We start from the raw sequence: 56,433 nt of genomic DNA on the forward strand, positions 1-56,433 counted from the left end.
AGTCCGATCATGCGGCGTGGGCCTCGACAATCCGTCCGTCACCGGAACATGGCATGCGCGCGTTCTCCATCATGGCATCGAAGCTCCTGCCGAAGGGGCCCCGTTGGTCGACCGCGTTCAGGCACTGTCCGGTCCGTTTCAAATTGGTGACGGCCATCTTGGCAGCCCTGTTCGAATTCGCAAGTCAAATGATCGCACCGTGGGCTTGCGTGATGCTTTTGCGGGCAGATGGTTTGTTTCTGGTGCCGTTCGATCAGCGGGGAAGCTGGCCGGATAGGGCGAGAGACAAAAGCGTGTCCGCCGCAAGGCCTGCCTCGCGTGCAGGCAGGACCACCCGCGGCGCGGCCTGGCCGAGGATCTCGGCCTGCAGCGCGCCGGGATGGCGGAGGATTGTGCTTTGGGGGGCAAGATCGACGACGAGCCAGAGGTCGACCGCGATCCGCGCCGGCTCGCTGACGATTCCGACCCCGGAAATTTCGATCAGGCCTTTGAGCTTGTCCGGTGCCGATAGGCGGATCGTGCCGCCGGGTCCGGCCGCGATGGTCTCCGCGATCACCCGGTCGTCGGCGATCAGCTCGGCTCGCAGCCCGATCCCCGGCGCCCGGCGCAGCAAGGCGAGGAGAAGGGTGGACTTGCCGCTGCGGGCCGGCCCGCGGATCAAGATGCCGCGATCAGCAAGGGCGAGCGCCGAGGCGTGGAGATTGGCGCTCGCCGTCGTCATTCGGCCGGCAGCGAGACGATGAAGCGCGCCCCGCCGATCCCGTTCGGCGCCTCGTCGTCTTCGATGTTCTCGGCCCGCAGCGTGCCGTCATGGGCTTCGACGATCTGCCGCGAGATCGACAGGCCGAGGCCGGAGTTTTGGCCGAACGCCTCGCCGGCCGGCCGGTCGGTGTAGAAGCGCTCGAAGATCCGATCGATGATCTCGGCCTGAATGCCCGGCCCGTTATCCTCGATTGTGACGATCACCCGCTGGCCGCGCCGGCGCACGATCACATCGATCTGACCGTCCTCGGCCGGGACGAAGGAGCGGGCGTTTTCGATCAGATTGGTGAAAACTTGGCTCAGCCGCAGATCGTGGCCGTTGATGACATAGCCGTTGCGCTGGGTGGGCGGCAGCTTCTGGGCCTCGAAGCTGATCGTCAGTTTGCGGCCGGATTTGGCGTGGCTGCGGGCGCCGTCGACGACCGAGCGCAGCAGCGCGGCGAGGTCGACCTTGGCCGCGATCTGCCGGGCGAGCTCGGCATCGAGGCGCGACGCATCGGAGATGTCGGTGATCAGGCGATCGAGGCGGCGGACATCGTGCTGGATGATCTCCATCAGCCGATCGCGCGAGGTTTGGTTCTTGGCGAGCGGCAGCGTCTCGACGGCGCTTCGGAGCGAGGTCAGCGGGTTCTTCAATTCATGCGAGACGTCGGCGGCGAAGGATTCGATCGCGTCGATCCGAGCGTAGAGCGAGCGCGTCATGTCGCCGAGCGCCCGGGCGAGATTGCCGATCTCGTCGGTGCGATCGCCGAAGTCGGGGATCGCGGCGCGATCCTTGACGCCGCGGCGAACGCGGATCGCGGCGGCCGACAGCCGGCGCAGCGGCGTTGCGATGGTCGAGGCGAGCAGGGTCGATAGAACGATGACGACCAGCGCGGCAACGCCGAAAACGCGCACGATTGCCATGCGCTCGGCCTGGACGATCTTGTCGATGTCGCCGCCTTGGGTGGACAAAAGCAGCACGCCGAGAACCGCCCGGAAGCGCTGGATCGGCACGGCGACCGAGACGATCAGCTCGCCATTCTCGGTCGCCCGCACCACGGTCGCGGGACCGCCAGTGAGGGCACTCATCACCTCCGGATAGGCGGTGCCCGAGCCGCCGGGAGCCTCGCGGTAGATCGGCAGGTCGTTGCCGGTGAACAGGCTCCGGATGGAATTGAGGATGCGGCTCGCCAGATCCGGATCGTTCTCGGTGACCGGGGGCAGATCGTAGCGCAGGATCTGCCCGCGCGAATACAAATGGCGCGAATCGAGGATCAGATTGGCGTCGCGATCATAGAGGCGGGCGCGGGTGCGGGTCGGCGAGATCAGCCGGCGCAGCAGCGGTGCGACCCGCTCGGGATTGATCGGGAAATCGAGACTGTCGGTCGCCTCGGTCGAGGGCGCCAGCGTGTCGCCGGCCTGCAATTCGAGCAGGCGCTCCGGATCGAGTGTGATCGAATTGGTCTCGACGGTGGCGGAGGAGGCGATCGCCGCGGCGATGATTTCGCCCTGGGTCAGCAGACTTTCCACGCGCGCGTCGATCAGTCCGGCCCGGAACTGATTCAGATAGAGAATGCCCGAGACGAGGACGATCAGCGCGACGAGGTTGAGGAAGACGATCCGACGGGTCAGCGACGAGAAGATCGAATGGCCGAGCAGCCAGCGCAGGCGATACAGGACGCGGCGGATGAAGGGCAGGCGGCGGATGCGCCGGCGCACCATGGCATCGCGGCGCCGGCGGCGGGCCGCGGCGGCTTCCTGGGCCTGTGCGCTGTCGCTGTCAGAAACCGAAACCATGAACCTTCGAAACTCGCAGGCTACAGCATTGACCCGAAAATCGGAATCGCTTTTCGGCAGACTCGATGCGTCGCTTCAATGATCGAGAGCGTTCTTTGTGCTTGCTATCGGAGGTACGGCGCGCCGCTAGACCTCGCGGAAGCGGTAGCCGACACCGTAGAGCGTCTCGATCATATCGAAGTCGTCGTCAATCGCCTTGAATTTCTTGCGCAGGCGCTTGATGTGACTGTCGATGGTGCGGTCGTCGACATAGACCTGCTCGTCGTAAGCCGCGTCCATCAGCGCATCGCGGCTCTTCACCACGCCCGGGCGCATCGCCAAGGCGTGCAGGATGAGGAATTCGGTGACCGTCAGGGTGACCGGCTTGCCCTTCCATGTGCAGGTGTGCCGCTCCTGATCCATCACCAGCTGGCCGCGCTCCAGCGAAGATTCCGGCGTGGCGGCAATGCCGGTCTTCATGCCTGCCTCGCGCGGGGCGCCGCGGCGCAGGATGGCCCGCACCCGCTCGACCAGAAGGCGCTGGGAGAACGGCTTGCGGATATAATCGTCGGCGCCCATTTTGAGGCCGAACAATTCGTCGATCTCTTCGTCCTTGGATGTCAGGAAAATCACCGGCAGATCGGACTTTTGCCGCAGCCGCCGCAGCAGCTCCATGCCGTCCATGCGCGGCATCTTGATGTCGAAGATCGCCAAATGGGGTGGGCTTGATTGCAGCCCCTCCAGCGCGGAGGCGCCGTCGGTGTAGGTTTCGACCCTGTAACCCTCGTTTTCAAGTGCGATCGACACTGACGTCAGGATGTTGCGGTCGTCATCGACGAGGGCGATTGTCGGCATGTTCAATCTTCTCCAGTCTTCGAGCCGGCGACGGCATGGCGCGATCTGTCCATGGTCGGGGCCGCCGGATCGGGCGAGGTGACGCGCATACCGAGACGATATATGCGGGGTGTCCCGCTGATCGCCGCCATGCCGTCATGCCGTCGCATGAATGTGCCCTTCGTTGACATCAATCCGAATAAAATGTGGCGGAACACGAAACTAGCAACGTTTCTTACTCCGCGTAAGGTCGGGCATTCGGGAATGCGCCGCCATTGGTCTCGCTGCTCCTGATCTCCTGCTGCAGCGCACATCTTCGAATCGCGAGGTCGGCAAGGGGCACCGATGTCAACGCCAATATACCAGATGGAAGCGGGTTTACAGCCCTGTGCCGGTTTGGCCAGGGCGATCGCGCCCGGGCCGGTCATACCCGCCGCAATGGCTGATCAGCCGGCCGCCGACTGTGCCGCAACTGGCATCATGACGATTGGAAGACAAAGTGGTGAAATCGAAGCATCGAAACGATTGAATTCAGCGATACGCAATCTAAATCGATTAAATTACTGATTTCATTAAGTTTTCTTGGCTTTCGCGCTTGCTCTCAACTTCGTCCTCCTCTATCTATGCGCCGACAAAATGCCTTTAGGGACTGTTTCGGGAGACGACATCGTGGATCAGATCGGGACGCACAATCCTGAGAGCGGGATCGAGACGACGGGCCTCCACGGTTTGGCGTCCATCCGTTGGAATCTCTCGGAGGCGGAACTCGTCGAAATCGCGGTGCGCCGTGGCGAGGCCAAGCTCTCAGCCCATGGCGCGCTGGTCGCCACGACGGGCAAACACACCGGGCGCTCGGCGAAGGATAAATTCATCGTGCGCGACGAGAACACCGGCCCGGTCGTCTGGTGGGATAACAATGCGGCAATGACGCCGGAAGCCTTCGGGGCGCTTCACGAGGACTTCAAGACGGCGGCGCAGGGCCGCGACCTGTTCGTGCAGGATCTTATCGGCGGAGCCGATCCGGCAAATGCCATCAAGGTGCGGGTCGTCACCGAATATGCCTGGCACTCGCTGTTCATTCGCAATCTGTTGATCCGTCCGAGCGCCGCGGATCTCGCCCGTTTTGTGCCGCAGATGACGATCATCGATCTGCCGTCCTTCGTGGCGGATCCGGAGCGGCACGGCTGCCGTAGCGAGACGGTGATCGCCTGCGATCTCAGCCGCAATATCGTCCTCATCGGCGGCACCTCCTATGCCGGCGAGATGAAGAAATCGGTTTTCACGGCGCTGAACTACCGTCTGCCGCAGACCGGCGTGATGCCCATGCACTGTTCGGCGAATGTCGGCCCCAAGGGCGACGGCGCGGTGTTTTTCGGGCTGTCCGGCACCGGCAAGACGACGCTGTCGGCCGAGCCGACCCGCACGCTGATCGGCGACGACGAGCATGGCTGGGGCGAGAATGGCGTCTTCAACTTCGAAGGCGGCTGCTACGCCAAGACCATTCGTTTGTCGGCCGAGGCCGAGCCGGAGATCTTCTCGACCACCCGCCGCTTCGGCACGGTGCTGGAGAATGTCGTGCTCGACGAGAACCGGGTGCCGGATTTCGACGACGGGTCGCTCACTGAGAACACCCGCGCGGCCTATCCGCTGCATTTCATCGCCAACGCTTCCAAGAGCGGTCGTGACGGCCATCCGAAGAATGTGATCATGCTGACCGCCGATGCCTTCGGCGTGCTGCCGCCGATCGCCAAGCTGACGCCGGCTGAAGCGATGTACCATTTCCTGTCAGGCTATACGGCGAAGGTGGCGGGCACCGAAAAGGGGGTGACGGAGCCTGAAGCGACGTTCTCGACCTGCTTCGGTGCGCCCTTCATGCCGCGTCATCCGACCGAATACGGCAATCTCCTGCGCGATCTGATCGCCCGTCACGGCACGGACTGCTGGCTGGTCAACACCGGCTGGACCGGCGGCGCTTATGGAACCGGCCAGCGCATGCCGATCAAGGTGACGCGGGCGCTGCTCAAAGCGGCGTTGGATGGCAGCTTGAACGATGCCGAGTTCCGCACCGATCTGAATTTCGGCTTTCAGGTGCCGGTGGCGGTCGCGGGTGTCGATTCCGGTATTCTCGACCCGCGCTCCACCTGGAGTGACAGGGGCGCCTACGATCTGCAGGCAAAGAAGCTCGTCGCGATGTTCGCCAAAAACTTCGAAAAATTCGCTGCTCACGTCGATGACGCGGTGAGCCAGGCGGCGCCTGCGATGCCGCTCGCGGCCGAGTAAGCCACGCGAGGTCGCCGGGCCGGCAAGTCGGTGTCGCGCCCGCGGCCGGCGTTCTCGCCGATCAACAAATTTTGCGCGCTCGTTGTCCCGTGATCGGATGATGCGCGCGCGATCGCCGTCTCCTGGGAGGGAGCGAACCATCGCCCGGTGCCGGGGACCGTTCCGGTCTTGCAGCGCCGGGCGGTGGTGCATTGGAGTCGCCTGAATCGGCAAGGGTCTGTCGAGTGTCCGCCATTTTCGCTACATCATGCGTTTCCAGAGGCCTTGCGACGGCGACGTCGCGTGGCGGCGCTGGCGGATGAAGACCACGGACGGGACGCGATGGCGGAAACGCGGGATTTGCAGGTGACAGGCTCCGTGGTGCTGCCGGAAGACGAACTTGAGGAGCAATTCATCCGTGCCTCGGGACCGGGCGGCCAGAACGTCAACAAGGTCGCGACCGCCGTGCAGCTGCGCTATCGCACGCTTGGGTCACGAGCGATTTCGCCCGACGCCAAGCGGCGACTGCTGCGGCTCGCCGGCCAGCGGGCGACCAAGGACGGCGACATTCTGATCGAAGCGTCGCGGTTTCGCAGTCAGGAGCGCAATCGTGAGGACGCCCGCGAGCGTTTGGCGGAGCTTGTGCGCGAGGCGCTGAAGCCGCCCCCGCCGCCGCGCAAGAAGACCAAGCCCTCGAAGGGCGCGGTCGAGCGCCGGATCAAGGCGAAGAAGGGCCGCGCGAAGATCAAGGCGATGCGTGGCCGGGTGCCGGATTGAGGGGCGGTGCGCGAACGGGCATTTTTCTGTTCGAGGGCGCGGCTCGGGCGCCGTGCGTTCGGCAGGACGCACAAAGGACGCGCGACTTGATCAAGTCGACGCTCGTTCAAAAAATGATGGGCTCGGTCGAAGCCGGGCGGCGATCCTTCGCGTAGCTTGACCTGACAGCGGGATAACTCTTTTCGCGCGTGGCGTTCTCAATTTATCAGTTGGCGCGGATCTCTTTCGGTAATGGCCCCTCCCGCGCCGGGCTGATGATCTTGCTGAGACAAGCGAAATTCCGGATTTTGTCCAGAAATCATCATATTTTTTCCCAAAAATCGTCTCAATTCAAGATTTGACGTCAATCACCATATGAATAATTCGTCCTTTCTCGTCGAAAATTTTTTAAAAATCAGATGGTTGTCGTGGATTTCTTGGTTTCATGACAAAAAATTAATCGAAATAATTTGAAGCCAGTCGCCGAGTTCGTTCGTAATTGCCGCAACCTCTTCCGAAGGGAGAGGGACATCGACCTTTTCGAAACGGGAGAAATTTCATGCTCAAGTCTGTCATGCGCGCTGCCGCGATCACCTCGCTCCTCGCCGCCGGGTCGCTCGCAACGGCTCCGGTCGTGTTCGCCAAGGACAAGATGGCGATGTCGGAAAAAATGCCGATGGTGGGCGGCGCTCCGATGAGCCCGAAAATGACCATCGTCGAGAACGCCTCCAAGGCCAAGAACCTGACGACGCTGGTTGCGGCGGTCAAGGCGGCCGGCCTCGTCGACACGCTCTCCGGCTCGGGCCCGTTCACGGTCTTCGCGCCGACCAACGCTGCCTTCGCCAAGCTGCCGAAGGGCACGGTCGAGACGCTGTTGAAGCCGGAGAACAAGGACAAGCTGACCAAGATCCTGACCTATCACGTCGTCCCGGGTGACATGACCTCGAAGGACGCAATGGCCGCGATCAAGAAGCATGGCGGCAAGGTTGCGGTGAAGACGGTCGAAGGCGAGACACTGACCTTGATGGTCAAGGGCAAGAAGCTCGAGATCAAGGACGCCAGCGGTCACACGGCCACCGTCACCCAGGCGAATGTGACGCAGTCGAACGGCGTGGTGCACGTCATCAATCGCGTCCTGATGCCGAAGATGTGAGCTGCGGCGAAGGGCGGACGAGCCGATCAGGCTTTCGGCCGCCAAAGCCCTCTCCATCGATGACTGATGAAGGGCCGGGCGTAACGAACCTGGCCCTTCATCGAAGAGATTTTAAGAGCGTTTCGACGTTCAGCCGCAGGATTTGAGGCGCCGACGCCCCATTTTGATCAGACAAGCCTTTGCGGCAAAGCGTGGTCGAAGGAGAAATGGGCATGATCAGACGCAATTTTATCAAGGCGGGTCTGGCCGCTGGTGTCACGGTGGTTGGCGGTGCGGCGATGTTCCGCGTCCGTGCCGATGCGGCGGAGGGCAAGTTTCCCGTCCGCCATTCCGACGCGCAGTGGAAGAAGCTCCTGACCGCCGACCAATATGCGGTGCTGCGCAATGAGGCGACGGAGCGGCCGTTCTCCAGCCAGCTGACCGAGAACAAGCAGTCCGGCGTCTACAGCTGTGTCGGCTGCGATACGCCGGTGTTCTCCTCCAAGGCGAAGTTCGATTCCGGCACGGGCTGGCCGAGCTTTTTCGAGCCGATCTCCGCGACGGCGGTCGCCTCCAAGACGGACTACACGCTAATCTATCCGCGCACCGAGGTGCATTGCGCCACCTGCGGCGGCCATCTCGGCCATGTCTTCAACGACGGACCGAAGCCGACCGGTATGCGCTATTGCATTAACGGCGTCGTGCTCGACTTCACGCCGGGATCGCCGGAGGCCTCCTAAAGATGGAGCCGCATCAAGACCTACAGCATTGGCCGGAAAATCGGAATCGATTTTCGTAAACCCCGATGGGTGAACTCAATCAGAATATGCGTCCGGTTTTCGTTCTATCGGACGTACGGGCGCCAACCCGTCGTCACCCACCGCTCGTCTTCATGGCTTGCAAACCATTTTCGTCGCGCCATTCAAGCCGGCGTCTCGCAAAGCTGCGGACCCGCTGATCGGCCCGCCCCGAACAAGATCCACCGCGCGCATGCACTTGTGACAGCCAAATCGGGGCGGCGGCATGTTTGAGATGGTCTTGCGCCGCAGTGAGGATTGAACCGGCGGCGGGGGATCGCCATATCCTGGTGGTGACGATGGCGCCGCCGATGGGTCATCGCCGATGAAGTCGCTTGATCAAGGGCTTTCAAACCGATGAGTCGTATGACGCCGTTCTCCAGCCCGTTGCTGCTTGGCTTCGACAGTGTCGAGAAGACGCTGGAGCGGATCGCCAAGGGGGGCGATGGCTACCCGCCCTACAATATCGAGCGCGTGCGCCCCTGCGACGGTAGCAATGTCGGTGTTGACGGCGGGCCGCTCGGCGACCTGATCCGCATCACCTTGGCGGTTGCGGGCTTTCTTCCCGAAGATCTCGAAGTGACCGTCGAGGAAAACCAACTCCTCATTCGCGGTCGCCAGCGGGACGAGGAAGAGCGCGAATTTTTGCATCGCGGCATCGCCGCGCGGCAGTTTCAGAAATGCTTCCTTCTCGCCGATGGCATGCGAGTGATCGGAGCGCAGCTCAAAAACGGGCTGCTTCTGGTCGATCTGGCGAAGCCCGAACCCGAACGCATCGTCAAGAAGATCGAAATCGCGGTCAACGAATGACCGGGTTTCGCGTTTGCCTCTGACAGGAGACGATCATGCGTAACCATGTGACCACCACTGCAGACAGTTTCGACCTTGCCTCGCTGGGCGAGGGGCATATCGCCTATTTGCGACAGATGACCTCCGACGAGATGCGGGCCCGCTTTCCGTCGGTCAAATCGATCGAGCCTGGGCTGAAGCTGTGGGCGCTGTTTAGTGCCGACGGCACGCCGCTGGCGGTCTCGGACGACCGTTCGAGCATTCTTGTAAGCGCCACGCAGAACGAGCTCGATACCGTCAGCCTGCACTGACCGCACCAATGATCGGGCAGAGCCGCTCATCAGCCGACAAAGCGCGCCTATTCAAGGCGTGCTTTGTCGTTTCAGGGCCGTTTGACGCCCGGCGGCGCCCTTCGGCCGATCGCGAATGACACGGGCTCAGGCGGCTTCCATCGATGCTTCCGGCTGCTTGGCGCCGGTCATCAATGCCACTGCGTCGCTCATCGTCGCAAGCTTCGGATCGATGACGCAAAGGCGCTTGCCGAGGCGATGGACATGCACCCGGTCCGCCACCTCGAAGACATGCGGCATGTTGTGCGAGATCAAGACGATCGGCAGGCCGCGGGCGCGCACGTCCTGAATCAGCTCCAGCACTTTGCGCGATTCCTTGACGCCGAGGGCGGCGGTGGGCTCGTCCATGATCACGACACGCGAGCCGAAGGCTGCGGCGCGCGCAACCGCGACACCCTGGCGCTGGCCACCGGACAGCGTTTCCACCGGCTGGTCGATATTCTGGATGGTCAAAAGGCCGAGATCATTGAGCTTTTCTCGGGCCAGCCGCCCCATCGTCTTGCGATCGAGGGTGCGCAGATATTTGCCCATGAAGCCCGAACGCCGGATCTCGCGGCCAAGGAACATATTGTCGGCGATCGACAGCGCCGGCGACAAGGCCAGATTCTGATAGACCGTTTCGATCCCCGCCTCGCGAGCGTCGAGCGGCGAAGAGAAGTGCATCTCCTTGCCGTCGAGAAAGATCTGGCCTTCGTCGGCCCTGACGGCGCCGGACAGCGCCTTGATCAGCGACGACTTGCCGGCACCGTTGTCGCCGATCACCGCCAAAACTTCGCCTGGATAAAGGTCGAAGTCGCAGTGGTCGAGAGCGGTCACCTTGCCGTAGCGCTTGACCAAGCCACGAGCTTTCAGGATCGGTTCCATCACGCAGCTGCCTTTCTGATCCATTGATCGACCGCAACGGCGGCGATGATCAGCATGCCGATCAACAAATAGGTCCATTGCGGGTCGGTGCCGTACATGCCGAGCCCGAGCGAGAAGACGCCGACGATGAGGGCGCCGAAGAGCATGCCGATGATTGAGCCGCGTCCGCCGAACAGCGAGATGCCGCCGATCACCACGGCGGTGATCGAATTGATGTTCTCGAACTGGCCGGAGGTTGGCGAGACCGAACCGAGGCGGCCGATCAGGGCCCAGCCGGCAAGGGCGCAGATGATGCCGGCGAGAACATAGACGCTGATCAGGATGCGTTTCACCTGGACGCCGGCCAGTTCGGCGGCCACCGGGTCGTCGCCGACCGCATAGACGTGGCGCCCCCAGGCGGTATGTCTCAGCACATAGGCGAGGACGCAGACGATCACCACCATCATGATCGCGCCATAGGTCAGCACCGCGCCGCCGACCCGCACCGTTTCGCCGAAGACCTGCAGCAGTGGCGCCTGGGTCTCGATGTCCTGGGCGCGGATGGTTTCGTTGGCGGAATAGAGGAAGTTCGTCGCCAAGACGATCTGCCACATGCCGAGCGTCACGATGAAGGGCGGTAGTTTCACGCGGGCGACGAGGAAGCCGTTGATATAGCCGATCAGGGCGCCGACACCGATGCCGCAGGCGACAGAGAAAAAGGGCGGCAGGCCGTAGCGGAAGGTGAACTGGCCCATCACCACCGAGGTCAGCACCATGATCGCACCGACCGACAGGTCGATGCCGGCGGTGAGGATGACCAGAGACTGCGCCGCGCCGACGATGCCGGTGATCGCCACCTGCTGCAGGATCAGCGTCATCGCATAGGCGGAAAAGAAGCGACCGCCGAGAATGATGCCGAAGACGATCGTCGCGGCGACCAGCACGATCAGCGGCACGATCGATGGGGTCTGATGCAGCAACTGCCGCAGCTGACTGACGACGGAGCGTCGCTGGTGGAACTCGGCGACCGTGTTCGGCCCGCTGTGGATGGCCGTTTCAAAACCTTGCGGGCCACGCGTTTCACTGCCCATTCGATGCCTCCCTTTCGGCTTTCGCCATGATGCCGGCCCCCCTTGATCTCGTTGAGACCTGTCAGGTGGGCATGCGCGGTCGATGGGCTGCCGGGCTAGCCTCGGCTCTGCGCAATCGCCGGTTTTTCGCTGTGATGATGGACTGCGCCGATGACGGCAGCAAGCGGTGTGCGCCACGCCGGCGGCTCATCGCCGAACGCGGTGTCGGCGGGGCCGCGCATCGATGCGGTGCGAAAACATCATGCCCGATCGGCGCCCACCCATGGCGGGCGCCTGTCTCGTTTGGCTTTAAAGGGGGCGGCGATCAGCCCCAGCAGAGCTTCAGGCCTTCCTTCGTGTCGATGGACGGAAGGCCCTCGACCGGGTGGTCGGTGACGAGCTGAACGCCGGTGTCGAAGAAGCTCTTGCCCTCAGTCGGCTTCGGCTTGGTGCCTTCCTTGGCAAACTGGGCGATCGCGTCGACGCCGAGCGAGGCCATCTTCAGCGGATATTGCTGCGAGGTCGCGCCAATGACGCCGGCTTCGACGTTCTTCACGCCTGGGCAGCCGCCGTCAACTGAAGTGATGGTGACGCCCTCCTGCATGCCGACGGCTTTCAGCGCCTGATAGGCGCCGGCGGCAGCGGGTTCATTGATGGTGTAGACGAGATTGATGCCGGAATCCTTGGCCAGCAGGGTTTCCATCGCCTTACGGCCGCCTTCCTCGTTGCCCGCGGTCACTTCGTGGCCGACGATGCGCGGATCGGTTTCGTCACCCCACTTCTTCGGGTCGCCGAGGTCGATGCCGAAGCCCTTCAGAAAGCCCTGATCGCGCAAGACGCCGACCGAAGGCTGCGAGACGGCCAGGTCGAGCATGGCGATCTTGGCGTCCTTGGCCTTGTCGCCGAGGGTCTCTTTGGCCCACTGGCCGATCAACTCGCCGGCTTTCATATTGTCGGTGGCGAAGGTCGCGTCGGCGGCGTCGATCGGGTCGAGGGGGGTGTCAAGCGCGATCACCAGAAGGCCGGCGTCGCGGGCCTTCTTCACCGACGGCACGATCGCCTTGGTGTCGGAGGCGGTAATCAGAATGCCTTTGGCGCCATCGGCGATGCAGGTCTCGATCGCCGCGACCTGGCTTTCGTTGTCGCCGTCGATCTTGCCGGCATAGGTCTTCAGATTCACACCGAGCTTCTTGGCTTCGGCCGTGGCACCTTCCTTCATCTTGACGAAGAACGGATTGGTGTCGGTCTTGGTGATCAGGCAGGCGCTGATCGTCTTGTCCTGCGCCATGGCCGGAGCGGCCGCGAGGGCGCAGCCCGACGCCAGAATCGTGCCTGCAACGAGTGTGCGAATCTTCACGTGAAATCCTCCCGAAAATCGTGGCGATCGGTGGCTTCGCGGCCCCGTCGCCGGGTGACCTGTCATCGTTAGGTCGGATGCAGGGAACACCAAGCTCAGAAGCTTGTCAAGAATTGTAACTCAGATGGATTTATTTATAGTGTGGTGGATAAAGTGGATTGGGTTGGGCGCCTCTGTCAGGCGATGATAGGCTGTCCTCGCGGCGCCTCACAACACTTCGAATCGCCCGGTCGTATCACTATCAGCGCGGCGCATCGTCGCCGATCGGGAGGAAAACTATGCCGCCTTCTGAAAGCGGACGGGGCGAAGCCGAGGGTAACGATGCGGCAGAAAGCCGGATGCGCGGCTCCAACCAGTCCGGGTTGCGAGCCCACAACCGAAGAGCGGTTCTATCGCTCATTCGTCGCAACGGACGCCTTGCCAAAGCGGAGATTGCGCGTCGCACGGGGTTGTCGCCGCAAACCGCATCGGTGATCATGCGCGAACTCGAAGCCGACGAGTTGGTCCTGCGGGATCAGCCGCAGCGCGGGCGCGTCGGTCAGCCGTCGATTCCGATGCGGCTCAATCCGGACGGCGCCTTCTCGCTGGGGCTGAAGATCGGCCGCCGCTCGGTCGATCTGGTGCTGATGGACTTCATCGGCCGGATCCGGGCGCATGAGCGGATTGCCTATGCCTTTCCGAGACTGCGCCAGATCCTCGACTTCATAGCCAAGGCCGAACCTACGCTGCGCGGCACGCTGCCGGGACCGCTCGCCGGACGGGTGGTCGGGCTCGGCGTCGCCTTGCCCTTTGAGTTGTGGTCCTGGGCCGACGATATCGGCGCGCCGGAGGGGGCGATGGATGAATGGCGTGATCTCGACGTCAAGGCGGTTCTCGCCACCGTCACAGATCTGCCGGTCGATCTCGCCAACGACGCCACCGCCGCCTGCGCCGCCGAGAACGTCTTCGGCTCGGCGCAGACGGCCGATTTCCTCTATTTCTTCGTCGGTGCGTTCGTCGGCGGCGGCATCGTCATGAATGGCGATCTCGTCTCGGGGCGGCGGGGCAACGCCGGTGCCCTGGGCTCGATGCCGATTCCCGCTCCGGACGGCGGATATGCGCAGCTCATCGACTTCGCCTCGCTCTATCTTCTGGAGAAAAGCTTTGAAGCCAGAGGCGGCGACATGCTGGCCGTCTGGCGTGGCGAACGCTCTTGGGAACGCTTTGGGCCGATGCTGGACCAATGGATCGACAAGGCGGCCTACGGTCTTGCCCACGCGATCGTCGCCGCAAGTTCGGTCTATGACTTCGAATGTGCGCTGATCGACGGGCGCTTTCCAGCTGCCGTGCGAACACGGCTTGCCGAACGCACGGCGGCGGTCGTGGCGACGATCGAGCGCAAGGGCCTGTTTCCCGTAACGGTACGGCCGGGGACGATTGGCGCTGACGCGCGCGAGATCGGCTCGGCAAGCCTGCCGTTCTTCGCCCGCTATCTGCTCGATCATCAGGTGTTCTTCACCGACGCCGAGTGAGCCGGCGAGGGGGCGCGGCTGTCGGCTTGGCCGAGCGCGCCCCCGATGACCGATCAGTCGGTCGCGGTGATGCGGCCGTCGGTGAACGGCTTGTAAGCCTTGTTATCCTTGGCGAGATAGTCGGCGACGACCGCGTCGAGATCCGGGCCGTAGTCATAGGCGTCGGTGCCCTTCTTGGCGAAGACCGAATAGCCGTCGCCGCCCGAGCGCATGTAGTTGTTGGAGACGACGAGATAGGTCTTGTCCGGGTCGATCGGCACGAATTGGCCGTTCTCCTTCACCATCACAGTCTTGATGCGGCTGCCCGGCTTGGCGCTTTTCGACCAGGTGAATTTAAGCCCCGCCACCTGCGGGAAACGGCCGGCGCCTTCCTCGACCCGGGAGACGCCGCTCTCGAGCGCCGCCTTCACATCCGAGCCCTTCAGCTTGAAGGTCGAAAGCGTGTTCTGGAACGGCAGCACCGTCAGGATCTCGCCTTGGGTGACCTTGCCCTGATCGATCGAGGCGCGCAGGCCGCCGCCATTGGTGATGGCGATCTCGGCGCCCTGGTCCTTGACCCGCGCCAGCATCGCATCGGCGACGAGGTCACCCATCTGGCATTCGCCGGCCCGGCAGCTCTCGCGGGAGCCGTCGATCGGCTCGGCGGTCTCGGCGACGACTGTCTTGCGGATTTTGTCGAGCGGCTTGGCGAGCTCGGCGATCCGAGCTTTCAGCTTGGGATCTTCGGCGATGGTGCCGTCGAGCAGGATCGGCTGGCCGTCCGCCTTGGTGACGACGCCCTTGTCGTCGAAGGTGACGGTCAGCTCGCCGAGATATTTCCCATAAGCGTATGCCTGGACGATCGGCACGTCGTGGCCGTCGGGACCCTTGACCATTGTCGGGTAGGGGCCTGAGGCCTTCTTATCGGTGTTGGAGAGCAGGGTGTGGCTGTGGCCGCCAACGATGACGTCGATGCCGGGCACCTCGGCCGCCAGCTTCTGGTCGACCATGTAGCCAGAATGGCTGAGCAGGATGATCTTGTCGACGCCCGCGTCGCTCAGCGCCTTGACCGCGCGTTTGGCGGCCTCGGCCGGATCAAAGAAGGTGATGGTCTTGCCAGGGCTCGACAGCTCGGCATTGTCCTGCGGCGTCAGACCGATGATGCCGATCTTCTGCCCCTTCTTCTCAATGATGGTGAAGGGTTTCACCAGGGCGGCGAGCTCGCTCTCCTTGGAAACGTCCGCATTCGCCATCACAACCGGAAAATGGACCGACTTGACGAAGTGCGTGAGCACCTTCGGGCCGTCGTCGAATTCGTGGTTGCCAACGGTCATCGCCTCGTAGCCGAGGGCATTCATCATCTCGGATGCGGCTTTGCCCTTGTATTGGGAGTAAAAGAGCGAGCCCTGAAACTCATCTCCACCGTCGATGAGGATCGGGTTGTCGGCCGCCTTGCGAGCCGCCTCGATCGCTGTCTTGAGCCGCGCCGTGCCGCCGAAGCAGTTGTCCGCGGCGCGATCCTTCTCGTCACAAGTCGAATCGTATTTGTTGATCGGTTCGATCCGGCTGTGGATGTCATTGGTGTGGAGAATGGTCAGCGTGTAGTCGGCGAAGGCGGCCTGGGTGCCAATTGCCAGCAGCGCCAGGGCGGCGGCGGATCCAAGGAGATGCGTCATTCAAAGTCCTTTCCGAGCGGCTTCGAAGGGGGCGTCGTCAAATCGGCGAAGACAGGAAATTCCGAAGCGGAAGATCCGCCTTTCCGTATGGGAGGATCATAAGCCGTCAAGATGACGGTTGGATAGCGGCAACGTCTTTTCATCCAGCGTTTTGCGGGCGGTGACCCTCGTCGCTATCTCGTCGGGCTTGATGCCTGCAAGCAGGGAACTTGACCGTCGAACGCCGGATCTCGACCGTGACAGCTTGGACGGAATCCTGTTGATTGACTGATCAATCAACGATGCTATCTTGCCTGAGATGTCGGACCTTGCCCGCCAAAGAGCCATGCGCCGACCCGTCGAGGTCGCTCGCCGGGAAACCGTGATCGCCGCGACCATCGCGGCGATCGACGAGGCGGGTTCGCTCAACGTCACCGTGGCCGATATCGCCGGGCGGGCGGGCATCTCCTCGGCGCTGGTGCATCATTATTTCGGCACCAAGGATGATCTGATGATCGCCGCCATGCGCTCGCTCCTGAAGCAGTGCCGCCAGGAGGTGGCGCAGCGCCTGCGGGCGGCCGGCGAGGATCCGCGAGCACGCGTGCGGGCGGTGATCGCCGGCAGTTTCGCGCCGAGCCAGTTCAGCCAGGAAACCGTCTCGGCCTGGCTGGTCTTTTATCTCTATGCCCGGCGCTCTTTCGAAGCAGCGCGGCTGTTGCGGATCTATTTTCGCCGGCTGGAGACCAATCTCGTCTCGGCCCTGGAAACGCTTGTCGGCGTCGAGCGCGCCGGGCGGATCGCCGCCGGCGCCGGCGCGATGATCGACGGCGTCTGGCTGCGCCAGGCCCTTACGCCTGTCACCGAGCCCGATCCTGACAGCGCGACCGCCATGGTCGAGCGCTTCATCGACGCGGAGTTGAATGCATGAAGACCATCGATGAAGCCGACTACGTCATCGTCGGGTCCGGGTCGGCCGGATCGGCCCTGGCTCACCGATTGTCGGCCGGTGGACGCTACGAGGTGGTGGTGGTCGAGGCGGGCGGCACCGACGCCGGACCGTTCATCCAGATGCCGGGGGCGCTGTCCTTTCCGATGAACATGCGCCGCTACGACTGGGGATATGTTGCCGAGGCCGAAAAGACGCTGGCCGGGCGCCGGCTGGTGACGCCACGCGGCCGGGTGATCGGCGGCTCGTCGTCGATCAACGGCATGGTCTATGTGCGCGGCCACGCCTGCGACTATCGCCATTGGGCCAAAAGCGGCGCTACGGGCTGGGATTTCGCCGACGTGCTTCCCTATTTCAAGCGCATGGAGCACTTCCACGGCGGCGCCGGGCGCGGCGTCGATCCGCGCTGGAGGGGCACCGACGGGCCGCTGCACGTCAAGAACGGCGACATGGAGAACCCGCTCTATCAAGCCTTCGTCGAGGCGGGCAAGCAGGCAGGCTATCCCGAGACGCAGGATTACAACGGCGCGCAGCAGGAGGGCTTCGGGCCGATGCAGCAGACGATCTGGCAGGGGCGGCGCTGGTCGGCCGCCAATGCCTATCTGCGCGATGCCCTGAAGCGCGACAACTGCCGGCTGATGCACGGCCACGTCAGCCGTGTCGACATCGATCGTCGGGCCAAGCGGGCGACGGGAGTCGTCATCGGCAAGGGGCGGCGGGCGAGCGGTGTGGTCAAGGCGCGTCGCGAGGTCGTGCTGGCCGCCGGATCGATCAACTCGCCGACGCTGCTGATGCATTCCGGCATCGGCGACGCCGCCGATCTCAACCGCGTCGGTATCGACGTGGTGGCGCCCCGCGCCGGCGTCGGCCGCAATCTGCAGGACCATCTGGAACTCTATATCCAGGAGACCTGCATCCAGCCGATCACCCTCAACGGCTATCTCGATCTCTTCTCCAAGGGGCGGATCGGCCTCGAATGGATGATGCTCCACACCGGCTACGGTGCGACCAACCATTTCGAGGCCGCAGCCTTCATCCGCTCCGACGCCGGCATCGAATATCCCGATATCCAGTACCACTTCCTGCCCGGCGCAATCCGTTACGACGGCAAGGCAGCGGCGCCCGGCCACGGTTATCAGTCCCATGTCGGGCCAATGCGCTCGAAATCGCGCGGCGAGATCCGCTTGAAGAGCAACGATCCGACCGCGGCGCCTTCGATCCGCTTCAACTACATGTCGCATCCGGACGATTGGCGCGAGTTCCGCAAGGCAATCCGGCTGACTCGGGAGATCTACGCCCAAAAGGCCTTCGATCCCTATCGCGGGCCGGAGATCCAGCCGGGCGCCGATGCCACCAGCGACGCCGATCTCGACCGCTTCATCGCCGAACATGCCGAGAGCGCTTATCATCCCTGCGGCACCGCCCGGATGGGCGCGGCCGACGACCCGCAGGCGGTGGTCGATCCGGACTGTCGGGTGATCGGCATCGACAATCTGCGGCTCGCCGATTCCTCGATCTTCCCGCGCATCACCAACGGCAATCTCAACGGCCCGTCGATTATGGTCGGCGAAAAGGCCGCCGATCACATCCTCGGGAAGGGGATGCTGACGCCGGAGCCGGAGCTGAAGCCGTGGATTGCGGCGGATTGGCAGACCCGGCAGCGCTGATAGATGGAAAGCGTCGGATGGGAGGGCTCAGGGGCCGGGCTTTCGGCGGAGGAAATGGCCATCGCGTTCCGCCGGCTCCGCGAGCACATGCCCGGGCGCACGCTCACGGCGAAAGGCCCCAAGGATCAGCCGGATCCGTTTCGATCCATGGTCTCCTGCCTCTTGTCGGCCCAGAGTCGCGACATCAACACCGCTGCAGCCGCCAAGGCACTGTTCGCACGGGCCGCGACGCCCCAGGCGATGCTGGCACTTTCCGAAGAGACGATCGCCGCAACGATCAAGCCTTGTGGCCTTTACAACACCAAGGCACGCAACATTCGAAAGCTGTGCGACGTCTTGGTTCACCAGCTTGGCGGGCGGGTGCCGGAGACGCGTGAAGGGTTGATGCAAATCCCTGGAATCGGCCGCAAATGCGCCGATATCGTCTTAAGTTTCAGCTTCGACAGGCCGATCATTGCCGTCGACACCCACGTTCACCGGGTCGCCAATCGCCTCGGCCTGACCAATGCGAAGACCGCGGACGAGACCGCCGATCAACTCGCCGGGCATGCGCCCGAATGGGCGCAGCGCGACGGGCATTTCTGGCTGATCCAGTTTGGCAAGGCGGTCTGCGTGGCGCGGCGACCGAAATGCGGCGGCTGCTTCTTGAGCGATCTCTGCCGATTTTATGCCGCGAGACGATCGTTGCCGTGAAACGCCAGAGCCGGCCTGCCCGGGCCGCATCGGCGTTTTATGAGGAGCGAGGACGAGCGATCGCGCGCGGCGCGATCGCGATTAATACGTGTGGCTCGCTCAGGCTGCGACCGGCAGGACGGCTTCGATCTCTTCAGGCTCGAACGGTTTGCACACATACGGGATTGACTGCATATCGCCGGGAATACTCTCGGTCGTCGCCGAAACGAAGCAGAACGGCACCTTCGCCCGCATCAGCAGACGGGCGACCGGCAACGAGGTTGAGCCGTCGCGTCCAAGCTGCAGATCCAGTAACGCGAACCCGATGTCGCGGCCGTGCTCCTTCACAAAGCGCAGACCGTCCTCCAACGTGGACGCCACAACGACATCATCGCGGAGACGGTCTTGGACGATCTCTTCGAGATCGACGGCTATGATCGGTTCATCTTCCAGAATGAGTATGGTCATTGGTTTGCCCTTCCTTGACTTGAAAATGTCGCACGGCATGTTTGGTTGCGGTGCAATGGGCAAAAGTCGAAATCTATCGAAAAACCGACGTATTTTAGCAACGATTCGTGCAGATGGGCGGGGTAGAGAACCACAGGTCCGCAGACGGCGCCGGTCCGTGGGGCGTTAGGACCGGCGCCGTCTCGCCTTGATGGGCGCGATCAGGCGCTTTTGGGGCAACATTGGCGCCGTCTCGTGCCATCCAAGCTCGAATCGAAACCGTTCTCTCCCGGATCACCGGCGACCACGTCGTGCGTGGACCGCGCACCATCTGGGACGGATCGAGGCGATCTCTCCCTCGAACGAAGCGGTGACCGCTCAAGGGGCTTGCCGGATCAGGCAAGCCCGGACCTTTTACACCCCCTTCGCCGTTCGCGTTTGACTGAGCGTCTCAGGATTTGGTCACAAACGCCGCTCGACGAAAAAATTCGAACTCCTTGCGGTGACAGGCGTCGCGCCGGATTTCTTCGATCGTTAGGTCAGTTCGAATCGTCGACATAGCGCGCGTATTGCCGGCGCATCTGCAGGGTCCAGTCATAGAGCCGCCGATCGTGCTTCAGCAGGGTGCGGTCAAAGCCGTTCATCGACAGGCTGCGCAACTCGCGTGGGGCGATCAGGTAGCGCGCCTTGAAGGCCCGCGAAAAATGCGCTGCGCTGACGAAGCCGACCGCATAGGCGACGTCGTCGATGCGGATCGCCCGGGCGGAGATGTCGGTGATCATGTCGTAGGCTTTGGCGAGCCGGCGCGCCTGCACCAATGTCGACAGGCCGCCGTCCACGTCCGCCAACCGGTAGAGACTGGCGCGGGACATGCCGCAGGCATAGGCGATTGCGGCCGGTGACAGGTCCGAATCCGCCAGATGTTCATCGATGAAGTGGACGATGCGCTGGCGCAGGCTCGCCGCCATCGCCGCCTTGACGTGCGCGTTGGCGTCGCGGAACGAGCGGGCGCTCATCAAAGCGAGCAACGCCTCGACGCCGGCTTCCATTTCGGCGTTTGTCAGCTGTCCGGCATTGTCGGCGAGAAAGCTCATGTGGCTGCGGGCAAGCGGCGTCAGGCGCTCGCCGTTGCCAAGTCGGCGGCCGTGATAGATCGCGCCCTGCAGGCGCGCGCCGAACTCGCGGGGGATCAACAGCGTGATATTGGAAAAGTTCGAGGCGACGGTCGAGAGCGGCCGGGCGAGATCGAGGACACTGATTTCCCCTGGCCTCAGATCGATCGGTGTGCCGGCGCAATCGCCGACGTATCCGCCCTGCTCGTAGAGCTGGATGACGATGTGATCCCACTCGGGGGTGGTGTTTTTGCGAACCTCGCGGTGGAACGACTGAGCCGTCGCCTTGGCCCGGGACAAGAGCACCGTGCCGGCGTGGAGCGCGTTGGCACCGCCGTCGAAGGTCGCCGGATCGCCGCCGGCGGGACGAACGTCGAACAGTGGCCGCACAACGTTCCGCCAGATATCGAACTTTTCTTCTCCGCTCAAACGGCTGACATCGAAGCCGGCGCTCGTCGAGGTTGGAGCGGCAACCGAAGTCACGTCGTGAGCCATGATCCGAAAATTCGCTCTTGCATTTTGTCGCCGAGCCCAAGCCTGCGGCGACCTTCCACAGGCCACTTGAGCGTATCAATTTTAACGATGCAACGAAAAAGCAGTCTTCGCCGTCAATTTTAAGTCGCACAAGCGGTTCGGTGATGGCGACGCGGCCGAGGCTTGAACGATCCCGCAGCGAGGATTGCCGCTACGTTGGGTTTTTTCGGATTACAGTGATCTGCAGCGACACGTTGCCCACAATTCGGAGACGGTACTAGACAAAGGCGGAGATAACTTCGTAGAAACGCTCCAATCATCGCGGCTGGGGGGACGTGTGAGATTCGTGTGCCGGCCATTTCTCTGTCGCGAAGAGGTTGATTTCGACAAACGGCCGGACGGCACGACCGGTTCGGCACCGAAGGAGTGGCTGCGACCGTGAGCGTCAACGACACCGCCGAACCGAATCGCCGGGATTTTCTCTACATCGCCACGGGGACCGTCGGCGCCGTTGGTGTCGCAGTTGCAGCTTGGCCGTTCATCGATCAGATGAATCCGGATGCGGCCACCTTGGCGTTGGCCGAAATCGACGTCGATGTCAGCCAGATCACCGAAGGGCAGTCGATCACCGCGAAATGGCGCGGCAAGCCGGTGTTCATCCGCCAGCGGACGGCCAAGGAGGTCGAGGAGGCCAAGGCGGTCGCGCTGACGGCGCTGAAGGACCCGATCGCGCGCAACGCCAATCTTCCGTCAGATGCGCCGGCGACGGACGAAAACCGTGCCGCAAAGAGCAAAGAAGCCTGGCTGGTGATGATCGGCGTATGCACCCATCTCGGCTGCATCCCGCTGGGCGAATCCGGCCCCTACAATGGCTGGTTCTGCCCGTGTCATGGTTCGATCTACGACACCGCCGGCCGCATCCGACAAGGCCCGGCGCCGGAGAACATGGCGATTCCGCTGTTCAAGTTCACATCCGACACGAACATTCGAATCGGCTGACTGGGGGCAGCATAATCCGATGAGTGGTCATTCTACTTACGTACCCTCCAAGGGGATCATGCAGTGGCTGGATGCGCGGCTGCCACTGCCCCGGCTGATGTATGATTCCTTCGTCGCCTATCCGGTGCCGCGCAATCTGAACTACGCCTACACGTTCGGCGGCATCCTCGCGATCTTCCTGGTGCTGCAGATCCTCACCGGCGTCGTGCTGGCGATGCATTACGCCGCCAATTCGGCGATCGCCTTCGACTCCGTCGAGAAGATCATGCGCGACGTCAACTGGGGCTGGCTGTTGCGCTACATGCATGCCAACGGCGCGTCGTTCTTCTTCATCGCCGTCTACGTCCACATCTTCCGCGGCCTTTATTACGGCTCCTACAAGGCGCCGCGCGAGGTGCTGTGGATCCTCGGCGTGATCATCTTCCTTCTGATGATGGCGACGGCCTTTATGGGCTACGTGCTCCCCTGGGGCCAAATGTCGTTCTGGGGCGCGACGGTGATCACCAACTTCTTCACCGCCTTCCCGTTGATCGGCGACCCGATTCATGCGCTGTTGCTGGGCGGCTTCGCGGTCGACAATGCGACGCTGAACCGATTCTTCTCGCTGCACTACCTTCTGCCCTTCATGATCGCCGGCGTGGTGGTGCTGCATGTCTGGGCGCTGCATGTCACCGGTCAGACCAATCCGACCGGCGTCGAGGTGAAATCGTCCAAGGATACGGTGCCGTTTACCCCGCATGCGACGATCAAGGATGGTTTCGCCATGGCCGTCTTCCTGATTGTCTTCGCCTATATGGTGTTCTATCTGCCGAACTATCTCGGTCATGCCGACAACTATATCGAGGCGAACCCGCTGAAGACGCCGGCCCATATCGTGCCGGAATGGTACTTCCTGCCGTTCTACGCGATGCTGCGGGCGATCACCTTCAATATCGGCCCGATCGACTCCAAGCTCGGCGGCGTACTCGTCATGTTTGGCTCGATCCTGGTGTTGTTCTTCGTGCCGTGGCTCGACACCTCGCGGATCCGCTCGACCGCTTTTCGGCCGCTTTACAAGATCTTCTTCTGGATTCTCGTCGCCGACTGCATTTTCCTTGGCTGGCTCGGCTCGCAACCGGCTGAAGGCATCTATCCGGCGCTCGCACTGGTCGGGACGATCTACTATTTCAGCCACTTCCTCATTCTTCTCCCGGTTCTCGGCCTGATCGAGACGCCGTTGAAGCTGCCCGGATCGATCACCGAGGCGGTGCTCGCCAAGCATGGCGGAGGGGGAACGCCGTCCGGCGCCGCTGCCAAGGCGGAAACCAGGGGCTGACGGTGAGCCACGTGGGAGAGGGAATGATGACGAAACTCCTGTCGGCTCTGTTGGCCTTTGGTCTGATGGCGATGCCGCTGCAGGCGGCGATGGCGCAGGACAAGACGGAAAGCGCTGCTGCCAGCGCCGGTGCCGCCAGCAAAGATGCCGGGCAGGACGCGGCCGCCGAGGGCCATGCCGAGCTGCCGCATTTTCCGCTGAAAGAGCCGCCGGAGCTTTCCTGGTCCTTTGCCGGCCCCTTCGGACACTGGGATCTCGGGCAGCTGCAGCGCGGGCTGAAGGTCTACAAGGAGGTCTGTTCGGCCTGCCACAGCATGCGTCTGGTGGCCTTCCGCAACCTGAAGGCCCTTGGCTACAGCGACGATCAGGTGAAAGCGTTTGCCGCGCAATACACCGTCAAGGACGGGCCGAATGGCGACGGCGAGATGTTCGATCGCCCGGGCATTCCGTCCGACTATTTTCCTTCGCCGTTCCCCAATCACGAGGCGGCTGCGGCCGCGAACAACGGCGCGGCGCCACCGGACTTCTCGCTGCTCGCCAAGGCGCGGGCGGCCGAACGCGGCTTTCCGACCTTCCTGTTCGATCTTGTCACGCAATATCAGCAGGGCGGGCCGGACTACATCCACGCGCTCATCACCGGCTATGGCCAGACACCGCCGAAAAGCGTCGAGCATCTGATCCAGGACGGCACCTACTACAATCCTTACTTCATGTCGGGGCCGGCGCTGGCCATGCCGCCGCCGCTGAGCGACGGTCAGGTGGAATATACCGACGGCACGCCGCAGACTGTCGATCAGTATGCCCGCGACGTTGCGGCCTTCATGATGTGGGCGGCCGAGCCGCATCTCGCCGAGCGCAAGGCGACCGGCTTCGTGACGATGATCTTCTTGATCGTCTTTGCCGGCCTGCTCTTTGCGGTCAAACGACGGGTCTGGGCAAACACGCCGCACTGATCGGACGTGTCAGGGCTTACAGCATCGTACTTTCCGAAAATCGGTCCCGATTTTCGGAAAGTACGATGCTTAGATTCAAAGGGTGAGAGCGACCTTTCTGCGTCCGACAGGACGCAGGGCGCTGTAGCGATACGAAAAAAGGGGAGGCGCCGGCTTCCCTTTTTGCCGTTGGGGCGAGGGCCGGAACGCCGGATGAGCGATCGGCGCTTGCAATCGCCGGGCCGAGAGCCGAAAACCACAAGCGAACATGCCGCCTGCGGCGCGCCGCACGTTTGATCATCGGCCGTCCGCGCGGCGGGCGGCGGTGGATCGAGCGTGATCGCCGGGCGCAAAGGGCCGCTTGAGGGCCGGCGCGGCGACGTCGTGCGAAAGAGGACATGCGATGTATATTGCGATGAACCGCTTCAAGGTTCTGCCGGGGGCCGAGGACGAGTTCGAGACCCTGTGGCTGAACCGCGATTCCAAGCTGACGGCGGTGCCGGGCTTCGTCGAGTTCCACATGCTGAAGGGGCCGGAGGGAGAGGGCTACCGGCTCTATTCCTCGCACACGATCTGGGAAAGCGAGGCGGCGTTTCTCGCCTGGACCCGCTCCGAGGCGTTTCGCGCGGCCCATGGCAGCGCCGGCGGCACCCGGCCGCTCTATCAGGGCCATCCGAATTTCGAGGGTTTTGAGGTCATCCAGACGATCAACAAGGACGTCTGAACGTGGCCATGCGCGACGACACCGCCGAGAAGGGCGCCATCCCGGCACCGACGATCGATTTTGCCGCGGTGATCCGCACCATCCCGGATTATCCCAAGCCGGGCATCATGTTTCGCGACGTGACCAGTCTGCTCGCCGATCCGGCGGCGTTCCGCGCCGCGGTCGATGCGATGGTCGCGCCCTATGCCGAGATGGGCGTCGCAATGGTCGCCGGAATCGAGGCGCGGGGCTTTATCCTCGGCGGGGCGATCTCCCATCAGCTCGCGGCCGGCTTCGTCCCGATCCGCAAAAAGGGCAAGCTGCCGCTGGCGACGATCCGCGTCGCCTACAGTCTGGAATACGGCGTCGACGAAATGGAGGTGCATCGCGACGCGCTCACCCCCGGCACCCGCGTGTTGATCACCGACGACCTGATCGCCACCGGCGGCACCGCCGAGGCGGCGGTCAAGCTTTTGCGTGAATTGGGGGCGGAGATCGTCGGCGCCTGTTTTGTCGTCGACCTGCCGGAGGTCGGCGGGCGGCAGAAACTCGAAGCCCTGGGCGTGCCGGTGAAGGCGCTGGTCGCCTATCAGGGACATTGAGCGCCGCGCCACCCAGATTTGTGTCGCCTTGAGATCGCGGCGCAGGCTTCAGTCCAGCAGCTCGCGCTTGAGCAGCGCATAAAGGGCCGCCTTGCGCTCGAAGCCGACGCCCGGCGCATCTGGCAGCCCGACGAGGCTGTCCTCGACGCGGACATCGTCGGCGAAGCCGCCGAAGGGCTGGAAGACGTCCGGATAGGATTCATTGCCGCCAAGATGCAGACCGGCGGCGATGTTCAGCGACATCTGATGGCCACCATGGGGCACCACCCGGCGGGGCGACCAGCCGGCCTCGGCCATCCCGTCCAGCGTTCGCAGATATTCGACGAGGCCATAGGAGAGGGCGCAGTCGAATTGCAGAATGTCCCGTTCGGCGTCCATCCCGCCATAGCGCAGGAGATTGCGGGCGTCCTGATGGGAGAAGAGGTTCTCGCCGGTCGCCATGCGGCCGCCGTAGCGCTTCGAGACCTCGGCCTGCAGCCCATAATCGAGCGGATCGCCGGCCTCCTCATACCAGTGGAGACCATAGGGCTCGAGCGCCTCGGCATAGGCGAGGGCGGCTTTAAGGTCGAAGCGGCCATTGGCGTCGACACACAGGTTCTGGCCGCCGCCGACCACCTCCAGCGCCGCCTCGATCCGCTTCAGATCCTCCGCCAGCGGGGCGAGGCCGATCTTCATCTTGCAGACCCTGTAGCCGCGATCGCGATAGGAGCGCATCTCGTCCTTGAGGCCGGTGATCTCTTTGCCGGGATGATAATATCCGCCGGCCGCATAGACCCAGACCTTATCGTCCGCGACACCGCTTCGATAGCGCTCGGCAAGCAGCCGGTAGAGCGGCTGGCCCGCGATCTTGGCGACGGCGTCCCAGATCGCCATGTCGAGGGTGCCGACGGCGACCGAGCGTTCGCCATGACCGCCCGGCTTTTCGTTGATCATCATCCGGTCCCAGATGGCGAAGGGATCGAGATTGGCATTGGTGGCGTCGATCAGGGTCTCCGGATCGGCCTCCATCAGGCGCGGGATGAAACGCTCGCGCATCAAGGCGCCCTGGCCATACCGGCCGTTGGAGTTGAAGCCGAAGCCGATCACCGGCTCACCGTCGCGGATCTGATCGGTGATCACCGCGACGACCGAGCAGGTCATTTTGGAAAAGTCGATGAAAGCATTGGCGATCGGACTGGCGATCGAGACGGTCTTTTCGCGGATTTCGGTGATGCGCATCGAAGCTCTCCCTGCTGGCCGGGCTCGGCCGGCCTTCAGCCCGCGAGCGTTTCGGCGATCGCCGCGCCGCATTCGGCGGTGGTGGCCTTGCCGCCCATATCCTTGGTGCGGGCGGCCGGATCGGCGATCACCGTCTCGATCGCGGTCATCACGGCCTCGGCCGCCTCGGGGTGGCCGAGATGCTCGAGCATCATCGCCGCCGACCAGATTTGGCCGATGGGATTGGCGATCTTCTGGCCGGCGATGTCCGGCGCCGAGCCGTGGACCGGCTCGAACATCGACGGAAAGTCGCCTTCCGGATTGATGTTGGCAGAGGGGGCGATGCCGATCGACCCTGCCACCGCGGGGCCGAGGTCGGACAGGATGTCGCCGAAGAGGTTGGAGCCGACGACGACGTCGAACCAATCCGGATGCTGGACGAAATGGGCTGTCAGGATGTCGATATGGTACTGGTCGGTTCGGATGTCCGGATAGTCGGCCTTGACCGCTTTGAAGCGCTCGTCCCAGAACGGCATGGTATGGACGATGCCGTTCGACTTGGTCGCCGAGGTCAGGTGCTTCTTCGGCCGCGATTGCGCGAGTTTGAAGGCATAGTGCAGGATGCGGTCGACGCCGCGCCGTGTAAAGATCGCCTCCTGGATGGCGATTTCGTTCTCGGTGCCGTGATAGAGCCGGCCGCCGGCCTCGGAATATTCGCCCTCGACGTTTTCGCGCACGACATAAAAGTCGATGTCTTCCGGCCCACGGCCGGCGAGCGGGCTGGTGGTGCCTTTCAACAGCCGGCAGGGGCGCAGATTGACATATTGGTTGAAAGTCCGGCGGATGGGGATGAGCAGGCCCCAGAGCGAGATGTGGTCGGGCACGTCCGGCCAGCCGACGGCACCGAGGAACACCGCGTCATGCCGCTTGAAGCGCTCCAGCCCATCCTCGGGCATCATCCGGCCGGTCTTCTTGTAGGTCTCGCAGCTCCAGTCGACCTCGTCGAACTGGAAGGCGATGTCGAATTTGCGCCCCACCGCTTCGAGGACCCGCATGCCCTCCGGCACGACTTCCTTGCCGATGCCGTCACCAGGGATGGTGGCGATCTTGAGGGCGTTGGTTTTTGGCATGGGAAAGGCCTTTGCTTCACGTCTTCATATCAGGGGCCGGGCGCACAAAGTTGTCCCTACGCCAGGGTGGCGCCGCGTCGGACGGCGTCGTCAAAAAAACAGGCCGCGCGGCATTGGGATCAAGAGAACATGCGCCATGAGAAGATAAAAGCCGGTCAGGATTGCGACACCGAACACCACCAGCAGCGCCAGTTCCTTGACGGATACCTGCTCATGGGTGGCGATCGCCATGATGGCGAAGAAGGCGAGCAGGCTGGCGACGAAGAAGCCGAGCACCGGGATGAGCCCGATCCATGCGGCCATGGCAAGGAGAAACAACAGCCGGCGGGGTGTCGAGCCGCGCTCGGCCGGCGTTGAAGCGCTCTCGTCCGGCGCTGGTGGCTTGCGCCGCAGGCCGATCATCACATTGCGCAGGATGAGGATCGCGGCGGCGACGATCATCGCCACCGAAATGGTGATCGGAAACACCGATCCGAGCGGTGACATCGTCTCGGTCTCACGGATCAGCACGGCCGCGAGGACGATGAACAAAAGGGCGACGGTCGTTCCGGCCGGGTCGTGCGGCAGGCGCGACACTTGCGATTCAGGATGATGTGCCATCGGGGCTCTCCACGACCATGTCGGTCGACGATTTGCGCGCGCGCGCGCGGCGCCGATCGCCTGGACGATGAAAGGATAGAACAGGGTCAGCGCCGCAAAGGCGATGATCACTAGCGAGATCGGCCGGCCGAAGAACATGCCCATGACGTTCTTCTGGGCGTTGCCGATCAGGTAGCTCTGGACGAAGCCCTGTTCGGCGATCTGGCCGAGGACCAGGCCGAGCACGATCGGCGAGGGCGCGAAGCCGGCGCGGTTCAGCACCCAGCCGATGACGCCGAGGCCGAGCATCACGGCGCTGTCGTTGAGGTTGTTGTGGATCGCGAAGGAGCCGATCACCGTCATGAAGGCGATGGTCGGCACCAGCGCGGCCTTGGGGATGGCGATGATGCTCTTATAGGCGTAGCGCCCGACCATCAGGCCGATCGGCAGCATCAAGATGGTGCCGATGAGCAGGCCGAAGATGAAGGTGTAGACGATCGAGCTTTGCGCGGTGAACAGCGCCGGGCCGATCTTGATGCCCTGGACGAGCAGCGCACCGAGAATGACGGCATCGGGCGGGGTGCCGGGAATGCCGAGGACGAGGGTCGGGATGAACCCCCCGCCGACGGTGCCGTTATTGGCCGATTCCGTCGCGATGATGCCGGCCGGCTCGCCGGTGCCGAAGCGTTCGGGATGCTTTGAGGCGCGTCGTGCTTCCGAATAGGAGACGAGGCTCGCGACCGAGCCGCCGGCACCCGGCAGGATGCCGACCACCGTGCCGATGATCGAGGACCGGATCAGATTGACCTTCTGGCCCATGGTGATCGCCAGCGCTTCCTTCAGCCGGAAGCCGGTGGTGCTGTCGGCGACTTTCAGATGCGGATCCTTGGTGGCGACGAGGTCGATCAGCACGGGCACGCAGTAAAGGCCGATCAGGCCGGAGACGATGTCGATGCCGCCGAGCAGCACGTGGCTGCCGAAGGTGAAGCGGACGTCCGCACCGATCACCGCGACGCCCACCATCGACAGAAGCAGGCCGAAGCAGGCGCCGATCAGACCTTTTAAGAGATTGCCGACCGACAGTGCCGAGATCAACGTCAGGCCGAAGACCGCCAGCCAGAAATATTCCGGCGGGCCGAAGGCGAGGGCGACCTGTGCCAGCGGCGGGGCGAGGAACATCAGCATCAAGGCACCGACGAGTCCGCCTGTGACCGAGGCGATCGTCGACAGCGTCACCGCCAGCGCGCCATCGCCCCGCTTGGCCATCGGAAAGCCGTCGAAGGTGGTGGCGATGGCCGAGGGGGTGCCCGGCGTGTTGACGAGGATCGCCGAATAGGAGCCGCCATAGATGGCGCCGGTGTAGATCGCCCCAAGGACGATCAGGCCCGAGGCCGGATCCATGGTGAAGGTGAACGGCACCAGCACCGCCACAGCCATGGTCGCCGACAGGCCGGGCAAAGCGCCGATGACGATGCCGGCCAGGACGCCGGCAAAGGCGAGCAGCAGGTTGAGCGGTGTCAGCGCTGCCGCGAGATAGGTGAAATGGGACATCGAGGCCATCCGAAACGGGACGATCGAAGGGGAGCGGGCCGCAGCCCGACATGGTGCCGTGGGATCACGATAATCCCGGCCGGGCCGCAGGAAAGTCCAGACCTGCGCTCAACTTCGGGCTTTGCTCGGCCGCCGGGCGCCGTGTCGGCCAGCGTGCGGCGTCCGATGCCCGGCGACGTCTTTCATTCATCCATCGGCGAGCCAGGCTTGCGCCTACTTCTTGGCGATGCCCATGTCCTTGGCGGCGGCTTCGTATTCGGCTTTTCGCTTGGCCATGAAATCCGGCACCTGGTCATAGGGCACGTTGATCACCACGAAGCCGCCGTCTTCCATCTTCTTGATGAAGTCCGGGTCGTGATTGATCTTGTCGAGGACGTCGGAGAGCTGCTTCTTGACCTCTTCAGGCGTCGATTTCGGAACCGCGACGCCGCGATAGGCACCGCCCACCATGTCGTAGCCAAGCTCCTTGAAGGTCGGCACGTCGGGGAAGCTCGGCACCCGCTTGTCGGCGGCGACGGCAAGCACCCGCATGGCGTCGCCCTGGGTGATTGCCGCGGTGGTGTAGCTGAAGCCGGCCATCACCTGACCGCCGAGAACCGCGGCGGTCGACGGGCTGGTGCCGGAGAACGGGATATAGGTGGTGGTGACGCCCGCCAGCTTGTCGAAGCGGGTCTGAGCGACATCGTTGGCCGAATTGGTGCCCGAACCGGAAACGGTGACAATGCCTGGATTAGCCTTGGCGTAGTCGATCAGATCCTTCAACGTTTTGAATTGGCTGTTCTTCGGAACGATGATCGCGTCCGGCGTGTATTGGAAGAAGTAGACATTGGAAATGTCGTCGGTCTTGTAGCCGACATTCTGGGCCATCGGCTGCAGAATGATATGAGGCAGATTGGTGCCCATGATGGTGTAGCCGTCGGCCTCAAGACCGTTCAGCTGCGACCAGGCCTGGGCGCCGCCGGCCCCGGCCATGTATTGGATGACCAACGGCTTGCCGGTGATCTTCTCCCAGACCGGCTGCTGCAGCCGGGCGGCGATGTCGGATTCCCCACCGGCGTTGAAGGGAATGATGTAGTTGACCGGTTTCGACGGATAGTCCTGCGCGACGGCAACTCCGGTGGCAGCGGCGAACGCGAAAACGGCACTCGCCAGCAAGGCCTTGAGCTTCATGAATTCCTCCCATCAATGCGATCCGGCACCGTGGTGGTCCGCACGCTCCTCCAGAGTGTGTCCCGGCCGGGTCGACTCTATCAGGGACGAGTTTTGCGGTAATGTCAACGTTGCGTCCGATGATGCATGCAACAGTGGATGCATCAGACTTGCCGCTTCGCAACGGCGGCACTAAGGTCTCGATTGGAGGAGGCCTGATGTCGCAAACCCGCTTGTCACACGATGCGCTGCCGGCCGAGCGCCGGCCATCGCTGGTCCATGCCGCCTATGAGGCGATTAAGCGCGCGATCTGCAACGGCGAGTTCGCGCCCGGCTTCCAAGGCTCGGAGATCGAGATTGCCGAGCGTCTCGGCATGAGCCGCACGCCCGTCCACCAGGCGATTATCCGGTTGCAGGCAGAGGGCATGGTCGAACTCAAGGCCAAGCGCGGCGTCGTCATCTGCGCGCTGTCGCCGGCCGACATGCGGGCGATCTACGATGTCATCGTCGCAGTCGAAGGCATGGCGGCGATGCTCGCGGCCGAACGCAGGACGGTGGAGCGCCAGGCGCTGTGTGCCGATCTTGAAGCCTTGAATGGTGGGCTTCGCCAAGCGATCGATGGCGACGACCTGCACCGTTGGGCGGCGCTCGACAGCGATTTTCATGCCCGCCTGGTGGAGGGGAGTGCCAACGGTCGGCTGGAGCAGATCGCCAAAGTCCATCTCGATCAGTCGCATCGGGCGCGGCGGATGACGCTCAGGCTGCGGCCTCGTCCGGTGCGCTCGCTCGCCGAGCATCAGGCGATCGTCGACGCGATCCGTATCGGTGACGGCACGGCCGCCCGCGATGCGGCGCAGGCCCACAAGATCGCCGCGCGCGATCTGATCATCAATCTGCTCGAGACATATCATCTCCAGCATCTGTGAGGCGCTTATCGCCGCCGCCGCCTCAACCGGAGGCCTTCAGCAACTGGTGCATCGCCGCAAGCGCGCGGGTGCGATGGCGCCGGCGGTGGGTGATGGCGAAGAAACGGCGCTTGGCGCCCGGCAACGGGATGGCGATGATGTTGCCGAGGGCAACCGCCGGCGCCGCCGCCCGGCCGGACAAGACGCTGACGCTCGATCCGGCCGCGACGGCGGCGAGCACCGCCTCGTTCGACGGCAGTTCCAGCGTGATCTTCAATGTTTCGAAGCGTCCGCCGGACGCGCTGAACCAAGCCTCGAATTCCGAGCGCGTGCCGGAGCCTTCTTCGCGCAGAATCCACGAGGCTTCGCTGAAATCGGAAACGGCAAGGGTCCGGCCGTCGGCAAACGGGTGGCCCGGCGCGCAGATCACCATCAGGTCGTCGGTGCCGACGATGATCTGTTCGAGTTCGGCCGCGTCCACCGCACCCTCGACGACGCCGAGATCGGCGCCGCCCTCGACCACCCAGCGGGCGACCTGCGTGGTGTTGCCGACCGCCAGCGTCATCTCGACGTCCGGAAAGCGGTCGTTAAAGCGCATCAGCCGGGCCGGCAGCCAGTAGCTCGCCACCGTCTGGCTGGCGGCGACGCGGATCCGGCCCATCGTGTGCTCGGCAAGATCTTCCAACACCAGCGTTGCCGTCTCGACCCGGCCGAGGATCTCCCGCGCCTCGCCGACGAAGACCCGGCCGACATCGGTCAGTTCGATCCGGCGGCCGACCCGGTCGAAGAGTTTCACCGCGTGGCGGGTCTCCAGCGCCGCGATCGCAGCCGATACCGCCGATTGGGTCAGGTTCAGCGCCTCTGCCGCCTGGGTGACGTGCTGGCGCTCGGCGACGGCGAGAAAGATGCGGAGCTGCTCAAGGGTCATCGGGCGAATCTGATGAGCGAATCTAACGAAACGACAATTGTTCGATTTTACCAATCGTTTTGAGAAAAACAATGCATATGATCGCTTGCGACAATGTCCTGTATATTTCTCTGCGGCAGATTGGCGGTGTCGCTAAGGTCGTAACGGTCGAAGGCTGGCGGTCGACGCGCGGATCGCGCTACACACGCTCAATGGGGATTCGGGCCTGTCCAGTCCCGCACTGGTCTGTTGAGAGCGACGATGGCTCACCCGACGATCACACTGGCGTTGAACGGTTTTGGCCGGATCGGGCGCACCGTCCTGCGGATCCTCGCCAAGGGCGGCTACGCGGGGATCGAGGTCGTCCTCGTCAATGATATCGAGGCGCTGGAGACCTGTGCTTATCTGTTTGAATACGACAGCGTGTTCGGACCGTTTTCGGGAACGATCGAGACCAGGCCCGGACGGCTTGTCGTCGACGGCCGGGATATCGCTTTTCACTCCGTGCCGGACCTTCAGGCGCTCGATCTATCGGGCATCGACCTGGTACTCGAATGCACCGGCCACAACGACGACCGCGAACGTATCGAGCGCGGCCTGCGGGCTGGCGCCGGGGCGGTTCTGATCTCCGGCCCGTCCAAGGTCGCCGACGCGACGCTGGTGCTCGGCGCCAACGCCGATCGCCTCGGTGACGAGCGGGTGATCTCCAACGCCTCCTGCACGACCAACGCCTTGGCACCGTTGCTGAAGGTGCTGGACGAGGCGTTCGGCGTCGTCTCCGGCCAGATGACCACGGTCCATTGTTACACCGGTAGCCAGCCGACGGTGGACAAGCCGCTCGGCGATCCGGCGCGCAGCCGCGCCGCGGCCCTGTCGATGGTGCCGACCAGCACCAGCGCCGGGCGGCTGATCGGCGACGTCCTGCCGCATTTGGCGGGCCGCGTCGCCGCCCGCGCGATCCGGGTGCCGACGGCCAGCGTCTCGGCAATCGACCTCACCGTCGCGACCGAGCGAGACGCAAGCGTCGCGGCGGTCAACGCGCTTTTGAAGGCTCGGGCCGAGGCGAGAAGCGTCTTCGGCTGGACCGAGCGGCCGCTGGTCTCCTCGGACCTTCGCGCTCGTCCGGAATCGATCGTCATCGCCGGGCCCGAGACATCACGGGCCGGCGGCCTTCTCCGGGTGTTCGGCTGGTACGATAACGAATGGGGCTTTTCATGCAGAATGCTGGACATGGTACGCATGATCGCCCAGCGAAACAAGGGATAGAGGAACGCCACATGTCGAAGGACGAGTCGCAGCCGTTGTCGAAACGGCAGGAGGCGCTCGATTATCACGAGTTTCCCAAGCCCGGGAAACTGGAAATCCGCGCCACCAAGCCGATGACCACCGGCCGCGATCTCTCCAACGCCTATTCGCCGGGCGTTGCCGAAGCCTGCCTCGAAATCCAGAAGAATTCCGCCGATGCCGCGCGCTATACCGCCAAGGGCAACCTCGTCGCCGTCGTCTCCAACGGCACCGCCGTTCTCGGCCTCGGCAATATCGGCGCCCAGGCCTCCAAGCCGGTGATGGAGGGCAAGGCGGTTCTGTTCAAGAAATTCGCCGGCGTCGATTGCTTCGACATCGAGGTGAACGAGACCGATCCGGAAAAGCTCGCGGAGATCGTCGCCAGCCTGGAGCCGACCTTCGGCGCGGTCAATCTGGAGGATATCAAGGCCCCCGACTGCTTCTTGGTCGAGCGGCTGTGCCGCGAGACGATGTCGATCCCGGTGTTTCACGACGATCAGCACGGCACCGCGATCGTCGCCGCGGCTGCGGCGGTCAACGCCCTGCGGGTGGCCGACAAAAAAATCGAAGACATCCGCATCGTCGCCCTCGGTGCCGGCGCGGCCGGGATTGCCTGTCTGAAGATGCTTTTGGTGATGGGCGCCAGGAAAGACAATATCACCATGCTCGACTCCAAGGGCGTGGTGCACAAGCGGCGCAACGATCTCTCGCCGGAAAAGGCCGAGTTCGCCCGCGACACGGAAATGCGCACCACCCTCGAAGCGATGGAGGGCGCCGATCTTTTCCTCGGTGTCTCCGGGCCGGGTCTCCTGACCAAGGAGATGGTGGCCAAGATGTCGAAAGCCCCGATCATCTTCGCGCTGGCCAATCCGACGCCCGAGATCATGCCGGAGGCGGCGCGTGAGGCGGCGCCCGACGCGCTGATCGCCACCGGCCGCTCGGATTACCCGAACCAGGTCAACAACGTCCTCTGCTTCCCCTTCATCTTCCGCGGTGCGCTCGACGTCGGGGCGACGCAGATCAACGACGAAATGAAGCTCGCCTGCGTCGAGGCGATCGCGGGGCTTGCCCGCGAGACCGCCTCGGCCGAGGTCGGTCAGGCCTATCGCGGCGAGCGGCTGGCCTTCGGGCCGGATTATCTGATCCCCAAACCCTTCGATCCGCGGCTATTGCCGACCATCGCTCTGGCTGTTGCCAAGGCGGCGATGGAATCGGGCGTCGCCGCCCGCCCGATCGACCTCGACGCCTACAGTGCCCGCCTCAACAGCCAGGTCTACCGCTCTTATTCGGTGATGCGCCGGGTGTTCGATGCGGCGCGGGCCTCGAGCCGGCGCATCGTCTTTGCCGAGGGCGAGGACGAGCGGGTGCTGCGCACGGCCCAGGCGATTGCCGAAGAGACCCAGGACCGGCCGATCCTGATCGGGCGGCCGGATGTGGTCAACGCCCGGCTGGAGCGTGAGGGGCTGAAAATCCGGGCCGGCGAAGATTTCGAGATCGTCAACCCCGAGGATGACCCGCGCTATCGCGATTACTGGAGCACCTATTACGAGCTGATGCGCCGGCGCGGTGTCTCGCCCGATCTCGCCCGCGCGGTGATGCGCACCAACACCACCGCGATCGCCGCCGTCATGGTCCATCGCGGCGAGGCCGACAGCATGATCTGCGGGGCCTTCGGCGAATATCGTTGGCATTTGGATTATGTCAGCCAGATCCTGTCGACGGGCGATCTCCATCCGGTGGCGGCGCTGTCCTTGATCGTGCTCGATCGCGGACCGCTGTTTGTCGCCGATACCCATGTTCATATGACCCCAGACGCGGTGCAGGTCGCCGAGACGGTGATCGCCGCGGCGCGCCATGTGCGCCGCTTCGGCATCGAGCCGAAGATCGCCCTGTGCTCCAGCTCGCAATTCGGCAATCTCGACAACGAGTCCGGCCGGGTGATGCGCGGCGCCCTCACAATCCTCAACGAGAAGAAGCTCGACTTTGAATATGAGGGCGAGATGACCACGGACACGGCGCTCGACGCCGAGATCCGCAATCGGCTGTTTCCGGCCGGCCGGCTGGAGGGGCGGGCAAATGTCCTCGTCTATGCCAATTCCGACGCAGCCGGAGCGGTGCGCAACATCTTGAAGTCGGTCGCCGGCGGTCTGGAAGTCGGCCCGATCCTGATGGGCATGGGCAACCGCTCCCATATCGTGACGCCGGGCGTGACGGTCCGCGGCCTGCTCAATACCGCCGCGCTGGCCGGTTCGGCGGTGGCCAGCTACGGCTGAGGGACCGCGTTAGGGCGGCGATCGGCGGATCGCCGCGATCGATCCCGGAGGCGCCGGAGTGCGCTGCCGCCTGTGCGGCATGGCGCGAGAAATCGTCCGCTCTGCCACGGCTTGTCTGCCACGGCTTGTTTGGTGGCGCCGACGGGCGGCTCTTTTGCCAGTTCTGTCAGCGCTCGGCCGGCATCGTCCTCGGCGCGCCGATAGGTGTCGGTATGACGTCGGAGGATCGATAATAAACAATTGAAAGATAAAGATTATTTTCGATTCTATCGACGTACTGTTACCACAGGAACGGGCTTCTCGTTCAGCGACTGGACGATGATCACGCTATTGCATCGCCACCCGATGATGGCCAGACTGGTTCCTGACTTCATTTTGGGATTGATCAATGCCGCGCCACCCCGAATTTCAGTACCTTGATCTCATCCAAGACGTGCTCGAAACCGGTGACCGCCGGATCGATCGTACAGGGGTCGGCACGTTGTCGAAGTTTGGCGCGGTGATGCGCTTCGATCTTTCGGACGGGACGCTACCGATCTACACGACCAAACGGGTATTTTGGAAAACGGCCGTCAAAGAAATGATCTGGTTTCTGACCGGCCAAACGAACATTCAGTCGCTCCTGCGCGAGAATGTGAAGATTTGGACTGATTGGCCGCTCGATGCATATCGCAAGGCGACCGGTGACCCGATTTCACAAGAGGCTTTCGAGGCACGAATTCTCCAGGACGATGCCTTTGCTCTGCAATGGGGTGACCTGGGTCCTGTCTACGGCAAGCAGTGGCGACGATGGGTCGATGCAAAAGGGGAGGAGCACGACCAGATTGCCGGTGTCATTGAGATGCTGAAGAGAGACCCGTCCAGCAGGCGGATGCTGTTCCATGCCTGGAACGTCGGGGACCTAGACCAAATGGCGCTGCACCCGTGTCATATGACGTACCAATTTCATGTTCGCCAGCCGAAGGAGGGCACGGACAATCAGGGGACGCTCTCCCTTCTCGTCGGTCAGCGTTCCTGCGACCTGGGTCTGGGAAATCCATTCAACGTGTGCCAGCAGGCCGCCTTGGTTCACATGATCGCACAGCAGGTCGATATGACGCCTGGAGAGCTCATCTGGGTTGGCGGGGACGTCCATGTGTACCTGAATCACATCGACATGGCCCAAACGCTGCTCTCCAGAGAGCCGCGACCGTTTCCAAAGCTCCATTTTACACGCAGACCGTCGTCGATTGATGACTATCGGATCGAGGATTTCGAGGTGATGGGTTACGATCCTCACCCGGCAATCGATGCCCCGGTGGCTGTCTAGATGTGCTCTGAAGCTTCATTCCCGTTCTGTTTCTCGGGTCGGGATGAGCTTAACAGCTGTCCTATTTTCCGGCACGACCTCAGTCAGTATCGTCTGGGATACGACCCCAACAGGCGGATGTCGTCTCGCGATGCCAACTGCGCGAGCCGTGGTTCGGCCTGAATGTGTCCCGCAAAATCAATCATGTATTGATGGACGTCTAACCGTTCGCACGTTGGGCGTTCGTAGATATTGAGGATGGGCACGCCCGAATTCACAATGGCGGCAAGCTGCGCACTGATCGATGCTTCGTCGCTCCGCAGCAGAAGCGTCGTCCGGTCGAAGCCGGTCGGGGGAGCGATATCTCGGCCCAGAACCCACCAACGCGTCACGTTGTGGAGACCCTCTTCGATACCGGTTCGAAGTTCCTGGAGATCATAAAGCGTTGCGCCCAAGCCCGGCCCGAACGCCGCAAGGTTTGGTGAATTCTCCTCGGCGACATAGGCTGTTGTACCCGGGCGGCTCTCACGCTCAACCCCAGGCATGTTCTCGTCGATCCAGGCGCTGACCTCTTCCAGAGCCACGGGATGACCGAGCACCTTGGTTATCGATGCGAAGGTCGCTTCTTTGCTCGCGATCAGGCTGTAGCTCAAAATACGAGGATATTCCGCAATAATGGTCACCGAGGGGAGGGCGAGGATTTGGTCAAGATACGGTGTTGTGCCGACAAGAGACGTCGTGACTGGCGCGCAAACTGCGTCCACCTGCCCTGAAACATAGGCTTCAAATAAGCCGTCCGTGAACGGAATCAGTTCGGGACCATTGCGAAACAGGTCGAGCGTCGCCTGATGTGTCCAGGTTCCGTTAGGTCCGACGAAGCCAACTTTTTTGATGGTAGATGCATCAATTGTTGGTGGCTGCCGAAATAGCTCGTTCATTCCCCGTGTCCCGGTTACGGCAGCATCATGCTGCTGATGCGTCCATCGTTTTCCAGACGGATAACCGGGCAGTCCGGACCGTTCAATTCGCCTGAAAATATTTTAATGTCATGAAATTCAAGTCAGTTTCGCAGATGGAATATGAACGCAAGATACTTGGCGGATGCGTGGCGCAAGCTTTCATGCCCACGGATACCGCCACTATCCAACAACGGGCGCGGCCGGTTTGAGTTCGACGACCTCGTCCGCCTAGCGAAATGACATTTGGCTCTCCAACAGGCCGATCATCTGTATGTCGGTGTGATGATGTCCGGGGCTGGATGGGCCTGATCCGTCATGGTGACAAGATACGGCTCGACATCCATTTCTCGCGAAAGCAGATGAACAGAATTGGCTCGCGAAAATTGAACAGTTGAGATCAGTGGTCCTCTTAAGCGTCTTTCCATGTCATTTCTGGGAGGGAGGATCGGACCATGGGACAGTCATCGTCAAGGAAGACCGTCAAGCCGCGTGATGCGGCGATGAAGGTTGCGCATCATCGTCTGAGCATCCTGGGCATGGCCAAGGAGCTGGGAAACCTCGCCCCGAGGCCTGCCGTCAGCACGGCTTCGACCGCACCAGCTTCTACGATCCGAAACGGCGCGCGACAGCATCGGCCCGAAAATCGGAATCGATTTTCGGGCCGATGCTGTCGATTCAAAGGGTTAGAGCGACCTTTCTGCGCCCGATAGGACGCAGGGCGTGCTAAAGCAATTGGCCGATGGCCCGGGAAACCTGATCGACCTGCTCGATCCGAAGGCCCGCCAGATTCACGCGCCCAGAGTCGGGCATGTAGATGCCATGAACCTCTCGAAGATGGGTGATGTTTTCGGGTGTCAGCGGAAGCAGCGAGAACATTCCTTCCTGATCTGCGACAGCCGCAAGCTGCGGCATGTAGGCGGAAAGGCGGTTTGTCAGTTCGGTCCTGATTTCAAAGATGCGGCTGCGCATGGACGCGAGTTCGTCGATCCACAACTTCCGGCGTCCCGCGTCTGCAAGTACGGTCGCCACAACGGCCGCACCGTGAGCAGGGGGCATCGAATAGCTGGCTCGTGCATGGTACGCGAAGTTTGCGACGCCTCTGGCGACGTCTGTTGCCGAGTTGCCCAAGACGAAGGCCGCCCCTGTGCGCTCTCGATACAGCGAAAAGGATTTGGAGCAGGACACGGCCACGATGGCCTCATCTGCCGCTTTCAAAACCGTGTGCATGCCCTCGACATCCTGCGCAAAGCCACGTCCCAAGCCCTGATAGGCGTTGTCGAAAAGCGGGATAAGTCCTTTCCGCGCGACGATTTCAGCAATGGCCGACCAAACCTCGGCGGAAATGGCAGCGCCGGTCGGGTTGTGGCAGCTCGCATGCAGGAGGATGGCGTCGCCGCATTTCGCGCTTTCGAAGGCGGAAAGCATCTCATCGACCCGGACAGCCTGGGTCTGGGGATCGAAGAAGCGGTATGTCTTGATACCCAAGCCAACGGTCGCGAAAATGGCGTTGTGGTTTGCCCAAGTCGGCGTTCCGATCCAAATGCTTCGGTCGTTGTCATGCGCGAGGATTTCGGCGCTCAGGCGCAACGCGGCGGTCCCGCCCGGCGTCTGCACACCAGCGAGATTTTCTGTCACCATTCCGTCGCAAAAAACCTCTTGTGCTAGAAGCGACACAAAGGTCGGGTCACCTTCCGGACCGATATAGGACTTGCTGTCCTGTGTTTCCCAAAGATGGTGCTCAGCCGACTTGACCGCCGCCATGACAGGTGTCTTGCCCTCGGCATTGCGATAAACGCCGACGCCGAGGTCGATCTTGCCGGGACGGTCATCGCTTGCGAATTTCTTGATAAGGGCGAGCAGGGGATCTGGTTTCTGGTCAGGCAACGCCGCCAATAGAGTCCGTGTGGGCATTTTTCCTCCTATTCCATACAGAAAATCGGTCGCCTTTCGGCGAACGGTCAAGGAACGATTGACATCACTGAGCGCGCCGTGCGCCCGAAAGGACGCATAATGGATACGCTATGTTATTGAGTCTCCGCATCGTGCCGCTGGGCATACGGCCGAGACATCGTTTCGAATGTCCTGCGCGGGATATTCGACACCTTTGTGCCGCGGCTTCTCGGGCTGATGGGGTATTGGGTGTTCGGGTGCCCAATGTCTCTGATCCGATCCGGGCCTGCTGGATATGGCGGTCCCGGCGTAGACACAGGCGTGTTGATTGGAGTCGTTGTGGTCGCGGTGACGTTGATTGCAAGGCTGGTGTGCTGGCTTGGCGAGATGAAAGAGGCCGACGGACGGGCATTTGTTGCACTCATTCAGGTGAGTGCTGATTGTCTTAGGCACGCAGATTGAATACCACCGAGAGATACTTCACCGGCGCCTCAATGAGCTTTTCGTGACCATGAATGGAGTTCGCGTCGAAGACCATCGTATCACCCGGGCGCAACTCTACCAACGTGTCGGCATATCGATATTCCATCGAACCTTCGAGGACGTACATGAACTCAATCCCGGTATGCTGAAATCCGGGGCTGACACTCGAGTCGCTGCTGAGGGTCACAAGATACGGCTCAACATATTTCTCTCCCGACAGCAGGTGGCCGAGAAGTTCGTAATCTAAACCGACCTTCGAGCCGCGACGGTGAACGGAAATACCTTTCCCGGCCCGGACCAGCGAATAGTCGGCACGTTGCTCATGGCTTGCAAACAATCGAGCAACCGGAACTTTGAGAGCCGCTGAAATTGCCACGAGCGTTCCAAAGGATGGAGTCGTTGTCCCCCGTTCAACCTTGGACATCATGCCGTTGGAGAGCCCTGCTGCTTCAGCCAACTGGTTGGCTGCCATGCTCAGGCTCAGGCGGAGACTCTTGATCTCCTTGCCAACGGCGATAGCCAGAGCTTCACCGGTGGGAGCCTTGACGGACGAGGGGGATCCCGCCGATGAAGCCGATGTTTCGTCAACCCCATCCTGCGTGTTTGGCCGGATCATCATGGAAAGAGCGCCGCGCTTCACGCGTTTGCCCTCTACGACTTTTTTCTTTCCATCATGCACGGTCGCTGTGCTCCATTTTCCATGCATTTTAGAGTGTTTCGGCGCTTGTCGTAAATGCTGACCGAGCCTCGAACAGGTCAGGCATGGATGGGACTTCCGCTGATGCCCAGCGCGGCTTCCTTAATCGCTTCGCTGTGCGTCGGATGGGCATGGCACGTGTACGCCACGTCTTCGGCGGTTGCGCCAAACTCCATGGCCTGGGCGATCTGAGCAATCATCGTTCCAGCGACCGACGAGATGATGTGCGCCCCCAGAACGACATCAGTCTCTTCGTCCGCGATTAGTTTGACAAACCCGTTGGTCTCCCGATTCGCCTTTGCCCGGCTGTTGGCAAGCATCGGGAACTTGGAAACCTTGTAGGATCGGCCAGACATCTTGAGGGCGTCTTCCGTTTGACCGACGCTGGCGACCTCTGGGTCGATATAGACCACGGCCGGGATGACGCTGTGGTTGACGTCACGCGGTATCCCCGCCAAACGTTCAGCCAGTGCGATACCATCATCTTCCGCCCGATGCGCCAGCATCGGGCCAGGGGTGACGTCACCGATGGCGTAAACGTCGTCAATTGCGGTCTTCGCGCCGTGATCGACAGGGATAAAACCTCGCACATCAACCGTGATGCCGATGGTTTCCAGCGCAAGTCGAGACGTGTTTGGACGTCTCCCGGTTGCGATGAGAACGGTATCAGCCTCGATTGTTTCGAGTTGACCGTTCTCTTTCAGCGAAACTTTCGCAATGGAATTTGTTCGCTCAATGGTCTGGACTTCGACCGCTGTTCTGATCGTGAAGCCTTGCTTTTGAAGCAACTGTCTGACCGTCTTGCGAACATCGCTGTCCATCCCAGGTAGAATCTCGGGCAGGTATTCAAGGACTGTCACGTCGGCGCCGAGTCTGCCCCAGACGGAGCCGAGTTCGAGGCCAATCACACCTCCGCCCACAACGACGAGACTTTTCGGAACGGATTTTAGAGCAAGCGCGCCCGTAGAGTCGACCACAACGCCGTCGTCGTTGTTGATCTCAACCGCGCGGAAGGGCGATGGGTCTGATCCTGTCGCAATGATTATCGATTTCGCAGTGTGACGTCTTCCTGCGACGGAAATTGTGTGAGAGTCTTCGAATTGCGCCCAGCCTTGTAGCCGCTCGACGTTGTTCTTTTTGAACAGGAACTCGATGCCCTTGGTAAGGCTGCGAACCGTTTCGTCCTTCTGCGACATCATCGTCGGTAGATCGAGTGAGACGTTTTCGGCGTTGATTCCGAAGCTCGACCAGGTGCCATGAGCTGCCGCGTGATAAAAATGCGAAGCGTTGAGCAAAGCTTTCGACGGAATACAACCGACGTTCAGGCAGGTTCCTCCCAGCGTCTCCCGCCCCTCGACGCAAGCCGTCTTCAAACCAAGCTGAGCGGCGCGGATCGCGCAGGCATAACCGCCCGGTCCGCCGCCGATGACGATGGCGTCGTAGTCGTAGTCGATGCCCATCAGGACCATTCCTCCAGCGTTCGCACGAATTCCGTCAGCCATGTATTCGTCTGATGGCCGTCGAGCGAGCGATGGTCGATGGTCAAAGAGACATAAGCCATCGGGCGAATCTGGATGGTGTCGGTGCCATCCACTTCGCGGACGACGACGCGCTTTTCCAGCTTGCCCACACCGAGAATCGCCGATTGCGGCTGGTTGATGATAATGGGGGCTGCAAGCAGGGAGCCGGAAACGCCATGATTGGAGATGGTGAACGTCCCACCCTTGAGGTTCTCGCCTTTCAGCGTGTTGGACCGCGCCCTGTTTGTCATCTCCTGCAGACGGGCTGCTATCCCCTGCAGGGAGAGGTGCTGGGTCTGGTGGATGACCGGAACCACGAGACCCTTGTCTCCTAAGGCGGTGCCGACGCCGATGTTGATGTCCCCGAACACCTCAAGGCAATCGTCGTGCCACTGGCTGTTGACCTCAGGCACGACCTTCATGGCGGCCGTGCAGGCCGCAACGATATATGCCGTGTAAGACAGGTTCACCCCTTCAGACTTCATTCGAGCCTTATGTGCGTCGCGGTGGCGCATAATGGCTGTGAAGTCCGCTTCGAACACCGCAGTGACCTGCGGTGCGGTCGAAAGGGAGTGTGACATGTGCTTGGCAATTGCCAAGCGCATTGAGGAATGCGGGACCTTGCGAGACGAGCCGCCGTCTATTCTCATAATCGGGGCGGGAGCCGCGGCGCTTGCTGGCACAGGCGAGATCGGAGCGGACGGTGTTGCCATTGGAGTCGGAGATGGCTTGGGCTTCCGCTCGTTGGCCAGATCCATATCGGCTCTGGTCACGCGACCGCCCTTGCCGGTGCCGCTTACCGTTGAAGGATCGATACCGTATTCCGAAGCGGCACGCCTCACCGCCGGCGAGAAGTGCTCGTTGACGGAGACGGCTTCGACGGCGCGGGCAGCAACCGGGCCGGTGGCGACGGGAGCCGGCGCCGCCGCGCCGCTTCCAGATGTCAGACGGCCAAGGATCGCGCCAGGGGTCGCGTCAACGCCGCTCGTCAGGGTGATTTCGGTCAGGATGCCGTCGCAGGGGGCGGGGACCTCCTGGGTTACCTTGTCGGTTTCCAACTCGACCAGTGCGTCGCCTTCGGCGACGGTGTCGCCAACTTGCTTCAGCCAGTTCCGAACGACGGCTTTGGTTCCTTCCTGTTCGATAGGGGCAAGGATATCAATGACGTCGGCCATTTTTAGAACTCCAGAAGCTCGGTAATACGTTTGGAGATGCGTTCGACCGACGGGACCGCCCAGTCCAGAAGGACGGGGTTATGCGGGCTCGGAATATCCGGCATCGTGAGGCGGGACACGGGGGCGTCGAGGTCCATGAAAGCTTTGTCCGCGACGACGGCGGAGATTTCCGCGCCGAAACCAGCCGATCCCAAATCCTCGTGAACGATTAGGCAGCGCCGTGTCTTCTTGACCGAGGTCAGGACCGCGTCCTGATCCCATGGCATCAGCGTGCGAAGGTCGATCACGTCAGCCGAGACACCGTCAGCGGCTTCCTCGCAGCGCTGAACCATGGCACCCCAGGTTACGATGGTGATGTCGTTGCCGGTGCGCGTGAACTTCGCTTTGCCGAACGGCAGTGTGAAGTTGTCACCGGGGTAAGGACGTCGTGCCCAGGCATGGTCGAGCATCGCGCGGTGTTCGAAAAAGATGACAGGATCATTTCCGCGCAGTGAAGTGCGGAGCAGACCAACGGCGTCCTCTGCGTTGGAGGGGACCGCAACCATCCAGCCAGGCTGGTGTACGAACGCGACCTCGTTAGTCTGGCTGTGCCAAGGATCACCACACTTAAAGAAGCCGCCTGGCATTCGGACCACGATTGGTGCGGCAAAGCGATTGTTTGTCCGCCATCGGATCGTACCGCAGTCGTTCAGCTGCTCGGTCGCCGGTTCGGCGTATTTGCGGAACTGAATCTCTGGGACCGGCACAAGACCCGCCAAGGCCATGCCGACGGCCCGGCCGATGATTCCTTCTTCCGACAAGGACGTATCGAACACGCGCTCGATGCCGAACTTATCCTGAAGACCAAGCGTAACGGCATGAACGCCGCCCTTGGGGCCAATATCCTCACCAAAGATCACGACGCGTTCGTTGATGGACATTTCATGGTCAAGTGTCTTGCGGATCGCCGTGACCATATTCATGCGCGCGCCGGAGGGCTCGGGTGTCTCGGTGCTCTGCGGCGCGACATAACCGTCACGATGCTGACCGCCCATGACCTGCATTTCGCCACTGAAGAAGACGTTGTTCGTGACGGTGGAGGGATCGGCTATTGGCCGGGCTTCAGCGGCCTCGCGCGCGGTCTCCGCCGCTTGACGAGCACTCTTTTCCGTCGCGTCCCATTCGTCAGCCGTCATAACGGCCGGAACCAGGTACTCTTTCAGGCGCGGGAAGGGGTCGCGGTCCCATTCCTGCTTGACGGTGTCTTCGCTCTTGTAAGTCTGAGTATCCTGGAAGCTGTGTCCCTGCAGGCGTGGAACCGTCAACCGGAGCATGGCCGGCTTGCGTTGATCGCGAACGAACGCGACTGCGTCTTGAGTGAGACGAGCTGCGGCTGCTGGGTCACACCCGTCACCGTCGAAAATTTTGAGGTTCTTCCAGCTTGCCAGATTCGCAGCGATGTTTCCGCCCGGGGTTTGGACCGTGGAAGGAACGGAAATGCCGAAGCCGTTGTCCTCGATATAGAACAGCATCGGGAGCGACTGAGTTGTGGCCGCGGTGATGGCCGCCCAAAAGCCGTTCGAGGCGACCGAGCCGTCCCCCCCGAGAACCACCCCGATGTCCTTGGCGTATTCGGCTCTCCCCAGCGTCTTGGCGTAGTAATTCATCGCCTGCGCCCAGCCTGCCGTCGGGGTGTACTGCGCCCCCACCCCCCCGCACATGGGCAGTGCGGATGCGCCGGAAAGATTGGGATAGTTGAAGACCACACCAATGTCGCGGCCGTCAGAATATCCGCCCGCGCGACCCATTGCGGAGCCAAGCGCGTCGACCGGATCGACACCCAGCGACAAGAGAAGCGGCCGTGACCGATAGTAGCCGCAGGTCGCATCGTGCGACCCTGTCAGCTGCATGCCCAAAAGAATTTGGGCCATATCGTGCCCGCGAGCAGAAAACTGATAGAGGACCTTCTTTTCGGGGACGAGGCGTGTCTCCTCCATCTCATCGAGGGCCCGAGAGAGCTGAAGGCAGTATGCGGCTTTACGCCAGTCGATCCGCTCGTCAGGTGAATTCCGCCCGTGCGATTTGACAGCGACGCGATCCATGTCGTTCTCCCGAAATTCCGTTCAGAACAGGATATTAAGATCGCACGCTATTTTCCTTTCAATATTGGCGCATTGGGGGTAAAAATTGAAACATATCTTTCATCCATCCGGGCAATCGTGAATGAAAAAAATCACACTTGATTCAGTCGATAGAGCGATCCTTCGGGTCGTGCAGGAGCAGGGCGATATCAGTCAGGCGCAGCTTGCGGAGAAAGTCGGGGCGTCCGCCGCGTCCTGTTGGCGGCGGATCACCAAGCTGGAAGATGCGGGGGTCCTGACCAAGACAGTGCGCCTGGTAAATGCCGATGCCATCGACAAGGGACTTAATGTGTTTTGCCAGGTGCGGATGAAGTCGCATGATCCAGCGGCACGTCATGACTTCGAGACATTCATACACAGCTATGCGGAGGTGCTGGAATGCTACTCGATGTCCGGTGAGTGGGATTATCTCATACGGGCCGTCGTTGGCGATGTCCGCGAGTATGAAGCACTGCTCATGGAGGGAATCTTGACCCATGATGCCGTGCTGACCTCGTCTTCCCACTTCGCGCTCAAAGCCGTCAAATACACCACGGCATTGCCTGTCTAAGATTGCTTTTTTTGCTTTTGCAAGTCATGGCGACGAACTGACTCTCAGCCAAGTTCATCGCAGTCAGTGTCGTGACCTTATGGCAAAAAATCGCACGAAGTTCAACGTATAATGCGTTGTATTGATATTCATATCGTCACTTTTTTGACCCTAGGAAAATTTCGGCTCGATTTCCTGTGATGAAAATATTTGTGGTCAGATTGACCAAGCAGGACGAACGGACAAACAATCATGACAGCTCAATGACGAGCCCAGCAAGAGGGAACGAAAATGATGGAATTTCGAAAACTCAAGTCCGTCTTGGCAATGTCGGTGGTCGCGCTTGGCGCACTGTCGACTCCCGTCATGGCCCGTGATCTCCGCATTGCCACCGAAGGCACCTATGCGCCTTGGAGCTTCGTCGACGAAAAGGGCAATCTGACCGGTTGGGACGTCGATATCGCCAAGGCACTTTGCGAAGAGATGAAGGTAAAGTGCCAAATCGTCGCACAGGAATGGGACGGTATCATCCCGGGCCTGCTGGCCAAGAAGTACGACATGATTGTCGCCAGCATGACGGTGACCGAGAAGCGCAAGCAACAGGTTGCGTTCTCGCAAAAGTATAAGAATACGACCAGCCAGTTTGTTGCCGCGAAGGGCAGCTATCCCGACACCTCGCCCGCGGCGCTCGCTGGCAAGCGTATTGGCGTTCAGCGTGGCAGCAGCCAGGACACGTTCCTGACCGACAACTACAAGGACTCTGAGATTGTTCGTTACGACAAGACGACCGATCCAGAAATGGACCTCATCGCTGGGCGCATCGATCTGCTGCTTGCAAACCGCGTAACCTCCATGGTCGGTTTCCTTGCGACGCCTGAAGCGGCGAATTTTGGCCTCGTGGGTAAGGAATACTCCGGCGGGGTTCTCGGTGAGGGTAATGCCATCGCCGTGCGCAAGGATGACCCCGAGCTTCTGAAGCAGGTTAATTCGGCGCTCGACGCGATCTTCAAAAACGGCAAATACGACCAAGTCACCTCGAAGTACTTCAAGTTCAAGTTGATGTAGGCCTCACGGCGTCCAGCGAAGCGGCGACCGAGTCGCCGCTTCATCTGTTTTCTTCATAGGTGCCCAAATGATCACATTCGCTACCTTCGGTCCGAAAGGAACGAACCACGAACGTGTGACCAGTGAGTATATTCGCTTTCATGGCATTGAAAACGCACGGATCGAACTCGTCCCGAATTTCAATGTCGCCACCAAAGGCCTTTTGAACGGTGATTTTGATTTTGTGGTCCAATGCGCCGTCCATCCGGAAACTCCGGAAACCATGGGAGCCAATTTCAGCAAGATGTTTGCTGTCGATTCTTTCATCTCTCGCAGCAAAGAGCTGGCTGTCCTGACCCGAAAAGAGGTTGAGAGTCCCAGGACGATAGGGCTTTTGTCTCCGTCGACCGAAAGCTACATTGATCACAACAAGTGGGAGACCCTTATACCGGGCGCCTCGCTTCCAATCATCTTCGATAATCTCTTGAACGGAGCGTACGACTCGGCGCTCGTCTATCTGGAATATGCTGAGCAATTCCCCGACCGCGTTCGCGTCGGCGAGGTCATTGGCTCACCGGACGACGTTTGGATCGTCTATGCTCGCGAGCGCACGTCGGGCGGGACGTTGCAGGCGTTTAAGAACGCGCCGATCCGTCGTCTCCTCGCTGAAAAAGGTGCTCGCTTTAGCGCGGAAAAGGAGGCGGTATGACGGTTTTTTCAGGATACGGCATTCAGCTCCTGCATGGAGCGGTGGTCAGTGTCGAGGTGACGATTGCCGCGCTGATTGTCGGTACGGTGCTGGGGATATTTCTGGGCGCAGTCAAAACCTACGCGAGCCGCCCCTTCCGATATGCCGTTGAGGCCTACACCGCGATTGTTCGTGGCGTTCCTGACCTCATCATCATCTACCTGATCTATTTCGGTAGCACGATCGCCCTGACGAAACTGGCCGGTGAATATGTCGACGTGAACGGTTTCATGGCGGGTGTCTTCGCGCTTGCCTTCATTTTTGGGGCATATGCGAGTGACGTTATTCGTGGTGCCATCCGTCAGGTCCCGCGTGGCCAGACCGAAGCGGCGATGGCTCTTGGTTTAAGCAGCAAGGTCTGTTTCATCAAGATTGTGATGCCCCAGGCTTGGCGGCTCGCGCTGCCGGGTTTCGGCAATCTGTCCATCATCCTTCTCAAGCAGACATCGCTGATCTCGGTGATTGGCCTGGAAGAGCTTCTACGCGCGTCCTCCGTCGTGTCGGGCGCGACACGCCAACCGTTCTACGTCTACTCTGCTGCCGCCGTCATCTACTTGATCTTGACGGGGGTGGCGACTTTGGGCCTCCGATACGCTCGCAAGCGAGCTGATCGCGGGTTTGCATAAGGAGGCCAGAGATGCTCGACTTTCAATTGATGTCCGATGCCTTCCCCAAGCTCATGGGAGGGGTTGGTCTGACCGGCAAGCTGTCCATCCTCATTCTTCTCCTCGGCATGATGTTGGCGATCCCGATTGCCTATGCCCGCAACGCTCAGAGCGTTTGGCTCCACGGACCGGCCAACGCCTACATCCTGCTTATCCGGGGCATCCCGTCTCTTTTGCAGGTGTTCATGGTCTACTACGGCCTGGGACAGCTCGACTTCGTTCGACACTCCGCTCTTTGGCCGATCCTTCGCGATCCATTTTGGTGCGTGATCATCGCCTTGGGCTTGAACTCGGCGGCTTATACAGCAGAGATTATCTCTGGCGCACTTCGCCTGATCGCAAAGGGGCCTGTGGAGGCAGCCTACGCCCTTGGTCTGTCCTGGTTCCAGACGCAGCGGAAAGTGACGATACCACTCGCCATTCGCGCGGCTCTTCCTGCGTACGAGAACGAGATCATCTTGACGGTCAAGGCAACGTCACTTGCCAGCACCGTGACGCTCATGGACCTTACCGGTGTGGCGCGCCTCGAAGTCGCCAACACATATGCGCCGTACGAAATCTTCCTGACGGCTGGTGCGATCTATTTCTGCATCACGACAACTCTTTCTTGGTTGTTGCGACGCCTGGAGCAGCGCCTTTCGCTTGAACACATGAAAACTCTCAACCCCACGCCTCTACAGCAAACCGAAACTGTTCACGCTTGAGCTTGGCGGTACGAGAAAGGAACTGGATATGACCAACAATGCCTTGGCGAATAGTGCACAAGCGGCGGGCGAAAGCGGACAATCCGGCCAGATCAAGGTCGTCGGCATTGCCAAGCGTTTCGGCCCCTTCCAGGCTTTGAGCGATGTCAATCTTGAGATCGCGTCCGGAGAAAAACTCGTCATCTGTGGGCCATCCGGTTCTGGAAAGTCCACTCTGATCCGCTGCATGAACGGGATCGAAGGCCACGATGCGGGCACGGTCGTGGTCAACGGAATTCCCTTGGACAAGGTGAAAGCGAATCGCGACCAAATCCGGCGTGAAGTCGGAATGGTGTTCCAAAGCTTCAATCTCTTCCCGCATATGAGCGTGTTGGAAAACTGTCTACTCGCTCCGATGTCCGTAAAGGGTATGAGTCGCCGGGATGCCAAGGACGTGGCGATGCATTTCCTAAGCCGGGTGCGGATCGCCGAGCAGGCGTTGAAGTATCCGTCGCAGCTATCCGGTGGTCAGCAGCAGCGCGTCGCGATTGCCCGCGCGATGTGTATGAAGCCGAAAATCCTGCTCCTGGACGAGCCGACGTCGGCGCTTGATCCAGAGATGGTCAAAGAAGTGCTCGATACGATGGTCGGTCTTGCCCAAGGCGGTATGACCATGGTGTGCGTGACGCATGAAATGGGCTTTGCTCGTGAGGTGGCGGACCGTGTCATCTTCATGGATCGAGGGTCGATTGTCGAAGAGGCCCCGCCGGAAGAGTTCTTTGGCAACCCGAAAACGCCCCGTGCGCAGGACTTCCTGGCACAAATCCTTCGATAGGCGGACGTAAAGAGGGGGCGGAGACGCCCCTTTTTTTTGTCATACGCAATCTTCAGAACCGATGGCGCAGGCTCCGATGTCGCTAGATTTCAAGGTCTTTGACGGCAAAATCGCGCGCCTTGGTGTTCTTGTAGGACAATCCACGGTTCAATGTAAGAGATCATCCCCCCCATCAGTATTGGCAAAAGACGCTTTATCTTGAATTTCTAATGTCGGCGGCGTTATGAGGGTGGCCTTTCCTCCCGGGGGCGCTGCGGATTGGCCGAACAGAACAGCAAGAGACCGATGTCAGGGGAAAAGGCTGTACTTGCCTTATTAGACGAAAAGCCTATCAGAGCTGCCAGCTTTATCGTGACGGTCTATGGCGACGCAGTGGAACCGCGCGGTGGCATCGTCTGGATCGGGAATCTGATCGATGTCTGCGGTGCGGTTGGAATTAGTGAGACCTTGGTTCGAACAGCTGTTTCGAGGCTTGTTCGTGGTGGCCAGCTGGTCGGCGAGCGCTCGGGCAAGCGGAGTTTTTACACGTTGACCCCCGCCGCGCGGGTCGAGTTCTCGCTTGCTGCCCGACAGCTCTTTTCTCCGGGGGATCAGGACAGGTGGCGGTTCATTTGCCTGACCGGCGAGTCCGTCGAAGACGAAATTCGCCATCTTGAGCGGCATGGATATGCGCGTCTCACCGGGGACACTCTGGTAGGCTTGAGACCACTTCCCCCCACGTTGAATGACAACGCGCTCGTATTTGATGCAAGCATCAGCGAGGGCGAGACTTTCCTCGGCAAGTTCGCTGCGGACCGTTTCACCTTAGCACCATTGGCCGAGTCATATCGAGCCTTTATTAATCGATATTCGAAGCTCACCACGGGCCCCATAACCGGCTCAGACGCGTTATCGCTGCGCTTGCTGTTGGTGCACGATTTCCGATCCATCGTGTTGCGTGATCCGAACCTGCCCCGCGCCGCATTGCCGGGCGATTGGCCAGGCACCCAGGCTCGTCGGTTGTTTTCCGAACGGTATTTGGATTGGTCGGTCGCTGCTGATCGGCAAATTGGTCGGGTTTTCGTCAACGAGAGCGGACCTTTGTCGCGGGAAACGCCTGCCACTACTGCGCGTGAAAATCAACTCCAAACATATTCGGCATAGTGGCCCCTGGGGCCAAGTTTCCTGGGGTGAAACTGTTGTCTGCATAATTGACCCGTTGCCATCGACGGGTCCTCTCCTGTTCGACAATGCGGAAGGCTTGCAACGCTCAACGTTCGTCAGGATGGGATAGCGCTTACAGCATCGGCCCGAAAATCGGAATCGATTTTCGGCAAAGCCCGATGCGTTGATTCAAAAGGTGAGAGCGACCTTTCTCCGTCCGATAGGACGCAGGGCGCTCTAGCTGGATGTTGCAGCATCTGCTCGAGGCGGTGGCGCGATCTCGATACGGCAAGCCTGACATCGTCAAACCGAGCCATGTCTCTTCTATTGTCGAGGATGGGGTGAGCGCTGTCCCTTTCACGCGATTTTCAAATATCACAACAAAACCAAAAAATCGATTTGAAATGTGACAAACCGAATGCTAATTAGGTGACCAAGCGGTCGGTTGAACTTGCTGACATTCCTGCCTGGAGGATAACGGCGTGAGCCAAGCCTACATTTGTGACGCCATCAGAACGCCGATTGGTCGTTACGCCGGCCTCCTTTCGTCGGTTCGTGCGGATGATTTGGCCGCGATCCCATTGTCGGCGTTGATGGTCCGCAATCCTCAGGTCGATTGGACGAAGGTTGATGACCTCATCTTCGGTTGCGCCAACCAGGCCGGCGAAGACAACCGCAATGTCGGGCGTATGGCTGTGCTTCTCTCTGGGATGCCTGTCATCGTTCCCGGTACGACGATCAACCGTCTTTGCGGCTCGGGAATGGATGCTGTGGGTATGGCGGCGCGCGCAATCAGGTCCGGGGACTGTGAGTTTGTCATTGCTGGCGGCGTTGAAAGTATGAGCCGCGCGCCGTTCGTTATGCCCAAGGCGGAATCGGCATTTTCCCGTGCTGCCGCTGTTTACGACACCACCATCGGATGGCGCTTCGTCAATCCGAAGATGAAACAGGCTTTCGGCGTCGACTCGATGCCTGAAACGGCAGACAATGTTGCTGCTGATTTTCATGTGAGCCGTGAGGATCAGGACGCATTCGCCGCGAGAAGCCAGGCCCGGTGGGCGGCCGCCCAAGAGGCAGGACTATTTGCTGACGAAATCGTGCCTGTCTCTGTCGCGCAGAAGAAGGGTGATCCGATCATCGTTGACCGCGATGAGCATCCCAGGCCAGGCACCACAGTTGACCAGCTGGCCAAGTTAAAAGGGGTAAACGGCCACGGTCTTTCGGTGACCGCAGGAAATGCCTCTGGGGTGAATGATGGCGCCGGCGCTTTGCTGATTGCGAGCGAAGCGATGGCAAAGGCACAAGGTCTGGCGCCGAAAGCCCGAGTGGTCGCGATGGCTGCAGCCGGTGTCGAGCCCCGAATTATGGGGGTTGGTCCGGCTCCGGCGGCGCGTCGCGTTCTTGAGAAGGCCGGGCTCAGCCTCGATCAGATGGATGTTGTCGAGCTGAATGAAGCCTTTGCTTCGCAAGCCCTTGCTGTTCTTCGCGACCTTGGTCTGCCGGATGATGCCTCGCACGTCAATCCGAATGGAGGCGCGATTGCGATGGGGCACCCATTGGGAATGAGTGGTGCACGCCTTGTGACCACGGCAGCCTACCAGCTTCACCGTCAAGGCGGTCGTTACGCTCTCTGCATGATGTGCATTGGCGTCGGTCAGGGCATTGCGATGATCATCGAGCGCGTCTGACACGCGAACCAGGAGGAAACACCATGTATGCACAGATGGTCAAAACCGATGCGGCTCGGGTCAGGTCTCTCGACGAGATGGACCCGGTTGAGCGTGCCTTCCAGGAGCGCGTCGACGCGGGCCAGAAGATCGAGCCGAAGGAATGGATGCCTGAGGGCTACCGGAAGACGTTGGTCCGTCAGATCAGCCAGCATGCTCATTCTGAAATTGTGGGGCAGCTACCTGAGGGCAACTGGATCACTCGCGCTCCGACCCTGGAGCGCAAGGCCATTCTTCTGGCAAAGGTTCAGGATGAGGCGGGCCATGGTCTATATCTCTACTGTGCAGCAGAAACGCTCGGGGTTTCCCGCGACGAAATGTACGAGCAGCTCCATTCGGGAAAGGCAAAATACTCGTCGATCTTCAACTATCCCACGCTGACGTGGGCTGACATTGGAGCCATCGGATGGCTGGTTGATGGCGCGGCCATCATGAACCAGGTTCCGTTGCAGCGCTGTTCTTACGGTCCCTATTCGCGGGCGATGATCCGTATCTGCAAGGAGGAGAGCTTTCACCAGCGGCAGGGTTACGACGCACTCATGCGCATGGTGAAGGGCACACCGGCACAGAAGGCGATGGTTCAGGATGCCCTGAATCGCTGGTGGTGGCCGTCGCTCATGATGTTCGGCCCCTCCGATGACGCTTCCGTCCATTCTGCCCAGTCGATGGCCTGGAGGATCAAGCAGAACTCCAACGATGAGCTTCGTCAGAAATTCGTCGACCAGACGGTGCCACAAGCCAAATATCTCGGCCTCACTGTTCCTGATCCGGACCTCAAGTGGAACGAGGAAAAGGGCGGCTACGATTTCGGCGAACCCGACTGGGAAGAATTCTTCAACGTCATCGCGGGCAACGGTCCCTGCAATGCGGAGCGTCTGAACGCGCGGAAGAAGGCGTGGGATGACGGCGCATGGTTCAGAGATGGACTGACCGCTCACGCCAACAAGATGGCAGACCGTCGAACCGCGTCGAAGATCGCAGCTGAGTGAGGCCTTGGGGCACAAATGGGAGATCTGAACATGTCCAACGAATGGCCCCTTTGGGAAGTTTTCATCCGTGGTCAGCACGGCCTCAATCACCGCCATGTCGGAAGTTTGCACGCTCCCGATGCTGAAATGGCCGTGAACAACGCCCGCGATGTTTATACCCGTCGCAATGAGGGTGTCAGTATCTGGGTCGTAAAGTCCAGCGACATCACAGCCAGTGCGCCTTCCGAAAAGGGGCCGTTGTTCGATCCGTCGAACTCCAAAGTCTACCGTCACCCGACGTTCTTCGAAATTCCGGATGAAGTGGGGCACATGTGATGGAACTCGACCTCAAGCCTGCGGTCGATCAGTCCGCTCTTTTCGCGTTCCTCGTGCGCTTGGGCGATAACGCCTTGATTCTTGGCCATCGGGTGTCGGAATGGTGTGGCCATTCTCCGGCATTGGAGGAGGACATCGCGCTTTCGAACACGGCTCTCGACCTCATTGGGCAGACACAGCTCTGGCTTGGTCTGGCCGGCGAAATCGAGGGTCAGGGCAGGTCTGCTGATGACCTCGCCTATCTGCGTGACGGCTATGAGTTCCGGAACATCCTGCTTGTCGAACGCCCGAATGGCGACTTCGGGAAAACGCTGATGCGTCAGTTCCTGTTCGATGCCTGGCACTACCTGCTCATGAAGGCGCTTCAAAATTCCAGCGAAAGACGGATCGCTGAAATCGCAGAGAAGGCGTTCAAAGAAGTCGCCTATCACCTCGAACGCAGCCAGGACCTGGTCATTCGTTTGGGGGACGGGACCGACGAAAGCCATCGGCGGATGCAGGCCGCTCTCAACGATCTGTGGCCCTACACTGGCGAGCTCTTCGCAAGCGACGACGTCGAGCAGACCTTGTCGGCGGCCGGTGTCATTCCGCATCCGCAAAGCCTGAAGTCCGGGTGGGACGAGATCGTCTCAACGACGCTTTCCGAGGCGACACTTCAGAAGCCGGACGATGGATACATGCACAAGGGGGGGCGCCGTGGCGTCCACACCGAGCATCTCGGGTTCATTCTGACGGAAATGCAGTTTCTGCAGCGGGCCTATCCGGGCGCGGTCTGGTAGGAGGCGGTCATGGCCACGGCAGCAGTCCGTCCTTCCGTTGAAGAGGTTTGGCGCTGGCTTTCCGACGTGCCTGACCCGGAGATCCCGATCATTTCACTGACCGAACTCGGCATCATTCGAGATGTCGAATGGCGGGACGATGAACTGG

At 61.4% G+C, this 56,433-nt stretch carries 52 protein-coding genes and 1 pseudogene (2 of these 53 running past the window's edge); 32 read left to right on the forward strand and 21 right to left on the reverse strand.

Annotated features, from left to right (window positions below):
- From J1C48_RS03700 to J1C48_RS03715, 4 genes are all read right to left on the reverse strand, one after another.
- Nucleotides 1–11, reverse strand: the 5' portion of a protein-coding gene (locus J1C48_RS03700) for a PTS sugar transporter subunit IIA (RefSeq protein WP_207256377.1). It extends 391 nt beyond the left edge of the window; 11 of the gene's 402 nt are visible here — the first part of the coding sequence; the start codon lies at nt 9–11; its stop codon lies beyond the left edge, outside the window.
- Nucleotides 12–253: 242 nt separating this feature from the next.
- The gene (locus J1C48_RS03705) at nt 254–721 is read right to left on the reverse strand and encodes an HPr kinase/phosphorylase (RefSeq protein ID WP_207256378.1); all 468 of its coding nucleotides are present in this window, start codon (nt 719–721) and stop codon (nt 254–256) included.
- Entirely contained in the window at nt 718–2,466 is a 1,749-nt protein-coding gene (locus tag J1C48_RS03710) for a sensor histidine kinase (protein WP_207256595.1), read from the reverse strand. Before J1C48_RS03710 ends, J1C48_RS03705 begins: the two co-directional genes overlap by 4 nt.
- Before the next feature lie 201 nt (nt 2,467–2,667).
- A complete protein-coding gene (locus tag J1C48_RS03715; RefSeq protein WP_207256379.1) occupies nt 2,668–3,375 on the reverse strand; it encodes a response regulator transcription factor in 708 nt (235 codons plus the stop codon).
- Nucleotides 3,376–3,990: 615 nt separating this feature from the next.
- Here J1C48_RS03715 and J1C48_RS03720 point away from each other — a divergent pair.
- The 6 genes from J1C48_RS03720 to J1C48_RS03745 all read left to right on the forward strand — a co-directional run bounded on the left by J1C48_RS03720 (nt 3,991) and on the right by J1C48_RS03745 (nt 9,398).
- Nucleotides 3,991–5,634 carry a phosphoenolpyruvate carboxykinase gene (locus tag J1C48_RS03720; RefSeq protein ID WP_210345309.1) on the forward strand — a complete coding sequence of 548 codons (1,644 nt, stop codon included), beginning with the start codon at nt 3,991–3,993 and terminating at the stop codon, nt 5,632–5,634.
- 321 nt (nt 5,635–5,955) lie between these two features.
- The gene (arfB, locus tag J1C48_RS03725; protein WP_207256381.1) at nt 5,956–6,390 is read left to right on the forward strand and encodes an alternative ribosome rescue aminoacyl-tRNA hydrolase ArfB; all 435 of its coding nucleotides are present in this window, start codon (nt 5,956–5,958) and stop codon (nt 6,388–6,390) included.
- A gap of 538 nt (nt 6,391–6,928) precedes the next feature.
- Nucleotides 6,929–7,522 (forward strand): fasciclin domain-containing protein, encoded by a 594-nt coding sequence (locus J1C48_RS03730; protein WP_207256382.1) that lies wholly within the window; start codon nt 6,929–6,931, stop codon nt 7,520–7,522.
- A 212-nt stretch (nt 7,523–7,734) separates the two neighbouring features.
- Complete coding sequence (msrB, locus tag J1C48_RS03735; RefSeq protein ID WP_207256383.1) at nt 7,735–8,241, forward strand: peptide-methionine (R)-S-oxide reductase MsrB; 507 nt, start codon at nt 7,735–7,737, stop codon at nt 8,239–8,241.
- Between the two features lie 414 nt (nt 8,242–8,655).
- Complete coding sequence (locus tag J1C48_RS03740; protein ID WP_207256384.1) at nt 8,656–9,108, forward strand: Hsp20 family protein; 453 nt, start codon at nt 8,656–8,658, stop codon at nt 9,106–9,108.
- A 35-nt stretch (nt 9,109–9,143) separates the two neighbouring features.
- Nucleotides 9,144–9,398: a BQ00720 family protein gene (locus tag J1C48_RS03745; protein WP_207256385.1), complete on the forward strand. Its 255-nt coding sequence runs from the start codon at nt 9,144–9,146 to the stop codon at nt 9,396–9,398.
- A 126-nt stretch (nt 9,399–9,524) separates the two neighbouring features.
- Here J1C48_RS03745 and J1C48_RS03750 read toward each other — a convergent pair whose 3' ends face one another.
- From J1C48_RS03750 to J1C48_RS03760, 3 genes are all read right to left on the reverse strand, one after another.
- Entirely contained in the window at nt 9,525–10,325 is an 801-nt protein-coding gene (locus J1C48_RS03750) for an ATP-binding cassette domain-containing protein (RefSeq protein WP_207256386.1), read from the reverse strand.
- Nucleotides 10,301–11,371, reverse strand: a complete 1,071-nt coding sequence (locus J1C48_RS03755; RefSeq protein WP_207256387.1) for an ABC transporter permease — start codon at nt 11,369–11,371, stop codon at nt 10,301–10,303. Before J1C48_RS03755 ends, J1C48_RS03750 begins: the two co-directional genes overlap by 25 nt.
- Nucleotides 11,372–11,675: 304 nt before the next feature.
- The gene (locus tag J1C48_RS03760; protein ID WP_425523482.1) at nt 11,676–12,638 is read right to left on the reverse strand and encodes a sugar ABC transporter substrate-binding protein; all 963 of its coding nucleotides are present in this window, start codon (nt 12,636–12,638) and stop codon (nt 11,676–11,678) included.
- 347 nt (nt 12,639–12,985) lie between these two features.
- Between J1C48_RS03760 and J1C48_RS03765 the strand changes: the two genes are divergently transcribed.
- Entirely contained in the window at nt 12,986–14,218 is a 1,233-nt protein-coding gene (locus tag J1C48_RS03765; protein ID WP_207256389.1) for an ROK family transcriptional regulator, read from the forward strand.
- Between the two features lie 53 nt (nt 14,219–14,271).
- Here J1C48_RS03765 and J1C48_RS03770 read toward each other — a convergent pair whose 3' ends face one another.
- Nucleotides 14,272–15,873 carry a bifunctional metallophosphatase/5'-nucleotidase gene (locus J1C48_RS03770; RefSeq protein WP_207256390.1) on the reverse strand — a complete coding sequence of 534 codons (1,602 nt, stop codon included), beginning with the start codon at nt 15,871–15,873 and terminating at the stop codon, nt 14,272–14,274.
- A gap of 325 nt (nt 15,874–16,198) precedes the next feature.
- Here J1C48_RS03770 and betI point away from each other — a divergent pair, with 325 nt between their 5' ends.
- The 3 genes from betI to J1C48_RS03785 are packed head-to-tail and all read left to right on the forward strand — an operon-like array spanning nt 16,199 to nt 19,158.
- Nucleotides 16,199–16,780 (forward strand): transcriptional regulator BetI, encoded by a 582-nt coding sequence (gene betI, locus J1C48_RS03775; protein WP_207256391.1) that lies wholly within the window; start codon nt 16,199–16,201, stop codon nt 16,778–16,780.
- Entirely contained in the window at nt 16,777–18,465 is a 1,689-nt protein-coding gene (gene betA / locus J1C48_RS03780; protein WP_207256392.1) for a choline dehydrogenase, read from the forward strand. The genes betI and betA overlap by 4 nt, the downstream gene beginning before the upstream one ends.
- Nucleotides 18,466–18,519: 54 nt before the next feature.
- A complete protein-coding gene (locus J1C48_RS03785; protein WP_231081557.1) occupies nt 18,520–19,158 on the forward strand; it encodes an endonuclease III domain-containing protein in 639 nt (212 codons plus the stop codon).
- A 99-nt stretch (nt 19,159–19,257) separates the two neighbouring features.
- Here the strand turns inward: J1C48_RS03785 and J1C48_RS03790 are convergent, their stop codons facing one another.
- Nucleotides 19,258–19,605, reverse strand: coding sequence for a response regulator (locus tag J1C48_RS03790; RefSeq protein ID WP_207256394.1), 348 nt, complete (start codon nt 19,603–19,605; stop codon nt 19,258–19,260).
- Between the two features lie 518 nt (nt 19,606–20,123).
- Entirely contained in the window at nt 20,124–21,191 is a 1,068-nt protein-coding gene (locus J1C48_RS03795; RefSeq protein WP_207256395.1) for a helix-turn-helix domain-containing protein, read from the reverse strand.
- 417 nt (nt 21,192–21,608) lie between these two features.
- On the opposite strand from J1C48_RS03795, the gene petA reads away from it, so the two are divergent.
- The 5 genes from petA (at nt 21,609) to J1C48_RS03820 (ending at nt 25,721) form a co-directional block, all read left to right on the forward strand.
- A complete protein-coding gene (gene petA, locus J1C48_RS03800; protein WP_207256396.1) occupies nt 21,609–22,169 on the forward strand; it encodes a ubiquinol-cytochrome c reductase iron-sulfur subunit in 561 nt (186 codons plus the stop codon).
- 19 nt (nt 22,170–22,188) lie between these two features.
- A complete protein-coding gene (locus tag J1C48_RS03805) occupies nt 22,189–23,484 on the forward strand; it encodes a cytochrome b (protein ID WP_207256397.1) in 1,296 nt (431 codons plus the stop codon).
- Nucleotides 23,485–23,510: 26 nt separating this feature from the next.
- Nucleotides 23,511–24,437 (forward strand): cytochrome c1, encoded by a 927-nt coding sequence (locus tag J1C48_RS03810; RefSeq protein ID WP_207256596.1) that lies wholly within the window; start codon nt 23,511–23,513, stop codon nt 24,435–24,437.
- A gap of 382 nt (nt 24,438–24,819) precedes the next feature.
- Nucleotides 24,820–25,140 (forward strand): heme-degrading protein HmuQ, encoded by a 321-nt coding sequence (gene hmuQ, locus J1C48_RS03815; protein WP_207256398.1) that lies wholly within the window; start codon nt 24,820–24,822, stop codon nt 25,138–25,140.
- A gap of 8 nt (nt 25,141–25,148) precedes the next feature.
- Nucleotides 25,149–25,721, forward strand: a complete 573-nt coding sequence (locus J1C48_RS03820) for an adenine phosphoribosyltransferase (RefSeq protein ID WP_207256598.1) — start codon at nt 25,149–25,151, stop codon at nt 25,719–25,721.
- Nucleotides 25,722–25,769: 48 nt separating this feature from the next.
- On the opposite strand, the gene J1C48_RS03825 is transcribed toward J1C48_RS03820, so the two are convergent.
- The 4 genes from J1C48_RS03825 to J1C48_RS03840 all read right to left on the reverse strand — a co-directional run bounded on the left by J1C48_RS03825 (nt 25,770) and on the right by J1C48_RS03840 (nt 31,348).
- Nucleotides 25,770–26,939, reverse strand: a complete 1,170-nt coding sequence (locus J1C48_RS03825) for a mandelate racemase/muconate lactonizing enzyme family protein (protein ID WP_207256399.1) — start codon at nt 26,937–26,939, stop codon at nt 25,770–25,772.
- Nucleotides 26,940–26,974: 35 nt separating this feature from the next.
- The gene (locus J1C48_RS03830; RefSeq protein ID WP_207256400.1) at nt 26,975–28,048 is read right to left on the reverse strand and encodes a tartrate dehydrogenase; all 1,074 of its coding nucleotides are present in this window, start codon (nt 28,046–28,048) and stop codon (nt 26,975–26,977) included.
- A 90-nt stretch (nt 28,049–28,138) separates the two neighbouring features.
- Nucleotides 28,139–30,178: a tripartite tricarboxylate transporter permease gene (locus J1C48_RS03835; protein WP_207256401.1), complete on the reverse strand. Its 2,040-nt coding sequence runs from the start codon at nt 30,176–30,178 to the stop codon at nt 28,139–28,141.
- A 213-nt stretch (nt 30,179–30,391) separates the two neighbouring features.
- The gene (locus J1C48_RS03840; RefSeq protein WP_207256402.1) at nt 30,392–31,348 is read right to left on the reverse strand and encodes a tripartite tricarboxylate transporter substrate binding protein; all 957 of its coding nucleotides are present in this window, start codon (nt 31,346–31,348) and stop codon (nt 30,392–30,394) included.
- A gap of 197 nt (nt 31,349–31,545) precedes the next feature.
- Here J1C48_RS03840 and J1C48_RS03845 point away from each other — a divergent pair, with 197 nt between their 5' ends.
- The gene (locus J1C48_RS03845) at nt 31,546–32,253 is read left to right on the forward strand and encodes a GntR family transcriptional regulator (RefSeq protein WP_207256403.1); all 708 of its coding nucleotides are present in this window, start codon (nt 31,546–31,548) and stop codon (nt 32,251–32,253) included.
- A 22-nt stretch (nt 32,254–32,275) separates the two neighbouring features.
- Here J1C48_RS03845 and J1C48_RS03850 read toward each other — a convergent pair whose 3' ends face one another.
- Nucleotides 32,276–33,160 (reverse strand): LysR family transcriptional regulator, encoded by an 885-nt coding sequence (locus J1C48_RS03850; RefSeq protein WP_207256404.1) that lies wholly within the window; start codon nt 33,158–33,160, stop codon nt 32,276–32,278.
- Nucleotides 33,161–33,400: 240 nt separating this feature from the next.
- Here J1C48_RS03850 and J1C48_RS03855 point away from each other — a divergent pair, with 240 nt between their 5' ends.
- The 3 genes from J1C48_RS03855 to thyA all read left to right on the forward strand — a co-directional run bounded on the left by J1C48_RS03855 (nt 33,401) and on the right by thyA (nt 38,005).
- Nucleotides 33,401–34,405, forward strand: coding sequence for a type I glyceraldehyde-3-phosphate dehydrogenase (locus J1C48_RS03855; protein WP_207256405.1), 1,005 nt, complete (start codon nt 33,401–33,403; stop codon nt 34,403–34,405).
- A gap of 11 nt (nt 34,406–34,416) precedes the next feature.
- Complete coding sequence (locus J1C48_RS03860; RefSeq protein WP_207256406.1) at nt 34,417–36,696, forward strand: NADP-dependent malic enzyme; 2,280 nt, start codon at nt 34,417–34,419, stop codon at nt 36,694–36,696.
- A 388-nt stretch (nt 36,697–37,084) separates the two neighbouring features.
- Nucleotides 37,085–38,005, forward strand: a complete 921-nt coding sequence (gene thyA / locus J1C48_RS03865) for a thymidylate synthase (RefSeq protein ID WP_207256407.1) — start codon at nt 37,085–37,087, stop codon at nt 38,003–38,005.
- Nucleotides 38,006–38,088: 83 nt separating this feature from the next.
- Here the strand turns inward: thyA and J1C48_RS03870 are convergent, their stop codons facing one another.
- Nucleotides 38,089–38,922: a prephenate dehydratase gene (locus tag J1C48_RS03870; protein WP_207256408.1), complete on the reverse strand. Its 834-nt coding sequence runs from the start codon at nt 38,920–38,922 to the stop codon at nt 38,089–38,091.
- 473 nt (nt 38,923–39,395) lie between these two features.
- Between J1C48_RS03870 and J1C48_RS18850 the strand changes: the two are divergent.
- Nucleotides 39,396–39,565 (forward strand): annotated as a pseudogene (locus J1C48_RS18850) (IS481 family transposase); the annotation flags it as partial.
- 101 nt (nt 39,566–39,666) lie between these two features.
- Here the strand turns inward: J1C48_RS18850 and J1C48_RS03875 are convergent.
- The 5 genes from J1C48_RS03875 to J1C48_RS03895 all read right to left on the reverse strand — a co-directional run bounded on the left by J1C48_RS03875 (nt 39,667) and on the right by J1C48_RS03895 (nt 46,789).
- Nucleotides 39,667–40,854 (reverse strand): aromatic amino acid transaminase, encoded by a 1,188-nt coding sequence (locus J1C48_RS03875; protein WP_207256409.1) that lies wholly within the window; start codon nt 40,852–40,854, stop codon nt 39,667–39,669.
- 424 nt (nt 40,855–41,278) lie between these two features.
- On the reverse strand, nt 41,279–41,995 hold the full coding sequence (locus tag J1C48_RS03880; protein ID WP_207256410.1) for a cupin domain-containing protein: 717 nt from the start codon (nt 41,993–41,995) through the stop codon (nt 41,279–41,281).
- A gap of 77 nt (nt 41,996–42,072) precedes the next feature.
- Nucleotides 42,073–43,473 (reverse strand): dihydrolipoyl dehydrogenase, encoded by a 1,401-nt coding sequence (gene lpdA / locus J1C48_RS03885; protein ID WP_207256411.1) that lies wholly within the window; start codon nt 43,471–43,473, stop codon nt 42,073–42,075.
- Nucleotides 43,473–44,708: a dihydrolipoamide acetyltransferase family protein gene (locus tag J1C48_RS03890; RefSeq protein WP_207256412.1), complete on the reverse strand. Its 1,236-nt coding sequence runs from the start codon at nt 44,706–44,708 to the stop codon at nt 43,473–43,475. The genes lpdA and J1C48_RS03890 overlap by 1 nt, the downstream gene beginning before the upstream one ends.
- A 2-nt stretch (nt 44,709–44,710) precedes the next feature.
- Entirely contained in the window at nt 44,711–46,789 is a 2,079-nt protein-coding gene (locus J1C48_RS03895; protein WP_207256413.1) for a transketolase C-terminal domain-containing protein, read from the reverse strand.
- A 121-nt stretch (nt 46,790–46,910) separates the two neighbouring features.
- Here J1C48_RS03895 and J1C48_RS03900 point away from each other — a divergent pair, with 121 nt between their 5' ends.
- The 12 genes from J1C48_RS03900 to paaD form a co-directional block, all read left to right on the forward strand.
- Entirely contained in the window at nt 46,911–47,378 is a 468-nt protein-coding gene (locus J1C48_RS03900; protein ID WP_207256414.1) for an Lrp/AsnC family transcriptional regulator, read from the forward strand.
- A gap of 270 nt (nt 47,379–47,648) precedes the next feature.
- Nucleotides 47,649–48,422 (forward strand): transporter substrate-binding domain-containing protein, encoded by a 774-nt coding sequence (locus J1C48_RS03905; RefSeq protein WP_207256415.1) that lies wholly within the window; start codon nt 47,649–47,651, stop codon nt 48,420–48,422.
- 67 nt (nt 48,423–48,489) lie between these two features.
- Nucleotides 48,490–49,110, forward strand: a complete 621-nt coding sequence (locus tag J1C48_RS03910; RefSeq protein ID WP_207256416.1) for a hypothetical protein — start codon at nt 48,490–48,492, stop codon at nt 49,108–49,110.
- A complete protein-coding gene (locus tag J1C48_RS03915) occupies nt 49,107–49,775 on the forward strand; it encodes an ABC transporter permease (protein WP_207256417.1) in 669 nt (222 codons plus the stop codon). The genes J1C48_RS03910 and J1C48_RS03915 overlap by 4 nt, the downstream gene beginning before the upstream one ends.
- A gap of 11 nt (nt 49,776–49,786) precedes the next feature.
- Nucleotides 49,787–50,518 (forward strand): ABC transporter permease, encoded by a 732-nt coding sequence (locus tag J1C48_RS03920; RefSeq protein ID WP_207256418.1) that lies wholly within the window; start codon nt 49,787–49,789, stop codon nt 50,516–50,518.
- Between the two features lie 28 nt (nt 50,519–50,546).
- Nucleotides 50,547–51,332, forward strand: coding sequence for an amino acid ABC transporter ATP-binding protein (locus J1C48_RS03925; protein WP_207256419.1), 786 nt, complete (start codon nt 50,547–50,549; stop codon nt 51,330–51,332).
- A 258-nt stretch (nt 51,333–51,590) separates the two neighbouring features.
- Entirely contained in the window at nt 51,591–52,475 is an 885-nt protein-coding gene (locus tag J1C48_RS03930; protein ID WP_231081558.1) for a PaaX family transcriptional regulator C-terminal domain-containing protein, read from the forward strand.
- 482 nt (nt 52,476–52,957) lie between these two features.
- Entirely contained in the window at nt 52,958–54,163 is a 1,206-nt protein-coding gene (pcaF, locus tag J1C48_RS03935; protein ID WP_207256420.1) for a 3-oxoadipyl-CoA thiolase, read from the forward strand.
- Nucleotides 54,164–54,186: 23 nt separating this feature from the next.
- Nucleotides 54,187–55,191 carry a 1,2-phenylacetyl-CoA epoxidase subunit PaaA gene (gene paaA / locus J1C48_RS03940; protein WP_207256421.1) on the forward strand — a complete coding sequence of 335 codons (1,005 nt, stop codon included), beginning with the start codon at nt 54,187–54,189 and terminating at the stop codon, nt 55,189–55,191.
- 30 nt (nt 55,192–55,221) lie between these two features.
- The gene (gene paaB / locus J1C48_RS03945) at nt 55,222–55,506 is read left to right on the forward strand and encodes a 1,2-phenylacetyl-CoA epoxidase subunit PaaB (RefSeq protein WP_207256422.1); all 285 of its coding nucleotides are present in this window, start codon (nt 55,222–55,224) and stop codon (nt 55,504–55,506) included.
- Entirely contained in the window at nt 55,506–56,285 is a 780-nt protein-coding gene (paaC, locus tag J1C48_RS03950; RefSeq protein ID WP_207256423.1) for a 1,2-phenylacetyl-CoA epoxidase subunit PaaC, read from the forward strand. The genes paaB and paaC overlap by 1 nt, the downstream gene beginning before the upstream one ends.
- Nucleotides 56,286–56,294: 9 nt before the next feature.
- A protein-coding gene (paaD, locus tag J1C48_RS03955) for a 1,2-phenylacetyl-CoA epoxidase subunit PaaD (protein ID WP_207256424.1) crosses the window boundary here: on the forward strand, nt 56,295–56,433 show its 5' end (the start). It continues 389 nt past the right edge of the window; only the first 139 of its 528 coding nucleotides appear in the window; it begins with the start codon at nt 56,295–56,297; its stop codon lies off the right edge, out of view.

Source organism: Jiella flava (assembly GCF_017349315.1).
In the GTDB taxonomy this organism is placed as follows: domain Bacteria; phylum Pseudomonadota; class Alphaproteobacteria; order Rhizobiales; family Rhizobiaceae; genus Jiella; species Jiella flava.

Excerpts from the sequence above, each read along its gene's own strand:
- J1C48_RS03890 (WP_207256412.1), bottom strand. The coding sequence starts at position 44,708 with ATGGCCGACGTCATTGATATCCTTGCCCCTATCGAACAGGAAGGAACC.
- J1C48_RS03905 (WP_207256415.1), top strand. The coding sequence starts at position 47,649 with ATGATGGAATTTCGAAAACTCAAGTCCGTCTTGGCAATGTCGGTGGTC.
- J1C48_RS03870 (WP_207256408.1), bottom strand. The coding sequence starts at position 38,922 with ATGAACGAGCTATTTCGGCAGCCACCAACAATTGATGCATCTACCATC.
- J1C48_RS03810 (WP_207256596.1), top strand. The coding sequence starts at position 23,511 with ATGACGAAACTCCTGTCGGCTCTGTTGGCCTTTGGTCTGATGGCGATG.
- J1C48_RS03745 (WP_207256385.1), top strand. The coding sequence starts at position 9,144 with ATGCGTAACCATGTGACCACCACTGCAGACAGTTTCGACCTTGCCTCG.
- thyA (WP_207256407.1), top strand. The coding sequence starts at position 37,085 with ATGCCGCGCCACCCCGAATTTCAGTACCTTGATCTCATCCAAGACGTG.
- lpdA (WP_207256411.1), bottom strand. The coding sequence starts at position 43,473 with ATGGGCATCGACTACGACTACGACGCCATCGTCATCGGCGGCGGACCG.
- J1C48_RS03855 (WP_207256405.1), top strand. The coding sequence starts at position 33,401 with ATGGCTCACCCGACGATCACACTGGCGTTGAACGGTTTTGGCCGGATC.
- J1C48_RS03825 (WP_207256399.1), bottom strand. The coding sequence starts at position 26,939 with ATGCGCATCACCGAAATCCGCGAAAAGACCGTCTCGATCGCCAGTCCG.
- J1C48_RS03850 (WP_207256404.1), bottom strand. The coding sequence starts at position 33,160 with ATGACCCTTGAGCAGCTCCGCATCTTTCTCGCCGTCGCCGAGCGCCAG.
- J1C48_RS03720 (WP_210345309.1), top strand. The coding sequence starts at position 3,991 with ATGCCTTTAGGGACTGTTTCGGGAGACGACATCGTGGATCAGATCGGG.
- J1C48_RS03910 (WP_207256416.1), top strand. The coding sequence starts at position 48,490 with ATGATCACATTCGCTACCTTCGGTCCGAAAGGAACGAACCACGAACGT.
- J1C48_RS03845 (WP_207256403.1), top strand. The coding sequence starts at position 31,546 with ATGTCGCAAACCCGCTTGTCACACGATGCGCTGCCGGCCGAGCGCCGG.
- J1C48_RS03705 (WP_207256378.1), bottom strand. The coding sequence starts at position 721 with ATGACGACGGCGAGCGCCAATCTCCACGCCTCGGCGCTCGCCCTTGCT.
- J1C48_RS03875 (WP_207256409.1), bottom strand. The coding sequence starts at position 40,854 with ATGCCCACACGGACTCTATTGGCGGCGTTGCCTGACCAGAAACCAGAT.
- J1C48_RS03750 (WP_207256386.1), bottom strand. The coding sequence starts at position 10,325 with ATGGATCAGAAAGGCAGCTGCGTGATGGAACCGATCCTGAAAGCTCGT.
- J1C48_RS03740 (WP_207256384.1), top strand. The coding sequence starts at position 8,656 with ATGAGTCGTATGACGCCGTTCTCCAGCCCGTTGCTGCTTGGCTTCGAC.
- betA (WP_207256392.1), top strand. The coding sequence starts at position 16,777 with ATGAAGACCATCGATGAAGCCGACTACGTCATCGTCGGGTCCGGGTCG.
- J1C48_RS03755 (WP_207256387.1), bottom strand. The coding sequence starts at position 11,371 with ATGGGCAGTGAAACGCGTGGCCCGCAAGGTTTTGAAACGGCCATCCAC.
- J1C48_RS03900 (WP_207256414.1), top strand. The coding sequence starts at position 46,911 with ATGAAAAAAATCACACTTGATTCAGTCGATAGAGCGATCCTTCGGGTC.
- msrB (WP_207256383.1), top strand. The coding sequence starts at position 7,735 with ATGATCAGACGCAATTTTATCAAGGCGGGTCTGGCCGCTGGTGTCACG.
- J1C48_RS03715 (WP_207256379.1), bottom strand. The coding sequence starts at position 3,375 with ATGCCGACAATCGCCCTCGTCGATGACGACCGCAACATCCTGACGTCA.
- J1C48_RS03765 (WP_207256389.1), top strand. The coding sequence starts at position 12,986 with ATGCCGCCTTCTGAAAGCGGACGGGGCGAAGCCGAGGGTAACGATGCG.
- J1C48_RS03820 (WP_207256598.1), top strand. The coding sequence starts at position 25,149 with ATGCGCGACGACACCGCCGAGAAGGGCGCCATCCCGGCACCGACGATC.
- J1C48_RS03805 (WP_207256397.1), top strand. The coding sequence starts at position 22,189 with ATGAGTGGTCATTCTACTTACGTACCCTCCAAGGGGATCATGCAGTGG.
- J1C48_RS03860 (WP_207256406.1), top strand. The coding sequence starts at position 34,417 with ATGTCGAAGGACGAGTCGCAGCCGTTGTCGAAACGGCAGGAGGCGCTC.
- hmuQ (WP_207256398.1), top strand. The coding sequence starts at position 24,820 with ATGTATATTGCGATGAACCGCTTCAAGGTTCTGCCGGGGGCCGAGGAC.
- J1C48_RS03915 (WP_207256417.1), top strand. The coding sequence starts at position 49,107 with ATGACGGTTTTTTCAGGATACGGCATTCAGCTCCTGCATGGAGCGGTG.
- J1C48_RS03760 (WP_425523482.1), bottom strand. The coding sequence starts at position 12,638 with ATGGCGCAGGACAAGACGATCAGCGCCTGCCTGATCACCAAGACCGAC.
- J1C48_RS03920 (WP_207256418.1), top strand. The coding sequence starts at position 49,787 with ATGCTCGACTTTCAATTGATGTCCGATGCCTTCCCCAAGCTCATGGGA.
- J1C48_RS03730 (WP_207256382.1), top strand. The coding sequence starts at position 6,929 with ATGCTCAAGTCTGTCATGCGCGCTGCCGCGATCACCTCGCTCCTCGCC.
- paaA (WP_207256421.1), top strand. The coding sequence starts at position 54,187 with ATGTATGCACAGATGGTCAAAACCGATGCGGCTCGGGTCAGGTCTCTC.
- paaC (WP_207256423.1), top strand. The coding sequence starts at position 55,506 with ATGGAACTCGACCTCAAGCCTGCGGTCGATCAGTCCGCTCTTTTCGCG.
- J1C48_RS03925 (WP_207256419.1), top strand. The coding sequence starts at position 50,547 with ATGACCAACAATGCCTTGGCGAATAGTGCACAAGCGGCGGGCGAAAGC.
- betI (WP_207256391.1), top strand. The coding sequence starts at position 16,199 with ATGCGCCGACCCGTCGAGGTCGCTCGCCGGGAAACCGTGATCGCCGCG.
- arfB (WP_207256381.1), top strand. The coding sequence starts at position 5,956 with ATGGCGGAAACGCGGGATTTGCAGGTGACAGGCTCCGTGGTGCTGCCG.
- J1C48_RS03895 (WP_207256413.1), bottom strand. The coding sequence starts at position 46,789 with ATGGATCGCGTCGCTGTCAAATCGCACGGGCGGAATTCACCTGACGAG.
- J1C48_RS03840 (WP_207256402.1), bottom strand. The coding sequence starts at position 31,348 with ATGAAGCTCAAGGCCTTGCTGGCGAGTGCCGTTTTCGCGTTCGCCGCT.
- J1C48_RS03795 (WP_207256395.1), bottom strand. The coding sequence starts at position 21,191 with ATGGCTCACGACGTGACTTCGGTTGCCGCTCCAACCTCGACGAGCGCC.
- J1C48_RS03710 (WP_207256595.1), bottom strand. The coding sequence starts at position 2,466 with ATGGTGCGCCGGCGCATCCGCCGCCTGCCCTTCATCCGCCGCGTCCTG.
- J1C48_RS03790 (WP_207256394.1), bottom strand. The coding sequence starts at position 19,605 with ATGACCATACTCATTCTGGAAGATGAACCGATCATAGCCGTCGATCTC.
- J1C48_RS03770 (WP_207256390.1), bottom strand. The coding sequence starts at position 15,873 with ATGACGCATCTCCTTGGATCCGCCGCCGCCCTGGCGCTGCTGGCAATT.
- J1C48_RS03835 (WP_207256401.1), bottom strand. The coding sequence starts at position 30,178 with ATGTCCCATTTCACCTATCTCGCGGCAGCGCTGACACCGCTCAACCTG.
- J1C48_RS03830 (WP_207256400.1), bottom strand. The coding sequence starts at position 28,048 with ATGCCAAAAACCAACGCCCTCAAGATCGCCACCATCCCTGGTGACGGC.
- paaB (WP_207256422.1), top strand. The coding sequence starts at position 55,222 with ATGTCCAACGAATGGCCCCTTTGGGAAGTTTTCATCCGTGGTCAGCAC.
- J1C48_RS03785 (WP_231081557.1), top strand. The coding sequence starts at position 18,520 with ATGGCCATCGCGTTCCGCCGGCTCCGCGAGCACATGCCCGGGCGCACG.